The sequence below is a fragment of the Gordonia lacunae genome, from assembly GCF_002149015.1.
GTDB classification, from domain to species: domain Bacteria; phylum Actinomycetota; class Actinomycetes; order Mycobacteriales; family Mycobacteriaceae; genus Gordonia; species Gordonia lacunae.
The window spans coordinates 1-40,536 of record NZ_NGFO01000038.1; the positions used below are offsets into that span (position 1 = coordinate 1).

The 40,536-nt window shown below is 69.2% G+C and carries 20 protein-coding genes; 12 read left to right on the forward strand and 8 right to left on the reverse strand.

Features of this window, described 5'->3' with window-relative positions:
- Positions 1 to 595: 595 nt before the first annotated feature.
- The 3 genes from CA982_RS23010 to CA982_RS23020 are packed head-to-tail and all read left to right on the forward strand — an operon-like array spanning position 596 to position 3,262.
- Positions 596 to 1,495: an ABC transporter substrate-binding protein gene (locus CA982_RS23010; protein ID WP_086537494.1), complete on the forward strand. Its 900-nt coding sequence runs from the start codon at positions 596 to 598 to the stop codon at positions 1,493 to 1,495.
- 1 nt (position 1,496) lies between these two features.
- Complete coding sequence (locus tag CA982_RS23015) at positions 1,497 to 2,456, forward strand: amino acid ABC transporter permease (RefSeq protein WP_086537495.1); 960 nt, start codon at positions 1,497 to 1,499, stop codon at positions 2,454 to 2,456.
- Entirely contained in the window at positions 2,453 to 3,262 is an 810-nt protein-coding gene (locus CA982_RS23020; RefSeq protein WP_279627983.1) for an amino acid ABC transporter ATP-binding protein, read from the forward strand. Before CA982_RS23015 ends, CA982_RS23020 begins: the two co-directional genes overlap by 4 nt.
- Positions 3,263 to 3,268: 6 nt before the next feature.
- On the opposite strand, the gene CA982_RS23025 is transcribed toward CA982_RS23020, so the two are convergent.
- The 3 genes from CA982_RS23025 to CA982_RS23035 all read right to left on the reverse strand — a co-directional run bounded on the left by CA982_RS23025 (position 3,269) and on the right by CA982_RS23035 (position 6,229).
- Entirely contained in the window at positions 3,269 to 4,132 is an 864-nt protein-coding gene (locus CA982_RS23025; protein WP_086537497.1) for a class I SAM-dependent methyltransferase, read from the reverse strand.
- An 84-nt stretch (positions 4,133 to 4,216) separates the two neighbouring features.
- Positions 4,217 to 5,314 (reverse strand): class I SAM-dependent methyltransferase, encoded by a 1,098-nt coding sequence (locus CA982_RS23030; RefSeq protein ID WP_086537498.1) that lies wholly within the window; start codon positions 5,312 to 5,314, stop codon positions 4,217 to 4,219.
- 339 nt (positions 5,315 to 5,653) lie between these two features.
- A complete protein-coding gene (locus CA982_RS23035) occupies positions 5,654 to 6,229 on the reverse strand; it encodes a 2'-5' RNA ligase family protein (protein WP_086537499.1) in 576 nt (191 codons plus the stop codon).
- Positions 6,230 to 6,454: 225 nt separating this feature from the next.
- Here CA982_RS23035 and rpsA point away from each other — a divergent pair, with 225 nt between their 5' ends.
- Positions 6,455 to 7,930, forward strand: coding sequence for a 30S ribosomal protein S1 (gene rpsA / locus CA982_RS23040; RefSeq protein ID WP_004018874.1), 1,476 nt, complete (start codon positions 6,455 to 6,457; stop codon positions 7,928 to 7,930).
- 78 nt (positions 7,931 to 8,008) lie between these two features.
- Here rpsA and CA982_RS23045 read toward each other — a convergent pair whose 3' ends face one another.
- The gene (locus CA982_RS23045; RefSeq protein ID WP_086537500.1) at positions 8,009 to 8,611 is read right to left on the reverse strand and encodes an SWIM zinc finger family protein; all 603 of its coding nucleotides are present in this window, start codon (positions 8,609 to 8,611) and stop codon (positions 8,009 to 8,011) included.
- Complete coding sequence (locus CA982_RS23050) at positions 8,608 to 10,350, reverse strand: DEAD/DEAH box helicase (RefSeq protein ID WP_208618077.1); 1,743 nt, start codon at positions 10,348 to 10,350, stop codon at positions 8,608 to 8,610. Before CA982_RS23050 ends, CA982_RS23045 begins: the two co-directional genes overlap by 4 nt.
- An 88-nt stretch (positions 10,351 to 10,438) precedes the next feature.
- Here CA982_RS23050 and CA982_RS23055 point away from each other — a divergent pair, with 88 nt between their 5' ends.
- Entirely contained in the window at positions 10,439 to 11,197 is a 759-nt protein-coding gene (locus CA982_RS23055) for a TetR/AcrR family transcriptional regulator (protein WP_086537508.1), read from the forward strand.
- Between the two features lie 58 nt (positions 11,198 to 11,255).
- Positions 11,256 to 12,521 carry a zinc metallochaperone AztD gene (gene aztD / locus CA982_RS23060; protein ID WP_425269104.1) on the forward strand — a complete coding sequence of 422 codons (1,266 nt, stop codon included), beginning with the start codon at positions 11,256 to 11,258 and terminating at the stop codon, positions 12,519 to 12,521.
- 124 nt (positions 12,522 to 12,645) lie between these two features.
- On the opposite strand, the gene CA982_RS23065 is transcribed toward aztD, so the two are convergent.
- A complete protein-coding gene (locus CA982_RS23065) occupies positions 12,646 to 13,404 on the reverse strand; it encodes an aspartate racemase/maleate isomerase family protein (RefSeq protein WP_144066098.1) in 759 nt (252 codons plus the stop codon).
- A 300-nt stretch (positions 13,405 to 13,704) separates the two neighbouring features.
- Here CA982_RS23065 and coaE point away from each other — a divergent pair, with 300 nt between their 5' ends.
- Together coaE and CA982_RS23075 are read left to right on the forward strand one after the other, a co-directional pair.
- Positions 13,705 to 14,601, forward strand: a complete 897-nt coding sequence (coaE, locus tag CA982_RS23070) for a dephospho-CoA kinase (protein ID WP_086537510.1) — start codon at positions 13,705 to 13,707, stop codon at positions 14,599 to 14,601.
- Positions 14,602 to 14,736: 135 nt separating this feature from the next.
- Positions 14,737 to 15,207, forward strand: a complete 471-nt coding sequence (locus CA982_RS23075; RefSeq protein ID WP_086537511.1) for a hypothetical protein — start codon at positions 14,737 to 14,739, stop codon at positions 15,205 to 15,207.
- A gap of 23 nt (positions 15,208 to 15,230) precedes the next feature.
- On the opposite strand, the gene CA982_RS23080 is transcribed toward CA982_RS23075, so the two are convergent.
- On the reverse strand, positions 15,231 to 15,812 hold the full coding sequence (locus CA982_RS23080) for a ribonuclease FAU-1 family protein (RefSeq protein WP_086537503.1): 582 nt from the start codon (positions 15,810 to 15,812) through the stop codon (positions 15,231 to 15,233).
- Between the two features lie 138 nt (positions 15,813 to 15,950).
- Here CA982_RS23080 and uvrB point away from each other — a divergent pair, with 138 nt between their 5' ends.
- Together uvrB and CA982_RS23090 are read left to right on the forward strand one after the other, a co-directional pair.
- Positions 15,951 to 18,107, forward strand: coding sequence for an excinuclease ABC subunit UvrB (gene uvrB, locus CA982_RS23085; RefSeq protein ID WP_086537504.1), 2,157 nt, complete (start codon positions 15,951 to 15,953; stop codon positions 18,105 to 18,107).
- A gap of 173 nt (positions 18,108 to 18,280) precedes the next feature.
- On the forward strand, positions 18,281 to 18,724 hold the full coding sequence (locus CA982_RS23090) for a universal stress protein (RefSeq protein ID WP_004018865.1): 444 nt from the start codon (positions 18,281 to 18,283) through the stop codon (positions 18,722 to 18,724).
- A gap of 59 nt (positions 18,725 to 18,783) precedes the next feature.
- On the opposite strand, the gene CA982_RS23095 is transcribed toward CA982_RS23090, so the two are convergent.
- The gene (locus CA982_RS23095; protein ID WP_086537505.1) at positions 18,784 to 19,686 is read right to left on the reverse strand and encodes a hydroxymethylglutaryl-CoA lyase; all 903 of its coding nucleotides are present in this window, start codon (positions 19,684 to 19,686) and stop codon (positions 18,784 to 18,786) included.
- Positions 19,687 to 20,017: 331 nt separating this feature from the next.
- Here CA982_RS23095 and CA982_RS23100 point away from each other — a divergent pair, with 331 nt between their 5' ends.
- Together CA982_RS23100 and CA982_RS23105 are read left to right on the forward strand one after the other, a co-directional pair.
- Entirely contained in the window at positions 20,018 to 28,312 is an 8,295-nt protein-coding gene (locus CA982_RS23100) for an amino acid adenylation domain-containing protein (RefSeq protein WP_086537506.1), read from the forward strand.
- Positions 28,309 to 40,536, forward strand: a 12,228-nt coding sequence (locus CA982_RS23105) for a non-ribosomal peptide synthetase (RefSeq protein WP_086537507.1), incomplete at its 3' end; no start/stop codon positions are given. The genes CA982_RS23100 and CA982_RS23105, both read left to right, overlap by 4 nt.

Sequence of the window (40,536 nt, forward strand, 5' to 3'; positions counted from 1 at the left end):
GTCAGTCCCCGACGTAATCCCGACCAGAACTGCTCGTGGACCTCAGCAGATTTGACCCGGCCTTGACCGCGACCGCTGGGCAACGAACGCCCAGCAGAATGCATCCACGTGTAGCCGGTAAACGACGACACCCCGATCGATCGGGCCGCTGCTACAACCGAGGCCCCCGCCTCGATCTCACTCCAAAACCGAGCCCGCAAATCCTCCCCAACGCGTATCCCAGCAACAGCCACCACAGCCTCCACAAGTCAGGCTGTTGCGGCGACCACTTGAACCTGCCCCACCTATCCGCTCCCTGAGGAGCGCCCGGAGCTTGCGGAGGGCGCGTCACGAAGGGTCACGCGACCGGGGTTGGGACCCTTCGTGACGCTCGCAAGCTCGCTCCTCAGGGATCAGGGTGAGGGGCTCGCAAGCTCGCACCTGAGGGATCAAGGGGTGTTGTTCGTTCGGATCAGGGAGTAGACGGCGAGCGTTTGTACTCGCCCGGTGGAGCCGCAAGTCCGGCAGGAACACGCGTGAATCGTGGGTAGCGAGCCGGGGTGCGGCAGGCGAACTACAGTGAGCTGGTGCGCACGGCCGGAGGAAGGGAAGTGGTGTGACGCGGGTGGCTCGTTGGCTCGGCGTCGTGCTCGCCGTTCTGGTCGTCGTGACCGGGTGCGTGGACAACGAGGCGCGGGAGCGTGCGAATCAGGTCACCCCGATCGACATCGACGTGGCGAAGGTGCCGGAGATCGCGGCCCTCGTCCCAGCCGAGATAGCGCGCACCGGACGACTCATCGTCGGGGTCAACATCCCGTATCAGCCCAACGAATACAAGGACGCCTCGGGGAAGATCGTGGGCTACGACGTCGATCTGATGAACGCCGTCGGCAAGGTGCTCGGACTGGTCCCCGACTACAAGGAGTCCCAGTTCGACACGATCATCCCGTCGATCCAGGCCGGCACCTACCAGGTCGGCATGTCCTCGTTCACCGACACACTCGAACGCGAGAAGCAGGTCGACTTCGTGACCTACTACAGCGCGGGCGTGCAGTGGGCGCAGGCCACCGACAACGACGACGACATCGATCCGGACAACGCATGTGGTCTCCGGGTCGCGGTCCAGACCACCACCTACGAGGACACCGACGAGGTCCCCGCCAAGAGCGCCGCCTGCATCGCTGCGGGGAAGACGGCGATCGACAAGGTCAGGTTCGACAGCCAGGACGAGGCGGTCAACGCGCTGATCCTGGGACGGGTGGACGCGATGTCGGCCGACTCGCCGGTCACCGCCTACGCCATCAAGCGGACGGACGGCCGGTTGAAGCCGGCCGGCGGCATCTTCGATTCCGCGCCCTACGGGTGGGCCATCCGAAAGGGTTCGCCGGTCGCGGTCGCGATGCAGCGGGCGGTGCAGTACCTCATGGACAACGGACAGTACGAGCAGATCGCGGCCAATTGGGGTCTCGAGGAGGGCATGATCGATGTCTCCGTCATCAACGGGGCGGTGAACTGAGGTGACGTCACCGCAGGCCGACCCCGCCACATCGACCGAACCGGAACCGATCAAGGCGGTCCCGCTCCGCCGGCCCGGGCAGTGGATCGCCGCGGTGATCATCGTCGTGCTGGCCGCGCTGTTCATCTACGGTGCCGCCACCAACGAGGCCTACAGCTGGGGCACGTACGGCAACTATCTCTTCGACTCGCGCATCCTGTCGGGCGTCGGGTACACCCTGGCCCTGACCCTGCTGTCGATGGCGATCGCCATCGTGCTCGGAGTCCTCCTGGCGATCATGCGGCTGAGCCCGAACCCGGTGTTGCGCGGGACGTCGTGGGTGTACCTGTGGATCTTCCGCGGTACGCCCGTGTATGTGCAGCTCGTGTTCTGGGGCCTGTTCCCGGCGATCTACAAGCAGATCGACCTCGGCATCCCGTTCGTGCACCAGTTCGTGTCCCTCGACATCCAGACCCTCAACGCCGCGTTCCTGTTCGCGGTCATCGGTCTGGGTCTGAACGAGGCCGCGTACATGGCCGAGATCGTCCGCGCGGGTGTGTCGTCGGTCGGTGAGGGGCAGACCGAGGCCTCGGTCGCCTTGGGCATGTCGTGGTCGCAGACGATGCGACGCACGGTCCTGCCGCAAGCCATGCGGGTCATCATCCCGCCCACGGGCAACGAACTGATCAGCATGCTCAAGACCACCAGCCTGGTGGCCGCGGTCCCGCTCACGCTCGACCTCTACGGCCGCCAGCGCGACATCTCGGGGGTGATCTTCGAGCCGATTCCGTTGCTGCTGGTCGCCTCGACCTGGTACCTCGTCATCACCAGCGTTCTGATGGTGGGGCAGTACTACGTCGAGCGCTACTACGCCAAGGGCGCGACACGTGCGCTGACGGCGCGACAACTCAAGACGATGGCCGACGGGGCGGCCACGGCACCCGGCGGCGCCGCGGGCCCGGCAGGGGGAGAGAAGGCATGAGCCCGGGAGAGCACACGACCGGTCCGGCAGATCCCGGCGGATCACCGACGCCGATGGTGGTGGCCGACCGTGTCTGCAAGAGCTTCGGTTCGGTACAGGTCCTCAAGGGGATCTCGCTGGAGGTCGCACGGGGAGAGGTGTTGTGCCTCATCGGACCGTCGGGCTCGGGGAAGTCCACGTTCCTGCGATGTGTGAACCACCTCGAGGTCGTCAACGCGGGCCGGCTCTACGTCGACGGTGACCTCATCGGGTATCGCGAACGCAGCGGCAAGCTGTACGAGATGAGCGCCAAGGACGCCGCCACCCAGCGCCGCGACATCGGCATGGTGTTCCAGCACTTCAACCTGTTCCCGCACCGCACGGCCCTGGAGAACGTGATCGAGGCGCCGATGCAGGTGAAGCGGCAGTCCCGTTCGGAAGCGGTCGACAAGGCCCGCTACCTGCTGGACCGGGTCGGATTGTCCACCCGGGCCGACGCCTACCCGGCCCAGCTGTCGGGCGGCCAGCAGCAGCGCGTCGCGATCGCACGCGCACTCGCCATGGACCCCAAGCTCATGCTCTTCGACGAACCCACCTCGGCCCTCGACCCCGAACTCGTCGGGGACGTCCTGAAGGTGATGCGCGAACTCGCCGCCTCGGGGATGACGATGATGGTCGTCACCCACGAGATGGGCTTCGCGCGGGAGGTCGCGGATCAACTGGTGTTCATGGACGGCGGGGTCGTCGTCGAACAGGGCGATCCGCGCGAGGTGCTCTCCGACCCCAAGGAACAACGCACCCGGGAGTTCTTGTCGAAGCTGCTGTGAGTGCCGCTAGTCGGCCTTGTGGCTGCAGAAGATCGCTGTCCCCGGAAAGTAGCTGCCGCGCAACGGGCTCCACTGGCCCCACGTCCGGTCGAAACCGTCCGGCCATTCGGGTTCGATGATGTCGTCGAGGACGAATCCGGCTGCACGGAGTTCGCGGACACGGTCGCCGATGGTGCGGTGGTGTTCGACGTAGGTCAGCGTGCCGTCGGCATCGGTCTCGGTGTACGGCGTGCGGTTGAAGTAGGGGATCCGCACGGTCAGTCCCTCCGGCCCGGGGTCGTCGAGGAACATCCATCGCATCGGGTGGTTGACGGCGAAAACCCAACGGCCGCCGGGTTTCAGAACACGAGCGACCTCGCTCATCACACCGGCGGAGTCGGCGACGAACGGCACTGCGCCGAACGCCGAGCACGCGGAGTCGAACGACTCGGCTGCGAACGGCAGCGTCTCCGCGGTGGCCTGCACGAGCGGTACCCGTACGCCCTCGGCGGTCATCGCGTCGAGTCCGATGCCCAGCATCCGCCGCGACAGGTCCACGCCGACCGCACGTGCGCCGTGTGCGGCCAGCCATCGGGCGCAGGGCGCCGAACCGCATCCGATCTCGAGGATGTCGCGCCCGTCGATGTCGCCGAGGAGATGGACGTCGGACTCGCGAAGTCCCTCCGGGCACCAGACGAAGTCCCCGCCCGCGGCATGTGCGCCGAGGAATTCACCGTGCTCGACGTGGTAGTTCTCCGCGTCGTGATCCCACCACCAGCGGTTGGCGCGGTCGCTGGACGTGGAGTCGACGTCACCGAGGATCCTCGGGGGCCGGTTCGCTCCCGGGCCGTTCGATGTCGTGTGCTTGGATTCGGCCTCGTTGGGGGACACCCTGCGATGATAGGGCCCCGTCTTTTCTCGACCGGTGTCCCGCGGATCCCGATCGGTCGATGCCGGCCGCACTCCTCGGAGCGCTCAGGTGGTCAGCTCATAGAAGCGGAAGAAGCTGAAGTCCTCGATGGGTAGGACCTCGACGCCCGCGTAGCCGGCGTCGCGCGCGTACTGCTTCAGGGTCGACGGCCGGAACACCGTGCCGGTCGCCGCCGACGGCGGCGAACTCATCGAATCGGGCAGACAGACGAACAACGAGAACCCGTACATGATCTTGTCGAGATCGTCTGCCGGGCCGGTGAACTCGTCGGATACCGCTTCGTCCATGACGATCAGCGACGCCCCGGGGGTCAGTGAGCGACGGACGGCGGCGAGGACCTCGACCGGTCGGGGCATGTCGTGCAGGCACTCGAATGCGAAGGCGGCGTCGAACGGACCATGCGCCGACGCCTCGTCTCCGTCTGCGACGAGGAACCGCACGCGTTCGGAGACTTCCGCGGTGGCTGCGTGCGCCCGGGCCATCTGGACCGAGGCGTCGTCGACGTCGAGGCCGACGAAGGTCGCCTCCGGATACGCCCGGGCGAGTGCGATGGTGGAATGGCCCGCGCCGAACCCGATGTCGGCGATGTGGGCGCCGGGACGCGAGAGACGCGCGTGAAGGTGGTCGACACCGGCGAGTGCCGGCGCGAGCCGGTTGTCGAACCACGGCCGGTTGAGATCGGCCTGGCACTCGCGCGCATCGGCACCCAGGGTTTCCCAGCTGACGCCCCCACCGTGCCGGTAGGCGTCGAGCAGTTCTGGGAGGTGGCGGGCCGATGCCGCGAACATGCGCGGGAGGGCGCCCAGATACGACAGGCTCGAGGTGTCGGTGAGTACCTCGGCGACGCCCGGCGGGATCGCGAAGGTGGGCGGGCTCGCGGTGAGGTCCGCATCGAGAATGCCGAAGGCGCACTGCATCTCGAGCCACTCCCGGGCATAGCGGGCATTGGTCTCGGTGTGTTCGGCCAGTGCGTCGGAGGTGAGTGGTCCGGACTCGACCATGCAGCGGTACCACCCGAGACGGTCGCCGAGATACACACTCATCGTCTCGGCGGTGGCCAGCGCCGAACCGAAGAGCCGTTCGGCGAACGCCTCGGGGCTCGCTCCCGGCCGGTCAGGGTGGCGATCCACTGCTTCGGTCATGAACCATGATGTGGCCGAGCCGGCGCACCGCGCGCTCGTTTGGGCGAATGCGGAGCCGCGAACTTCGCCGGACCGCCGGTTCGGGAGTGGGTAATCTGTGCGCCGTGGGTGACGAGACTTGCCGATGCGGTCACGACCGAGCGGCGCATGAGCACTACCGGGCGGGCACCGACTGCGCGCTGTGCGGCGCCGGCTCCTGTCCCCGGTTCCGGCGCACCTCCCGGCTTCGTCGTCTCCTGGGCGCGTTGCCCGGAGGCCGGGGCTCCGGCCGCCCGTCGGCCTGACCGCCCGCCCTACGGAACCGGCGGCCCGTCGGCGGGGTCCGTCGTGGCTGTCCGCTCAGCAGGCCCGCCCCGCGAGCACGACGTCGATGCCGTCGTCGGGGTCCCAGCGGCGGAGGGCGGTGAACTCACCGACGATCTCGGTGCGTAGGTCGAGGATGTCCAACGCGCGGGTGAGCTGGTCGGCGTCCATCCGCCGCGCGAGGGTGACGTGCGGGGTCCACTGCCCGGGGACGGTGTGCGCGAACGGTGTCTCGCGAGTTCCGGGCGCCGTCGGGGAGGCGGCCGGTCGGGACTCGATGAAGTCGGCGGACAGCCGGCCGACCTGGGCGTGGACCGACAGGAGTTCGGTCGACGGCACCACGAGCCGCGCGAGCGTCGACCGGCCGGCGGCGCCGAAGAGGATGGGGGCGCCGAGTTTCATGCCGACCGGAAGGCGCAGGGCGACCCCGGCGAGCGCCGCGTCGGCGCGCGGATCGATTCGCGACGCGGCCACGAGCGTGACGTGGGGACGGTTGGTCGCCGAGGCGACGCGTCCCTGATGGGGCAGTCCGGCTGCGGCGAGAGCGGCCCATTCGGCCCGAACCTGCTGGTCGGACGAGTCGTCGAGGAGGAGTTCGAGTGAGTGCGCCACGTGGGGATCGTCTCATTTTCCGCGGAGCCGTACGTCCCGGCGGCCTCGCGAGACGAGCCATTTGCCCAGCACAATGCCGCTGGAGTAGGCTTCTACACGCGCGTGTGCCCGATGACGCGCGGTTCGCACCTGCCCTGACCGGTGACAGGCCGGTCCAGGTGGTGTCGATCAACAGAGCTTTGCAGAATCGTACCTACTACACACCTGTCCGGAGCAACTCAACATATGTCGTCCCCCACGATCACCTCGCCGCAAGTAGCCGTCAATGACATCGGCACTGCCGAGGACTTTCTCGCCGCCATCGACTCCACGATCAAGTACTTCAACGATGGCGACATCGTGGAAGGCACCATCGTCAAGGTCGATCGGGACGAGGTTCTGCTCGACATCGGTTACAAGACCGAAGGCGTCATCCCTTCTCGCGAACTGTCGATCAAGCACGACGTGGACCCCAACGAGGTCGTCAACGTCGGTGACGAGGTCGAAGCCCTGGTCCTCACCAAGGAGGACAAAGAAGGTCGTCTGATCCTCTCCAAGAAGCGTGCGCAGTACGAGCGTGCTTGGGGCACCATCGAGGAGCTCAAGGAGAAGGACGAGGCCGTCAAGGGCACCGTCATCGAGGTCGTCAAGGGCGGCCTGATCCTGGACATCGGCCTGCGCGGCTTCCTCCCGGCATCGCTCGTGGAGATGCGTCGCGTCCGCGATCTGCAGCCGTACATCGGCAAGGAGATCGAGGCCAAGATCATCGAGCTCGACAAGAACCGCAACAACGTGGTCCTGTCGCGTCGCGCATGGCTCGAGCAGACCCAGTCCGAGGTCCGCAGCGAGTTCCTGCACCAGCTGCAGAAGGGCCAGGTCCGCAAGGGCGTCGTGTCCTCGATCGTCAACTTCGGCGCGTTCGTCGATCTCGGCGGCGTCGACGGTCTGGTCCACGTCTCCGAGCTGTCCTGGAAGCACATCGATCACCCGTCCGAGGTCGTCGCCGTCGGCGACGAGGTCACCGTCGAGGTCCTCGACGTCGACCTGGACCGCGAGCGTGTGTCGCTGTCGCTCAAGGCAACCCAGGAAGATCCGTGGCGTCAGTTCGCCCGCACCCATGCCATCGGCCAGATCGTGCCGGGCAAGGTCACCAAGCTGGTGCCGTTCGGTGCGTTCGTCCGCGTCGACGAGGGCATCGAGGGTCTGGTCCACATCTCCGAGCTGGCCGAGCGCCACGTCGAGGTGCCGGATCAGGTTGTCGCCGTCGGCGACGACGCGATGGTCAAGGTCATCGACATCGACCTGGAGCGTCGCCGGATCTCGCTGAGCCTCAAGCAGGCCAACGAGGACTACACCGAGGAGTTCGACCCCTCGAAGTACGGCATGGCCGACAGCTACGACGAGCAGGGCAACTACATCTTCCCCGAGGGCTTCGACGCCGAGACCAACGAATGGCTCGAAGGCTTCGAGAAGCAGCGTGAGGCATGGGAGGCCCGGTACGCCGAGGCCGAGCGTCGTCACAAGATGCACACCGCCCAGATGGAGAAGTTCGCCGCCGCTGCCGCCGAGGCCGCCAACGCCCCGACCGACTACTCGTCGGCGTCGGAGAGCCGCGGGGGATCGTCGTCCAGCAGCTCGACCGGTGGGTCGTCGGCCGGCGGTTCGCTGGCCAGCGACGAGCAGCTCGCCGCACTGCGCGAGAAGCTGTCGGGCAACGCCTGACACACTCGCTCACTGAGCACATGAGAGAAGCCCTCCCGGGAAACCGGGAGGGCTTCTCTCATGTCTCGTCCATGCGTGTCAGCGAGCAATGTCGGCACGTGACCCGGACTGCCAGTAGTCCCGGACATCGAAGGCCGTCAATGCTGACCAGCGCGGGGGTGTCCGACCCGTCGGGCCGCCCGCGTCCGACGGGGAGTCGGCGGGCGCACCGTCGAGCGGTTCCTCGAAGCCGCGTAGCCGGAGAGCGAGGGCGGGCTCGCGATCGATCGCCGCGGCGAGTGCGTACAAGGTGGCGAGAATGTGCAGGCATCGATCGCCGCGGGCGCGACACGAACAGTCCGCGACGTCGAGATCCGCAGCGGACCACGCCGCCGCCTCGACGACCCTGCGGTGCATGTCGTCGGTCGGTTCCGTGGACGGGCCGAGCAGGTCGCGCAGTGCCGACGCGGTGACCGAGGTCATCGGGTCGAATTCCAGGTGGGCCATCGACGCGTCACCGCCACGCTGGACCAGTCCGCTGACCGAACGTCCGTCGATGGTCAGTGTGACGCCCCCGTTGCGGGCGACGCTGCGGGCGCGTGGCGCCAGCGGGTTGGGAGAGCGGGTCGCGATCGGCTCGGCGAGCCGGACGATCTCGGCTCCCCAGCGGCTGAAGCCGAACTCGGCAGGTGAGCCGGTCATCGCACCTCCCGGTTGCGGCGCAGGACGTCGATCAGCCGCTCGTCGCTGAGGCCGGTCAGTTCCGCGAGCGCCGACGAGTCGTCGGTGTGCGTGCTGAGGGCGGACTTGCGCCGGTGCAGGTCGTCGATGTGCTCCTCGAGCGACGTGGCCGTCGTGAGGGTCGTGACCGTGACCGGACGCTCCTGTCCGAAGCGGTGGACCCGATCAGAGGCCTGAGCCTCGACCGCGGGGTTCCACCAGCGGTCGAAATGGATGACGTCGCAAGCACGGGTGAGGGTGAGTCCGACGCCGCCGGCCTTGAGACTCATCACCATCACACCCGCGCCGCGACCCGCCTGGAAATCGGCGACGAGCTCATCGCGCCGGCCCGTGGGGAGGCCGCCGTGGAAGAACGGAACGTCGATACCGAACTGATCGACGAGGTGGCGGACGAGGAGCTCGCCCGTGTCGCGGTACTGGGTGAAAACCAGTGTGGGGGAGTCGGTGCGCAGGTTGTCGGCGAGGATCTCCGTGCACACGTCGAGTTTGCCCGAGCGGCCGACGAGCACGCGGGTGTCGCCGGTGACGAGACCGGGATGGTTGCAGATCTGCTTGAGTCGGGTGAGGGTGGCGAGAATCCTTCCGTGTCTCTCGAATCCATCGCCGAAGCCGTCGTCTTCCACACGCGCCAAGTGGGCGTCGTAGAGCTGCGCCTGCTCGTCGGTCAGGTCGACGAGAACCGGATTGGGGATCTTCGGTGGCAGCGCCGACGCCACCCGGGATTTGGTGCGCGCCAGCATCACCGGGGACACCGCGACCCGGAGTCGTTGCAGCGCGCCGGTGTCGCCGTCGTCCACGGCTTTGGTGAACCGGCGTCGGAACACCGCCCGGTGTGGGAACAGTCCCGGCGTGGTGACGCGGAGAATCGACCAGAGGTCGTCGAGACTGTTCTCGATCGGGGTGCCTGTCAACGCGACGCGAGCACGGGCATCGACGGAGCGGGCCGCGCGGGAGACCTGGGTCCGTGGGTTCTTCAACGCCTGTGCCTCGTCGAACACGATTGTCGCCCACCGGGTCCGGCGCACGACGTCGATGCCCAGCCGCAGTCGTGCGTAGGAGATCACGGTGACCGAACCGGCTTCGACCGGGGCATCGTCGAGGGGGCCGGAATGGATGTCGAGTGCGGGCGCGAATCGTGCCATCTCATACGTCCAGTTGGTCACGAGGCTCGTCGGGCAGACGACCAGCTGTGGTCCCTCGTGGGCCCGCAGCGTCAACAGCCCGATCGCCTGGACGGTCTTGCCGAGTCCCATCTCGTCGGCCAGCACGGCGCCACCGGTGGCCGCGGCGGCCCGGGCGAGCCACGCGATCCCGCGAATCTGGTAGGGCCGCAGACTTGCCCGGAGCGTGTCGCGCAGGGTGTCCGCTGTGACAAGGCAGTCCCGGAGCGCCGCACGGGCGTAATCGGCCGTGGTCATCGCGGTGCCGGTGGGGTCGACCTCGGCGTGGGCGGCGAGCGGTAGTGGCGTCGAGAAATCACCGGCGACTGTGCGTCGCCACGCCAGGACCGACTCGGCGACCCGGCCGGAGTGGCCGGATTCGTCTCGGGAGAGGAGTGTCGGGACGTCGACCAGGTCGCAGCCGACGTCGCGGACGACGAGGCCGTGGCCCTCCGGAACCGCGAGGCGACACGACTCCGCGCGGCTGCCGAGGTCCGGATCATGCGACGACCAGAGCGCGAATTGGTGCAGATCCGGCAGATATGTGGCCTGTGTGGTCAGCGTGGCACTCCTCTTGGTACGGTGTACGGAGTTATTACTCGGTACACCGTACGGGAGAGGGTCCGCCGTGTCGACCGCTGATGACGTACGCACGCTGGTCCGCCTGCTGTGGCGGGCCGAGGCCGGCGTCGAGGCGCCGCGACGCGGACCTCGGCAGCGCGTGTCGGTCGACGACGTCGTCAGGACGGCGATCCGCCGTGCGGACGCGGGCGGACTCGGCGCGGTGTCGATGCGCGCGCTGGCTGCCGACCTCGGCATCGGACCGATGAGTCTCTACACCTACGTACCGACACGTGACGTGTTGGTGGCACTCATGGTCGACGAGGTGGCGGCCCACGCGCCGATGCCTCCGAGTTCGTCGACCGTCGTCGAGTCCCTGGCGGGTGTTGCGCGCGCACTACGTGCCGAGTACCTCGCTCATCCCTGGTTGCTGGAGGCCTCGCCCTGGCGTCAGGTGCTCGGGCCGCATCGACTCGCCCGCTATGAGCGGCAGCTCGAACTCCTCGAGCCACTCGACATCTCGGATGTCCAGCGTGACAACATCATCTCGCTGATCGGTGCCTTCGTGACCGGCAATGCGCGCGAGGCGATCGGAGCACGGGTGGCTGCCGACGAGACCGGGATGAGCGATGCGCACTGGTGGGAGATCGCCGGCCCCGAACTCGCGGTGGTCATCCCCGATGGTGCGTTTCCGCTGTCGGATCGGGTCGGCAGTGCGGTCGGCGAGATCCATCAGGCGCCCGGTGCCCCCGACGACGCCTTCGAGTTCGGACTCTCACGCGTACTGGACGGAGTGCGGCCACTGCTGTCCCGACGTCCGATGTGACGCTCGGATCGACCGCCGGGGGCTATGTTCGCGTCGTTTCACCCATGCGTTGTTGACAATGATTTTCATTTCCCTGTTCACTGTCCGGGTGTTTGCACAACGGACAAATCTGACCCGATCTCTGGCGCTTCTCACCGCCGCATCGTTCGCGCTCGTCGCCTGTGGGAGCGAGGATTCCGGCGACTCGACACCCGCCGCCTCCAGTTCCGCCAAGGCCGTCGAACAGCAGAGCGCCACACCGCGTCTCGCGCTCAGCTACGACGGCGGCATCCTGGTCCTCGACGCGGAGTCGCTCGAGCAGGTCGCCGACCTACCGGTCGACGGCTTCATCCGGCTCAACAGCGCCGACAACGGCCGCAATGTCTTCGTCTCCGAGTCGGACGGGTTCCGGGTCCTCGACATGGGCACCTGGACGCGCCAGCACGGCGATCACGGTCACCACTACACGACCACCCCGGCCATGACCGACATGACCTTCGGCGGAGAGGGGCCGGGACACGTTGTGCCCCATGACTCCCGGATCACGCTCTTCACCGACGGGACCGGTGAGGTCGACATCGTCGAGCCCGCCGAACTCCTGCGCGGCAACGCGGCATCGACCTCCTTCACCCTTCCCGAACCCCACCACGGGGTCGCGGTGTTCCGCGAGGACGGCAGCGTCGTGGTGACCGTCGGGAACGAGGACTCACGCAGTGGAGTCGCGATCCTCGACGGTGAGCGCAAGGAGATCGTGCGCAACGACCAGTGTCCCGGCGTGCACGGTGAAGCCGCCGGCGCCGGCGGAGTCCTCGCCTTCGGTTGCGAGGACGGTCTGCTCATCGTGAACGGCAACGAGATCCGCAAGGTCGACAGCCCGGACCCGTACGGGCGCATCGGCAACCAGGCCGGCAGTGACGAGTCACCGATCATACTCGGCGATTACAAATCCGACCCGGATGCCGACATCGAACGGCCGACGAGATTCTCGCTCACCGACACCCGCACCGGCCGGCTCCGGCTGGTCGACCTCGGCACGTCGTACAGCTTCCGGTCCATCGAGCGTGGACCCGGTGGGTCCGGGGTGATCCTCGGAACCGACGGCGCCCTGCACGTCTTCGACGTCGACACGGCCGCGAAGACCGCGACCATCCCGGCGATCGGTGCGTGGAGCGAACCGGACGAGTGGCAGTCCCCGATGCCGAACGTCGTGGTCCAGGAGGGCATCGCCTACGTCAGTGATCCGGCGGCCAAGAAGATCGTCGCGATCGATCTGAACAAGAGCGAGAAGGTCGGTGAGGCGGAGTTGCCGCACGAGACCATCGAACTCGCCGCCGTCACGGGCTGACCGGCGACCCGACGAGACCTCGTCTCGACAGCGCGTCCCTGTTGTCGGGTCGCGCTGCGCGAGACGGGGTCTCTGCGTGTCGATGCATCCGTTCCGCGGTGCGGCCCCGGACATGGCGCAGCACTCAGCCGAGGAACAGGGGTCCGGCGTGGTCGGCTCGCGGTGCCCGGCCGACGGCGCGGAAGAGGGACCAGACCGTCACCTGGGTGGCGGTCAACACCGGGACCCCGGCGGCCTCCGCGAGGGCGGAGGTCAAGTGGTCGGTGTGCAGGGCGGTTTCGGGCAGTAGGACAGCCTCCGCCTCCGGATGAGCGGCCCTACCGACCAGGTCGATGATCCTCGCGTCGCCCCACTCCGTCAGGTCGCGGTCGGTGCGAGCATTCGCATCCACACGGTGGCTGACCGTGGTCCCGGACCGGGCGATGTGCTCGATGAACCGGTCGGTGAACAGCGGCGGGTACACCGAGGCGACGCTGACGGCAGTCGCCCCGAGATGGGCCACGGCCTCCTGGAATCCGCGCATCGTCGAGGTCGCGGCACACCGGGCTGTCGATTCGATCGTTGTCAGTTGTCGACGGTGGTCATTCGGGCTGAGCATGAAACTCGCCGACGTGACCGCCAGCGCAACGGCCTCGAACCGCTCCGCCGAGCCGGACAGGGCGTCGGCAAGTGCAGCGGGCCGGCCGAGCCCGGCGACGGTGTCCGCCAGCTCTCGGTCCGACATGCTGCCGAGCGCGGACTGCGTTCCTGCCGGCCACGGCAGCTCCACCACCTGCAGTGTCGACGAGGGGGTCACACGTCCCAGGAGGTCGGCGAAGTCGCGGACGTCCGCGTTCGCCGTGGGGAAGAGCAGACCGAAGTTCGGCGACGCCGCGTTCGTCATCTCCTCACCGTGACACGGTGCGGTCGGTTCCGTCGAGCGGGGCGTGAATGCCATCGGTCCGACTCGTCCTCGGCTGCACGTGAGGCTGCTGCCCGGCCGCCCTGATTCGACTTCTTTACGTCAGCGACGTCGGTGCCGACGCGATCATGGCCACGCCCATCGGTCTGTTCCGGGCCGATCACGCCATTGCCAACCGCCGGACACTCGAGGTCCTCGAGGAACTGAACCGACGGCGATCAGCGATCCGGGCGACTGCCCCGGCACCACTCCTAGGTCATGGCGTTTGTCACACTGTTGGGCGTGATCAGGCTTGGACTGACCGGTGGCATCGGAGCCGGCAAATCGACCGTGGCAAAGACGTTCGTCGAGCGGGGCGCGTACATCATCGACGCGGACAAGATCGCCCGGGAGGTGGTGGAGCCCGGGTCGGAAGGTCTGGCCGCGCTCGTCGAGGCGTTCGGGCCGGAGATCCTGGCCGCCGATGGGAGTCTCGACCGTCCGGCGCTTGCGGCGAAAGCTTTCGTCGACGATGCATCCCGGCAGACGCTCAACGGCATCACCCACCCCCTCATCGGGGCGCGAACGCAGGCGTTGCTCGATGACGCGCCGGCGGATGCGATTGTGGTGCAGGACATCCCGTTGCTGGTGGAAAATCACACGGCTCCGTTCTTCCATCTGGTCGTGATCGTGTACGCCGAGGCCGACGTGCGGTTGCACCGGCTGACGACGATGCGGGGAGTCGCCGAGGCCGATGCCCGCGCCCGGATCGCCGCGCAGGCGACCGACGACCAGCGTCGAGCCGTGGCCGACGTGTGGCTGGACAACTCCGGCGCCCCCGAGGACCTGGCGGCATCGGCGGCGCGGATCTGGGACGAGCGTCTCGTCCCTCTCGAGCTGAACGTCCGCGCTCGCCGAGTCGCCGAGCCGGTCCCCGGACTCGTTGCGTCCGAGCCCAGCCCGGACGGCCCGTCCGCGCGTCTGGTCAACCGGCTCTGGGCGGTGGCCGGTGAACTGGCCACCGCGGTCGACGTCACCGACGCGGCGGCGGTCGAGTTACAGGTGACCGCGCGTGACGCCGGTGCCGCCGAGGGTCTCGTGGACCGGCTCGCCGACGGCGGATTCGCGCCGGCCGGGTCGGATCTGTACGGCTCGTGCGACCCCGGCCGACCGGCCACGGTGCGGGTCGTCGTCGGCTGAGAGAAGCACGACACAAAAACTGACTACAATCGTTTCCAAAATGGGTACGCGCGGCTGTGCACGCTGCTAGCTTGTGAGTCGCGCATCACCGCGGTGGTGGTGTGCTCGAGGACGAGCCCAGGAGTGGAGCACAGCATGGTCGGTCGGGGACAGCGGGGTCGCGCGCGAATCGTTGGCGGCGCAATAGCTTTCGGAGCGGTGGTGTGCGCCGGTGTCGCCCTGGCCGCGCCGGCCGAGGCGGCACTGCAGGGCATCGCGGTGGACACCCTCCCGGGTTACGGGTCGTCGGCCAACGGCTCGTTCAACTACGGGGTGTACGGCGCGGGCTGTGCCTACGAATTGTCGGTACTTGTCGGTGACCCGGGCGCGGCGATGTCGAATCTGAAGGTGACCTCCGTGGGTGCCGGTCGCACCGTCACCCTCTACGACCGTAAGCCGACGAGTGTCGAGGTCACGCCGACGTGGCGTCCGTCCGCGCCGGGCCGGTACGTACTGAAGGCCACGCTCGACGGGGTGGAGAAGACGCGCGCGGTCACCGTCGGCACCGGTGTGCAGTTTCCCGACTTCATTCGAAACGGAGCATGTTTCGTCCTGCCGACGTACTGAGACCCACTGAGGTCGATCGACACCTAGGGGGCGCCGTGGCGGCGCCGGTCGTGGTCGCGGAATGCCACCACACCGCCCGCCGCGGCGTCCAGCCAGGCCTGGACGTCGTTTCCGTGTTCGGCCGTACCGACGAGTGCGCGCGTGGCGATCTCGACCGCTTCGACGCACTGCGTGGTGTCGAGTAGCCCGTCCCGATGCGCTTCGAGCAGTTCGTCGGTGTCGAGCAGCACCGGCGGGGTGCCCGGTACGTCGACGAGATCGAGATACCAGTCCTCGGCGTGCCACCGCCCGTGGTCGTCGGGGCCGGCGAAGCGGCCGACATCGAGATAGAGGCGCTGCCCCTCCCGGTAACCGCCCTGATAGTGGAAGATGTTCGCGCGCAGACCCAATGCGGGTAGCAGCCAGGACTCCAGGTGGTCGAACCGCGGATGCCCCGGTGCGTGGCGCGACATGTACAGCCCGTAGTCGGTGACGCGGTACTCCTCGACCTCACGGACGTAGCCCTTGTTGTCCGTGTTGGTCATCGCGGGTACGTCGAAGACCTCCCGCTTGGGCGGGTGCGATGCGGGCGCTGTCTCGGCCGCACCTCCGCGAGGGTTCGTCATGCCTCGAATCTAGCCAGGCCACCGCGTCCGTACCGGGCGACCGACGATCTCCGGGTGAAAGGTCGTCACCGCCTGTTCGGCTCGGCCCGCGAACCGAGCGGGAACATCGTTGTCATAGCCCGCGTTTACCCTGGCACTATGGCTTTTGCAGCAGAACGCCCCGTCATCGCGCACTCGGAGTTCCGGCCGGTCGGCGAGATCGAGCGGACCGAAGCCCGCCTGGAGGTCGTCAGCGAGTACGAACCGGCGGGCGATCAACCCGCCGCCATCAAGGATCTGACGCGACGGATCAACGCCGGGGAGAAGGACATCGTCCTCCTCGGCGCCACCGGTACCGGCAAGTCGGCGACCACCGCCTGGCTGATCGAGCAGGTGCAGCGGCCCACCCTGGTGATGGCGCCCAACAAGACGCTCGCTGCGCAGCTGGCGAACGAATTGCGCGAGATGCTGCCCAACAACGCCGTCGAGTACTTCGTGTCGTACTACGACTACTACCAACCCGAGGCGTACATCGCGCAGACCGACACCTACATCGAGAAGGACTCGTCGATCAACGACGACGTCGAACGGTTGCGCCACTCGGCGACCTCGAGCCTGCTCTCGCGCCGCGACGTCGTCGTTGTGGCCTCGGTCTCCTGTATCTACGGCCTGGGTACGCCACAGTCGTATCTCGACCGATCCGTCGAGGTGGAGGTGGGCCAGGAGATCGACCGCGACGCCTTGCTGCGGCTGCTCGTCGACGTCCAATACACGCGCAACGACGTGTCCTTCACCCGCGGCGGGTTCCGCGTCCGCGGCGACACCGTCGAGATCATCCCGTCCTACGAGGAACTGGCCGTCCGCATCGAGTTCTTCGGTGACGAGGTCGAGTCGTTGTACTACCTGCACCCCCTGACGGGTGACGTCGTACGTCAGGTCGACTCGTTGCGCATCTTCCCGGCCACCCATTACGTCGCCGGGCCCGAACGCATGGAGAAGGCGATGGCGAGCATCGAGCGAGAGCTCGAGGAACGACTCGCCGACCTCGAGGGCAAGGGCAAACTGCTCGAGGCCCAGCGTCTGCGGATGCGGACCACCTACGACCTCGAGATGATGCGGCAGGTCGGCTTCTGCTCGGGGATCGAGAACTATTCGCGGCACATCGACGGCCGCGCCGCCGGGAGTGCTCCGGCGACCCTGATCGACTACTTCCCCGACGACTTCCTCCTGGTGATCGACGAGTCACATGTCACGGTGCCCCAGATCGGCGGTATGTACGAGGGCGACATGTCGCGCAAGCGCAACCTCGTCGAGTATGGCTTCCGTCTGCCCTCGGCGGTGGACAACCGACCGCTGACCTGGGACGAGTTCGTGGACCGCATCGGTCAGACCGTGTACCTGTCCGCCACCCCCGGCCCCTACGAACTGGGCCAGTCCAACGGCGAGTTCGTCGAGCAGGTGATCCGGCCGACGGGTCTTGTCGATCCGCAGGTGGTGGTCAAACCCACCAAGGGGCAGATTGACGACCTGGTCCACGAGATCCGCGAGCGGACCGATCGCGACGAGCGCGTCCTGGTGACGACCCTGACCAAGAAGATGGCCGAGGATCTCACCGACTACCTGCTCGAACTCGGTATCCGGGTCCGATACCTCCACTCGGAGGTCGACACCCTGCGTCGCGTCGAACTGCTGCGCCAGTTGCGCTCGGGTGACTACGACGTCCTCGTCGGCATCAACCTGCTGCGCGAGGGTCTCGACCTCCCCGAGGTGTCCCTGGTCGCGATCCTCGACGCCGACAAGGAGGGCTTCCTCCGGAGCACCACGTCACTCATTCAGACGATCGGTCGCGCGGCCCGCAACGTGTCCGGCGAAGTCCACATGTACGCGGACAAGATCACCGATTCGATGCGCAACGCGATCGACGAGACCGAGCGACGTCGCGAGAAGCAGATCGCCTACAACAAGGCGAACGGCATCGATCCGAAGCCGCTGCGCAAGAAGATCGCCGACATCCTCGACCAGGTGTATCGGGAGGCGGAGGACGAGACCGTGGCGGTCGGCGGATCGGGACGAAACTCCAGCCGCGGACGCCGCGCCCAGGGCGAGGTCTCGAAGGCCGGCAGTTCAGGGGTCATCGAGAAGCGTGACGTCTCGCTGATGCCGCGGGCCGAACTCGCCGATCTCGTGTCCCAACTCACCGATCAGATGATGACCGCCGCTCGTGATCTGCAGTTCGAGCTCGCGGGGCGACTCCGCGACGAGATCGCCGATCTGAAGAAGGAGATGCGCGGGATGGACGCGGCCGGCATCAAGTGAGGTCTCCACGTGGGGCGCGCTGTGTGTGACCGGCCGATGTGCCGATCACCACGAACGGGGGACAGACGCATGCGTGGCAAACTAATGTCCCGGTGCAGGACCCCTGCAGTTTGGGTATACGCGGTGACGCCTCGCTGATGGGCAGCGAGGCGATTTCATGTCGGGAGGTTGGGATGAGCTCTTACGAAACCGTCGTCGTCGGTACTGACGGCTCCGAGTCGTCGATGAAGGCTGTGGAACGTGCGGGTGCACTCGCGGGCGACGCTCAGTTGGTGATCGCCTGCGCGTACTTCCCGAACGAGCGCGGCGCCGGGGATGCGGCCGACGTCCTCAAGGACGAGGCATATCAGGTCACCGGGTCGACGCCGACCGAGGAGATCCTCCGGACCGCGAAAGAACGCGCGGCCAAGGCCGGTGCGACCAACGTGGTGCAGCGCCCGGTCAAGGGAGCTCCGGTCGACGCGCTCCTGCAGCTGGTCAGCGACGTCAAGGCCGACCTTCTGGTCGTGGGCAACCGCGGCTTGAACTCGATCGCCGGCCGGCTCCTCGGATCGGTCCCCGCGGATGTCGCCCGCAAATCGGCCTGCGACGTCCTGATCGTGCACACCACCGGCTGATCCGGTGTCGCGGGTCGTCACTACGCAGTCGTGGTGATGCCCCGAGGAGACGTCCCGCCTCAGCGGGCGGCCGGAAACGCTCCGGCACGTCCGAGGAGTGCGGGGACATCCTTGTCCAGGGCCTTGCCCAGCCACTGCGCGGCGTCGACCAGTCGCTGCATCTCGATGCCGGTGGTGACCCCCGACCGGTCGAGTGCATAGACGAGATCCTCGGACGCGATGTTGCCGGTGGCTGCGGGCGCGAACGGGCAACCGCCGAAGCCGCCGATACTCGCGTCGAGGGCACTCGCCCCGGACTCGAGCGCGGTGAGAGCATTCGCGTAGCCCGTGTTCCTCGTGTTGTGGAAGTGCCAGCGCTGCGGGATCCCCGGCGCACGCTCTGCTGTGCGGCGAGCGAGGTCGCGCACCTGTGCCGGCACCCCCACGCCGATGGTGTCGGCGAGCGCGATCTCGTCCGGGGCGGCCTCGTCGGCCAGCCGGGCCACGATGTCGGAGATCCAGCCCGGTTCGACCTCGCCGGTGAAGGGACAGCCGAAAGCGACCGCGATGGTCACCGTTGTCGCGATCCCGGCTGCGCGCGCATCGCGCACGACGTCGACGGCCGCCGCGATCGTGTCCGCCACGCCGCACCCCTGGTTCCGGCGACTGAACTCCTCGGTGGCGACGACGACCGCATTCACCTCGTCGACCGCGGACGCGAGAGCGCGGTCGAGGCCACGACGGTTGAGGACGAGCCCGATATAGGAGACGCCGTCCAGTCGTGGCACCCGCTCCATGACCTCTTCCGCGCCGGCCATCTGCGGAACCCGGCGCGGGTTGACGAAGCTGACCGCCTCGACGCGGCGCACTCCGGCGTCCACGGCCCGGCCGATGAACTCGACCTTCTCGTCGACCGAGAGCAGGGTCTGTTCGTTCTGCAGCCCGTCCCGCGGGCCGACCTCGATCAACTGCACATCTGACATGGGTTCGATCTTGCCCGTTCCGCCGCCCTGACTCCATCGGGCCTCATTCGGCCCCTGTCGGTCGAACGACCGAATCTCACCGGGCCCGAGCCGCCACGCACGGTGCGAGAGTGACCAGAGTGACCCTGCTGGACTGGGGTGATCCCATCTGTCACACCAGTTTTCGGAGTCGTCGACCGGTGTGGATCGGCCGATCGTGCGGGATGTATCACTTTCGGAAGCGAAAGCGATGTACCGCGTATGATTCGTTGCTGTTCGACGATCGCAGCGGGGGGACGCGGGGGCGTCTTCGTCGAGCGACCCAATCGCCGAAACCGACGTCGGACGAGGCATGGATGACACTGCGTCCCACCGAGATGGGACTGGGGGAGACAGGCGCCCGGGGACACCCCGAGCGCCTGGAGACGTTGAGCTGCAGGCTCGGACCGAGCTGCTGGATCTGACCGCGGCGCAACGCGCCATGTGGTTCGCCGAGAATCTCGTCGACGACCACTCGGTCACGGTCGCGCACTACCTCGACATCGTCGACGACGGGCGCCCGTTCGATCGCGAACTGTTCCGTCGCGGCGTTCTCGACGCGGCGCGCGACCTCCAGACTGCATACACCCGCGTGACCGAGGTCGACGGCACGCCACAGCAGTACATCGACTACTCCGTTCCCTTCGACGTCGTCGACGTCGACCTGCGGGCCGAGCCGGATCCCGAAGCGGCAGCCGAGGTCTGGATGCGTGCGGACCATCAGCGATCCGTCGACCTGCTCGCCGACCCGGTGGCCGTCGCCGCGTTCATCCGGATCGCCGACGATCGCACCTACTGGTACATGCGCGGGCACCACATCGCCTTCGACGGGTACGGCGCGCTGATGTGCCTGCACGAGGCCGTGGCGAGGTACAACTCGCACCGCCAGGCCGACCCCGCCGAGCCGGCACCATCGCGGGCCGGTCACCGTCCGGTGCGGCGCGCCAGCGTCGCCGAGGTGGTCGCCGACGATGCCGCGTACCGGCAGAGCACGCGATTCGAGAAGGACCGGGAATTCTGGTCCGAGCGCGCCGCCGGACTCCCCGAGCGGGTCAGCCTGGCGGCCCATCGCGCAACCACCGGGGTCCGCAACGAGACGGTCGTCTCCGCCGGCCTGATCGGTCCCGAGCTCGACGACGCACTGCGAAGATGTGCCCGCGACCTCGACGCCTCGGTGGCCGCGATCCTCACTGCCGCGTTCGCCGCCTTCCTCGCGCGCATGTCCGGAAGCGACGACATCGTCCTCAGCCTCCCGGTGACCGCGCGGACGACGGCGCGTATCCGACACTCGGCCGGGATGGTCTCCAACATGCTGCCCCTGCGCGTGAACGGGATCGCCACGGCGACGTGTGCCGATGTCGTCTCGGCCGTGACCGCGGAGATCACCGCGGGTCTCCGCCATCAGCGCTATCGCTCCGAGGACATCAGGGCGGCAGCCGGTTTCGGTGACACCCTCGGTACGAGCTTCGGGCCGCTGGTCAACCTGCTGCTGTTCGACAAGCCGATCGTCATCGACGGTGCTCGCGTGCGATATCACATGTTGTCCGCCGGAATGGTGGAAGACCTCGTGATGAACGTCTTCGCGGCCGGCCCGGACGCCCCGCTCGAAGTGGGTCTGCACGCCAACCCCACGTTGTACGAGCAGGCCGAACTCGACGTGCACCGGCGGCGACTGTTGAGCCTGCTCACGCAGTTCGTCACCGAGCCGCGTCGGCCCGTCGCAGACCTCGAGCTCTTGGTGGCCGGGGAGTCGGCAACGGTGGACCGCCTCGGTTCCGGCGGGCCGGCCGTCCCCGTCGGCGACGAGCACATCCTGGCCGCCTTCGATCGCCAGGTCGACTCGACACCCGACGCACCCGCGGTGACGTTCGGTGACACCACCCTGACCTATCGCGAGTTCGAGCGTGCCTGCGGGACATTCGCAGACCGGTTCGCGAGTCTGGGCGTGCGGCGCGACGACCGGGTCGTCGTGGCGCTGGACCGGTCGATCGAGCAGGTGTGTGCCGTCTACGCGGCCATCGGGCTGGGCGCGGCCTACGTGCCCGTCGACCCGGCCGAACCGGAGGAACGCCGACGCGCGATCACCGCCGCGGTCGGCCCGTCCGTGATCGTCGACGCGCAGTTCGTTGCCGACCTGGGCGTCGACCCCGGGCCCGATTCGCCCCGCTCCCGACGTAGGGACGGAGCTCGTCCCGGCCCGCCCACCCCGGTACACCGCGACCGGCGGGCTCCGGCCGGCCTGGCCGCCTATGTCATCTTCACCTCGGGATCCACCGGAATCCCCAAGGGCGTCGAGATCGATCATCGCGCGATCGTGCAACGCCTCGCCTGGATGCAGCACGACCACCCGATCGCCGCCGCCGATGCCGTGCTGTACAAGACCCCGGCGACGTTCGACGTGTCGGTCTGGGAGTTGTTGTGGCCGTTACGCGTCGGCGCGCGGATGGTGATCGCGGAGCCGGGTGGGCACCGCGACCCCGCCTACCTCCGCGACCTCATCGCACGGTCTGGGGTCACGGTCGTGCACTTCGTGCCGTCCATGCTCGACGCCTACCTCGACGTGGTGCTCGGTCCGGAAACCGAGGGTCGGCAGGTGGCCGGCGGCCCGGACCCGGACGACGCGGCAGCGTACGACAGGGTCTCGTTGCCGGATCAGGTGCGCTGGCTGTTCACCTCCGGGGAGGCATTGCCCGCCCGGCTCGCCCATCGGGCACGGTCGACGAGCCGCGCCGGTCTGGTGAATCTCTACGGGCCGACCGAGGCCGCGATCGACGTGACGGCCCAGAGGATCACGACAGATCGTGCGGTCGTGCCGATCGGTCGTCCGGTGCCGGGCACGGTGGTCCGGGTACTCGACGCTCGTCTGCGGCCGGTTCCGGTCGGGGTCGTCGGTGAGTTGCACCTGGTAGGTGCGCAATTGGCGAACTGTTACGTCGGCGCGCCGGGGCAGACGTCCGCCAGGTTCGTGGCCGATCCGCAGGGCGCCGCGGGGGCCCGGATGTACCGCACCGGCGACCTGGTCCGGTGGACCGGCGACGGCGAGCTGGAGTACCTGGGACGGACCGATCAGCAGATCAAGATCCGGGGGCGCCGAGTGGAACCCGGCGAGGTCGAGGCGGTCATCGCCGCCCTACCGGGCGTCGATGCGGTGGCCGTCGTCGCACGCCACGATCTCGGACCCGCGCCGGTCCTGGTCGCCTACGTGCGCCCTCGGCGGGAAGAGTCGACCGGCCCTGTCGGTGGCCTGCTCGACGCCGAGGCCGTCCGCGCACACTGCCGGCGGCGGCTCCCCGGCCACATGGTTCCGCTTGGGGTGGTCCTGCTCGACTCATTTCCTACGACCAGGTCGGGAAAACTCGACCAGCGCGCGCTGCCGGCCCCGGTACTCGGCTCCGGCGCAACGGATTTCCGGCCGCCGCATACGCCCGCCGAGCGGGCGCTCGTGGCTCTCGTGGAGGAGGCGCTCGACCGCGACGGGGTCAGCGTCTCGGACAACCTGTTCGCGCTGGGCTCCGACTCGTTGCTCGCCGCCCGGATGGTGGCGCGGGCACGCGTCGACCACGGGCTCGGGATCGCCCTGACCGACGTCTTCGAGGCGGTCGATCTCGCCGATCTCGCGTCGCGTGCGGTCGTCATCCCGGACTCCGACCAGGCCGCTCGAGGCCCGTCCCGGCTGCCGCGCCCGGCACGAATCCCACTGTCCCAGGCGCAGACCCGACTGTGGTTCATCAACAGGATGTCGCCGGCCGAGTCGACCTACAACATGTCCGGGGCGCTGCGCCTGACGCATCCGGTCGACACCGCCGTCCTGCACCGGGCCGTCGTGGACGTCGTGCACCGGCACGAGATCCTGCGCACCGTGTTCCCCGTCGTCGACGGGGAACCCGAACAGCGAATCCTGGATGCGCAGGTGGCCGCAGATCTGCTTGAGGCCGTCGCCGGGAGCGGAGCGAGCGGGACCGACTTGGCTGCCGCGATCTCGGCGGTCACGGACGTGGGATTCGACCTGGCCGAGGAGATCCCGTTCCGTTACCGGGTGGTGACGGGTCATCCGGACGGCGATGTCATCGTGCTGGTGGTGCATCACATCGCGGCCGACGGACATTCGTTACGGCCGTTGCTGCGAGACCTGATGACCGCGTACGACAGTCGGCGTGCGGGTGCGGAGCCGGATTTCGCGCCGTTGCCGATGCAGTACGCCGATGTCGCCGTCGAGCGTGCCGAGACGCTCGGTACGCCGGAGTCGCCGTCGGCGTTCCTGGTCAAAGGTCTGGAGTTCTGGCGTACGGAGTTGAGTGGGGCGCCGGATCTGTTGCAGCTGCCCACCGATCGGCCGCGTCCGCGGGTGATGTCGAGCAGTGGAGCGCACGTCGACACCGTGCTCGGCCCGGAGCTGACCGACGGCATCCGGCAGCTCGCGAGATCGTTGTCGGCCACTCCGTTCGCGGTGTTCCAGTCCGCCCTGGTGATCACGCTGGGCCGACTCGCCGCCACCGACGACGTGAGTATCGGGACAGCGGTCGCCGGCCGAGACGACCCGGCGGTCGCCGACCTGGTCGGGATGTTCGTCAACACCGTCGTCCTGCGAACGACCCTGAATCCGGCGGACACCGTCGCCGAATTCGTGACCGCTGCCCATCGCCGCTGCGCTCGCGCGATGAGTTGCGCCGATGTCCCGTTCGAGCGGGTCGTGGACGCCGTCGCGCCTCATCGGTCGCCCGCGCATTCACCGCTGTTCCAGGTCGCGCTGACGGTACAACCCGACCAACTGGCCGAGCTGGCCCACTGGACCGGGTCCGCGGCGATCCTCGATGCGCGGGTACCGTCCGCGAAATACGACGTCACCGTCTCGGTGACGGACCACACCGATCGCTACGACATCGAATTCGCCTATGCCACCGATCTCTTCGACGCCGCCACGGTGCGGGAGATGGCGGCGCGGCTGGGATTCGTCCTGGCGCAGATGGTGCGGCAATCGTCCCGGACCATCGGTTCGATCGACCTGCTGCGGCCGGACGAGACGCGCGTCCTGGCATCGCCGGCCCGCGGGGCGCGTCCGGAACAGACGCTTGCCGGACTGCTGGCTCGCGGTCTCGCCCGCGCCGATCCCGGCGCGCCGGCCCTGGTCGGGGACAGCGTCTTGCGATGGTCGGAGGTCGCGACCACCACCCATCAGCTCGCCCGCGTCCTGATCGAACGGGGCATCGGTCCGGGTGACGTCGTCGCCGTGAGCATTCCGCGATCACCTCGGTCCGTGCTGGCCGTACTGGGGGTGGCGATGAGCGGCGCCGCCTTCGTGATGATCGATTCCCGTCTGCCCGTCGCGCGCCGCGCCGCGATGCTCGCCGACAGCGGGGCGGTGTTGCTGATCACGGCGGAAACGCCTGCCGGGGACGGTGACGGCGCACCCGGCGCCGGGTCATCGTCGATCCCGCCCACGGTCGCCCGTCTCGTTCTGGACGACCTCGAGGTGGATCTGGGCATCGCGGGACGGCCGACGTATCCGGTGGCCGATGCCGAGCGGGTCCGGCCCATCTCCCTCGACGACGTCGCCTATCTGCAGTTCACCTCCGGGTCCACCGGCCGTCCGAAGGCCGCCACGTTGACGCACGCCGGATTCGCCGAGCTGGTCGCCGAGCAGCAGCAGCGGCTGGGCGCAGCCCCGGACGCGCGCATTCTCCACGTCGCCGCACCGGGATTCGATGTCGCGGTCTGGGAGATCGTCTTCGCGGTGTGTTCGGGGGCTCAGCTGGTGATCAGCCCACCCGATGTGTTCGCCGGACCCGAACTCGAGAACGTCATCGCCGGGCATCGGGTCACCCACACGATCATGACCCCGACCGCGCTCGCCACCCTCGATCCCGCAGCGGTGCCCGAACTCGCGGTCGTGATGGTGGCGGGCGAGGCCTGCCCGCCGGAGCTGGTCACGAGATGGCACACCGCCGGTCGCCCGCTGCTGAATCTGTACGGCCCCAGCGAGACCACCATCTGGGCCACCGTCTCCGCGCCGCTGCGGCCCGCGGAACCGGTGACCATCGGTGGACCGATCTCCGGAGTGGGCGTCAAGGTCCTCGACGCGTGCCTGCGTCCGGTGCCGAACGGCGTTCTCGGCGAGCTGTATCTGTCGGGACGGGCACTCGGGCGCGGCTATCACGGTCGTCCCGGACTGACGGCCGCCCGCTTCGTGGCCGATCCGTTCGACGCCGGGGGCCGGATGTACCGGACCGGCGACCTCGTCACCCGGACGCCGTCCGGTGACATCGTCTACCACGGCCGCAACGACTTCCAGATCAAGATCCGCGGCATGCGGGTCGAACCCGGCGAGGTCGACGGGGTTCTCGCGAGCCATCCCGACGTGGAGACCGCGGTGACCGTCGGGACTTCGACGCCGGCGGGGGAGACGGTCCTGGTGTCGTATGTGACCGCTCCACCCGACCGTCTGCCGGCACCCGAGCACATCCTGGACCACGCGGCGGCTCGTCTCCCGGCGCATCTCGTTCCGCACACCGTGGTCGTGCTCGACGGGTTGCCGATGACCCGGACCGGCAAGGTCGACCGTCGCGCCCTGCCCGCGGTGGAGATCTCGCCCGCCCGCGAGTACGTCGCCCCGCGCAGCCGGCTCGAGGGCGTCGTGGCGCAGATCTTCGCCGACGTGCTCGGCGTACGGGAGGTCAGCGTCCACGACGGGTTCTTCGAACTCGGCGGCAGCTCGTTGTCGGCGACCAAGGTCGCCTATCGCGTCGAACAACACATCGGACGTCGCGTGCCGATGTCGCTGCTCTTCGAGAATCCCACCGTCGCGGATTTCGTGGCGGCCGTGGCAACGGCCGACCGGGAATCGGCCGGGCGCATGCTGACACCGCGTGACCGCACGCATGTCGTCGACCTCACCGGGGTCCAACGCGGGCTGTGGTCGATCAATCAGATCGATCCGGCGTCGCCCGCGTACAACGTCGGGCTGACCCTGGAACTCGACGGCCGGTTGGACGTCCCCGCCCTCACCGGCGCGGTGGGCGATCTCGTCGCCCGTCACGAGTCGTTGCGGACGCGCTACCCGCTCCACGACGGCGCCCCAGTACAGCTGATCACCCCGGCCGCAGATGCGGTGCACGCGTTACGGATTCCGCTGGTCGATCTCGCCGGGGACCGGCTCGACACCACCGCCGGGGACCGGCTCGCCGTCGAGATCGCCGCAGTCGTCGACGCCGGATTCGATCTGACCGGACCCCCGGCCGTCCGCGCGGCGATCCTGCGACTGAGCGCCGACCGGCACGTACTGGTGTTCGTCGTGCATCACATCAACGCCGACGGCGGATCTCTCGGCCCGCTCGCTCGCGACCTCGCCGAGTTCTACGCCGCCCGGATCTCGGGCAGGTCGGGATCGGGGAGTGTCGTCGGACAGCGCGTGCAGTTCGCGGACTACGCGATCTGGCATGCCGAGCGCCTGCAGACCGTGCGCCCCGGCGGGATGACCGAACGGCAGCGTCAACTCGAGTACTGGAGGCGGCGTCTCGACCGGGTGGGGGAGCCGGCGACGATCCCGACCGACCGGCCGCGCCCCGTGGAGCCCCGCCACCTCGGGGGCGTCGTCGATCTCGACATCCCGCCGTCGACGGCGACGATGCTCCGCCAGATGGCCCGAGTGGGCAACACGACCCAGTTCGCCGTGCTGCACGCTGCGCTCGCGGTCCTGATCGGGCGGCTGTCGGGCAGTGACGACATCGTCATCGGCACGCCGTTCGCCGGGCGCGATGATCCTGCCCTGACCGACATGGTGGGAATGCTCGCGACCACGGTGCCACTGCGGACGCGGCTGCGGCTGGACGAGCCGTTCGCGGACCTGTTGCGGCGAGTGCACACCGACGATTTTGCCGACCTGGGGCACACCGACGTGTCCTTCGACGAGATCGTCGATCACCTGGCCCGTGCCGACCGCGGAACGGTTCGTCGTGGACGCCGCAATCCGCTGTTCTCGGTGATGATCGCCTATCAGAACCTCGAGTTCCCGGAAGTCGAACTCGACGGTCTGCACGTTCGCCCGCGGTTGCCCGCCTCGTTCCCGGCCAAGGTGGATCTCGAGGTCATGCTCTATCCGGGCGATCCGGACGGTGTCGAGCGCAACGGCGCACTGGGTGGGCAGATCGCGTTCGACACCGATCTGTTCGACCGGGACACGGTGGCGCTGTTCGCCGAGCGATACCGGAATCTGCTGACCGACATCGTGGCACGGCCCGACACCGCGGTCGGGGATCTCGCGCTCTGGGAGGAGACGACGCCGGACCACGGCGGGGCCGAGGACGTGCGTCCGCTCCACGAGATCGTGTCGGAGGTGGCGGCCATCGCACCCGACACCGTCATCGGCGTCGCGAGGGCGCCGCTGGTGACCTTCGCCGATCTCGAGGCAACCGCTGTGGCGATGTCCATCTCGGTTCCCGACGAGGATCCGGCGGAGGCGCTGACGATCGCCGTGGCAACGCTTCTGGCCGACGCCGACCGGTCGATCGACGACGTCTTCGACAGCGTGCGAGCAGCCGCCGACGCCGTGTTGGGTCGGGACGCGGACACCGGATCGGATGCGCTCCCGCGAAATCGTGTGGGACCCGCGTGACGTCGGACACCTCGATTCCCCGCGCCTCGACGGGGTCGGCCCCGTCGTCACCGCGTCCCTCGGCGCTGCGGTCGCTCGCGCTTGCCGCGACCCATGCGGGCGACGACATCGCGATGACCGGTGCGGCCGGCCCGGTGTCGTTCCGTGCCCTTCACCGCAGGGTGTCGGCGTCGGCGATCACCCTGGCGGGGCGGGGTGTCGCGCCCGACGCCGCCCTGCGCGCGACGGTGACGGCGCTGATGCCGCGCGCCGGATTGAGTGGATCGCAACTCGCCGCAACGGCCGCCGAGATCGTCGACGAACTCGACCGTCGTCTCGACGAGATCCTGGGCGACGGTGACCGCGCCTCGCTACCGGGCCTCATCCGGATCGCCGCGCGCCGCCGGGCCGACGCCGTCGCCCTCACCGACCTCGCCGGGGCGTCGCTCACCTACCGTGAGCTCGACGAGCGATCGGAGCAGATGGCCCACGCCCTCGTCGCCCGCGGCGCGGGACCCGAGACCCTCGTGGGCGTCGCGTTGCCGCGATCGGCGGACCTCGTCGTGGCGTTGCTGGCGGTTCTCCGGACCGGCGCCGCCTATCTGCCCCTCGATCGCACCCACCCGGTCGCACGGTTGACCGGCATCGTCGACGACGCGTCGCCGGTGGTGGTGCTGGCCGAGGACGAGACGGTGGAGGCCTGGGCGGCGATGTCCGCGCCGCTGTGCACGCCGCAGGACCTGCTGACGCACCACGAGTTCGACGCGGAGGGCGCGTCGCCCTCCCTGCCGGATCATGTGAACCCGCACGCGAGTGCGTACGTGATGTACACCTCCGGGTCCACCGGACGACCGAAAGGCGTCGTCGTCACCCACGACAACGTGGTGTCGCTGCTGACGGCCCTCGACACCGTCGTGGAAAGCACTCCCGACGATGTGTGGTCGTTGTTCCACTCCTACGCATTCGACGTGTCGGTGGGTGAGATCTGGGCCGCCCTGCGCGCCGGTGGACATCTCCTCGTGCTCGATCACGCGACGACGCGCGCCCCCGACGACGTGGTCGACGCCTTCGACCGGCACGGGGTGACGGTCGTCAACTTCACCCCGTCGTCGTTCTATCAGTTCGCCGCGGTCGTTCGCCCGCCCCACGGCCGACGCTTGCCCGAGTCCGTTCGCCGACTGCACTTCTCGGGAGAACTACTCGACTACGAGCAGGTGCGGAAGTGGCAGTCGGACCGGGCGGCGGACGGGTCGGCGACCCGTTCGGGTGCCGACGTCGGGGGTCCGCAACTCAACAACATGTACGGTCCCACCGAGACGACGGTCTACATGACCCGCCGCGAACTCACCCGCGCGTTCGTCGACGGGGCGACCGCCTCCGACATCGGGACTCCGCTCCTCGGTTCGCGGGTGCACGTGCTCGACGGCCGGCTCGCCCCTGTACCCGACGGGGTGCCCGGCGAACTGTATGTCTCGGGCGCGCAGGTCACTCGTGGATTCCTGCATCGGCACGGTCAGACGGCCACGCGGTACGTCGCCGATCCGTTCGGTCCGCCGGGGGGCCGCATGTATCGCACGGGCGATGTCGGTGTGTCCCGCGGCGGGTCCATCGAATTCGTGGGACGACGCGACGGCCAGGTGAAACTCCGCGGCTTCCGCATCGAACTCGGCGAGGTCGAGTCGGCGATGTCGGCGATCGACGGTGTCGACGCGGCGGGGGCGGACATCCGTACCCTCGGGGACACCGATCACCTCGTCGGCTATCTGGTCGCCACCGGCGGTAGCGATGACCCGGCCACCGCCGGTACCGACGATCCGGCCACCGCCGGGCCGGTAGCGCTGCCGGAGAACGAGATCCGTGCGCGGCTCGCGACCGCGGTGCCCGACTACATGGTGCCCACGCGGTTCGTCTGGCTTCCGCGACTCCCGCTCACCGTGAACGGCAAGCTCGATCGAGGTGCCCTGCCCGACCCGGGGTCCGGGGACGGCCCGATCGGTGCCGAGCCGCCCGCCACCGCCACCGAGGCGGCGCTGGCCGGGCTCGTCGCCGAGATCCTGGGCGTGAACGACGTCGGGGTGACCACCTCATTGTTCGATCTCGGCGGCAACTCTCTCACCGCGACCCGGGTGGCGGCCCGGGCAGCCGAGCGGTTCGACACGACGGTCTCCGCGCGAGCGGTCTTCGCCGATCCCACCATTCGGGGTCTGGCGGCGGTCATCGACGATCAGGGCGGCGGCGAGTCCGAGGGGGCCGGCGCCCTTGCACACCGAGTGCCGCCGCGCCGGATTCCGCTGGCCCGGATCGACCGCGGCGGGGTGCTCCCGCTGTCGCCCGCGCAGCGACGTATCTGGTTCCTCGAGACACTGGACCCCGGCGGGGCCGGCTACCTCATCCCGGCGGTCCTCCGCCTGAGTGCCGCGCCGGCCCCTGGTCCCGACGCCGGCCGGCGTTCCCCGGATCCGGTGGTCGTCGCCGCCGCGCTCGCGGATCTGCTTGCCCGACACGAGGTGCTCCGTACGCGGTTCGTATCGGTGGACGGCGTTCCCGAGCAGGTGATCGCGCCGGTCGGGGACAACCGGCATGACGTCCGGGTGGCGCCCCCCATCGACATGCGCGGCGCCGACGAGGCCGACATCTCCGCCACGATCGCCGAGATCACCAGTCGGGGTTTCGATCTCGAGGACACCGCGCCGGTCCGGGCCCGGCTGCTCCGCGTCGCCGAGGACGACATGATCCTCGTCCTGGTGGTGCACCACATCATCAGCGACGGTGGTTCGGTCGCGCCGATGGTCACCGACTTCGTCACCGCCTACGAGGCCCGTCTGGCCCAACGGGAGCCCGGCTGGGCGCCACTGCCGGTCCACTACGCCGACTACGCGGTGTGGCAGCACCACCGGCTCGGGGACACCGCCGACCCCACCTCTCTCGCGGCGCGCCAGCTCGAGTACTGGCGCGCCGGTCTGGCGGGTGCGCCGGAGCTCATCGAGTTGCCGGTGGATCGGCTGCGGGCCCCGGTCCGGGACGACTCGGGTGCCGAACTGTCCTCGGCATTCGACGCGGTCACCTGGAACAGGTTGCGGGACCTGGCCGGTCGGCACGGCGCGACGATGTTCATGGTCGTCCACGCGCTGCTCGCGGTCACACTCGTCCGGTCCGGTGCCGACGAAGACATCGTCATCGGAACCCCGGTGGCCGGGCGGGGCGAACGTGATCTGGATCCGCTCATCGGGATGTTCGTCAACACGCTCGCGCTGCGAAGCCGGGTGTCTCGCGACGTCGCGTTCACCGACCTGCTCGACGCCATCCGCGACATCGACGTCGCCGCACTCGATCACGCCGACCTCCCGTTCGAGACCGTCGTCGACGAGGTCGTCACGGTGCGCAACACCGCACATCCGCCCCTCGTCCAGGTCGCTCTCGCCTTCCAGAACGCGACCAGGCCCGCGGTCGAGTTACCGGGTCTCGTCGTCGCCGAGATCGAGGCTCCGGTCACCACGGCCAAGGTCGACCTGCAGGTCACCGTCCTCGACGAACCGGGTCGCCCCGCCGACGACGACACCCGCGTGATCGTCACCTACGCGACCGCACTGTTCGACGCCGACACCGTGGACGCATTCCTCCGTCGGATGGTCACCCTCGCGCGAGCCGTCACAGTCGACCCGAACCTGCCGGTGGGTGACCTGCCCACCGGGGACGAGGCTTCCGGCGCGGTGGTCGCCGCGCCGAGCCTGGCCTCGTCGAGGTCGACACTGGCCGACCTGTTGGACACGGCGATCTCCGTGAATCCCGGTGGCGTCGCGGTCACCGAGAACGGACGGCACCTGACCTATGGTCGGCTCGACGTCGAGACGCGACGGCTGGCCGCCGTACTCCGTGCGCGCGGCGCCGGCCCGGGCACCGTGATCGCCTTGGCCACACCGAGATCGCTCGCGGGCACGGTCGGGTTCTGGGCGGTCGCGCGCACGGGTGCGGCCGTGGCTCCCGTCGATCCCGCCCTGCCGGTCGAGCGCCTGCGCCACATGCTGGACACCGTCGACGCCCGCCTCGGGATCGCCTCGGCCGCAGCCGTCTCCGAACTGACGTCATCATCAGGCCCGCTCGCTCCGCTCCCGGCGCCGGAGTCATTCGGCCCGCTCGCTCCGCTCCCGGCGCCGGTGTCATCATCAGGCCCGCTCGCTCCGCTCCCGGCGCCGGTGTCACCCACGCCAGTGGAATGGATCCTCGTCGAGGACCACCTCGAGATGGACGGGGTCGGGGACGTGACCGGTGACGTCTCGACCGACGTCGACACGATTGGCCGTCGTCCCCGACCCGACGAGACCGCCTACGTCATCTTCACCTCCGGGTCGACGGGCCGGCCGAAAGGCGTCGCGGTCACGCACCGGGGGTTGGCCGACCTGATCGCCGATGCGCGCGTCAGATTCGACCTCACACCGGCCGCACGTGTACTCCGCTTCGCGGCACCGGGTTTCGACGCGGCTGTCTTCGAGACACTGGTCGCGGTGGCGAGTGCGTCGACGATGGTCGTGGTGCCGGACGGGGTGACGGGCGGCGCCGAACTCGCGGCGATCCTGCGCCGGGAACACGTCACCCATGCGACCATCACCCCGACCGCACTCGCGACGGTGTCCGATGTGCTCGCCGAGACGGGCTCGCACGTGTCGTCTGCTGACGGTTTCCCGGATCTCGAGGTCATCTCCGTCGCCGGGGACGTCTGCTCGCCGGAACTGGTCCGGGGCTGGTCGCCCGGTCGCGCGATGCGAAACCTCTACGGCCCCACCGAGACCACCATCTGGGCCACGTCGTCCGCACCGATGCGCCCGGACTCGCCGATCACCATCGGCGGTCCGATTGCCGGGATCACCGTCGCGGTGCTCGATCCGCGCCTGCATCCCGTTCCGGCCGGGGTGGCCGGTGAGCTGTACCTGGCCGGCGCTGCGCTCGCCGCCGGTTACCTCGGCCAGACGGCGCTCACCGCCGAACGGTTCGTCGCGGCGCCGTTCGGTGCGCCAGGAGAGCGGATGTACCGCACCGGGGACCTCGTCCGGTGGCGCCGGCGACACGGTCGATGGGCACTGGACTTCCTCGGCCGCAGCGACTTCCAGGTCAAGATCCGCGGCTTCCGGATCGAGCTCGGTGAGATCGACGCCGTCCTCGGCGAGCACGAGTCGGTCGATTTCTCGACGACCGCCGGAGTCGAGCACCCGACCTCGGGAGAGACGGTCCTCGTGTCCTGGGTTCACGGTGTCGCCGGCATTGCACCCGACACCGGGGACGTGGCGGCCCACGCGGCCCGTCGGCTGCCCGCCCACATGGTGCCCACCCTCATCGTGCCGCTCGACGAGATCCCCCTGACGGCCACCGGGAAGCTCGACAGCAGGGCACTGCCCACGCCGCGTTTCGGCGGGAACGTACACGTCCGGCCGGAAACGGCGACCGAGCAGACGGTCGCGGCGGTCTATGCCGAGGTGCTGGGGCTCGACGCTCCAGAGGAGGTGTCGGCGGAGGCGTCGTTCTTCGATCTCGGCGGAACGTCGCTGTCGGCGACCCGGGTCATGGCACGCCTGGGAGTCGCACTCGGCGTCGAGATACCGGTGCGGGCGCTGTTCGAGACGCCCACCGTCCGCGCGCTGGCCGCCGCCGTCGACGCCGGGGAACACGGTCCCGGCAGCGAACTGCCGGCACTCGAGGCCATCCGCCGGCCGCACCCGGTGCCCCTCTCGTACGCGCAACGCCGGATGTGGTTCCTCAACCAGTTCGATCCGGGGTCGACCGCCTACGTGATCCCGATCGTGGTCCGCGTGCGCGGCGACCTCGACGTGTCCGCGATGTGCGCGGCGATCCTCGACGTCGTCGACCGGCACGAGGTGCTGCGCACCGTCTACCCGACGGGGACTCCCGACGCAGACGCCGCCGGACCCTCGGACGCCGCGGCGCACGACGCCGGACGGTCCGATGACGCCGTGCCCGTCGGTGTCGAACCCGTGGCGCTCGTTCTGGACGACTGGGCGGGGCGGCTCTCGATCGGCCACACGGTGGTCACGCCGCGGGCCGTCGCATCGGCCGACGAGGTCGTCGACCAGGAGATCCACGACCTCGTCGCAGCCGCGTTCGACGTGACGACCGACCTGCCGGTGCGGGCTCGCGTCGTCTCCGTGTCGACGACCGAACACGTACTCGTGATCGCGCTGCATCACATCGCCGCCGACGGTGAGTCGGCGCCGGTGCTGGCGGCGGAGATCGCCCAGGCCTACCGGGCGCGACGATCGGGTCGGGTGCCGGACTGGCCCGCCCTGCGGTTCCAGTACGCGGATTACGCGGTGTGGCAACGACACCGGCTCGGTGACGTCTCGGACCCCGAATCCCTGATGGCACGACAGCTGCGGTTCTGGGCCGAACGGCTGACCGGTCTGCCCGACGTGTTGCCGTTGCCGACCGATCGGCCCCGCCCCGCCGTGCCCGACGGACGGGCGGCCACGGTGCGGTGGTCGTTGCCGGCATCGGTCGTCACGCACCTGCGGCGGCGTGCCGCGGCCCGACGCGCCACCCTGTTCATGGTGGCCCACACGGCCACCGCCGCGGTGCTCGCGCGCTTGACGTCGACGACCCGGATCGCGGTGGCCACACCGGTTGCCGGTCGCGGCCGGGCGGAGATCGACCAGCTGATCGGCATGTTCGTCAACACCGTCGTCCTGTCGGTCGACGTCGAGCCGCACCTCACCGTCGCTGCATTGCTCGATCAGGTGAAGAACGCCGACCTCGCCGCGTTCGATAACACCGACGTCCCGTTCGAGCGCGTGATCGACGCCGTGAACCCGCGGCGGATCGAGAACGTGGAACCGCTCGCGCAGGTCCTCCTCGTCCACACCGTCAACGGCGACGCCACCCTCGGTGCACTCGACGATCTCGACGCCGAGTTCGTCGAACTCGAGGACACCGACGCGAAGTTCGACCTCGCGATCGGCTTCCGCGAGACGGCGGACGGCGGGCTGGCCGGCTCGATCACCTATGCCACCGCGCTGTTCGACCAGTCGACCGCGGAGACGATCTCCTCGGCGCTGTGCTCGGCCCTCGACGCCCTCGCCGCCGACGCGGACCTCCCCGTCGCCGACATCCCGATCCTCACGACAGCCGAAGCGGCAACCCAGCAACAACTCTCGATCGGGCGCGCCGTCACCCTGCCGGACCTCACGGTGCCGGCGGCTTTCGCGGTCGCCGACCACCTGCGATCTGCGGACGCCATCGCGCTGCGCTGCGACGGGCGCTCGGTCACCTCCCGCGAGTTCGCCGCGCGGGTGGCCACTCTCGCACGGGAACTCATCGGACTCGGGATCGGCCCGGAGGACTGCGTCGTGGTGTGCATGCCACGGTCGGTCGAAATGGTTGTTGCGGTCCACGCGGTCCTCGCCGCGGGCGGACAGTACATGCCGGTCGCACCCGACGCGCCGACCGATCGCGTCCGCTACATGGTCGACACCTCGCGCGCGACGATCGCGCTGGTCTGCGACGCACGGGTTCCCGCCGCGGGCGAGGTCTCGCGCACGATCCTCGTGGACGCCGGGAGCCCCGTCGACCTCGACACCGTCCCGGTCGCCGATCACGAACGCCGATCGGTGCTGCGTCCCGAGCACGCGGCCTACACCATCTTCACCTCGGGCTCGACCGGCCGGCCGAAGGGCGTCACGGTGAGCCACCGCTCAGTGCTGAATCGATTGCGCTGGGGTGTGGACGAATTCGGGATCGGGCCGGACGACTCCATCCTGCTGAAAACACCCGCCACCTTCGACGTGTCGGTGCCCGAGTTGCTGACCCCGGCGCTGACCGGCGCCCGGCTGGTCATCGCGCCCGACGACGCACATCTCGACCCGCACTCGATGGCCCGCCTCATCGACACAGAGCAGATCACCACGGTGCACTTCGTCCCGTCGCTGCTCGCGGTCTTCGTCGGTGAACTCCGGCCCGCTCGCTCCGCTCCCGGCGCCGATGGGATTCGGCCCGCTCGCTCCGCTCCCGGCGCCGATGGGATTCGGCCCGCTCGCTCCGCTCCCGGCGCGGACGGGATTCGGCCCGCTCGCTCCGCTCCCGGCGCCGATGGGATTCGGCCCGCTCGCTCCGCTCCCGGCGCGGACGGGATTCGGCCCGCTCGCTCCTCTCCCGGCGCCGGGCGTCCACTCCTGCCGAGCCTGCGCCACCTCTACTGCTCCGGCGAGGCGCTCCCGCCGGCCGTTCTACGGTCGGTGCGCGCCGCGCTCCCGCATGTTCGCGTGTCCAACCTGTTCGGTCCGACCGAAGCCGCCGTCGAGGTCACCGCGGCGACCCCGGACGCCGACGCCGAGGTGGTGCCCATCGGGCGGCCGGTGTGGAACACCCGGACGTTCGTCCTCGACGAGCGGCTGCGCCCCGTGCCCGCGGGCATCACCGGCGAGTTGTACCTGGGAGGTGTCCAGCTCGCGCGCGGGTACGCAGCCCGCCCCGACCTCACCGCCGAGCGTTTCGTCGCCGATCCCGCGGGCGGCGGAGCGCGGCTGTACCGAACCGGTGACCTGGTCCGACGCAACCGCGCCGGCGAGCTGGAGTATCTGGGGCGCAGCGACTTCCAGGTCAAACTGCGCGGCCAACGGATCGAGCTCGGTGAGATCGAGGCGGTCCTGGCGACGGTCGACGGCGTCCGCCAGGCCGTGGTCACCGTCGCGAGCGCCCCGGGCGGTTCGGAACACCTCGTGGGCTACCTCATCGCACCGGACGGGGGTGGAAGGAACGGGGATGAGGTCGTCGGACGCGCACGAGAAGCGGTGACCGCGTCGTTGCCGGCGTACATGCGGCCGACCCTCTGGGTCCCGCTGGCCGAGGCCCCGCTCGGCAGCACCGGCAAACTGGACCGCAAGTCGCTGCCCCGTCCGCGTTTCGATCTGTTGTCGGGGACCGAGGACAGCGACTCTGCTCCCGTCGGTGAGTCGGAACAGATGGTCGCCGCGATCGTCGCGTCGGTGCTCGGGCTCGAGGATGTGCCGCTGACCCGTTCGTTCTTCGAACTCGGTGGGGACTCGATCGCCTCCATCCGGCTCACGTCGATGTTGCGCGCCGCAGGGCTGCACCTCACACCGCGCGATGTGTTCACGGCGTCGACGATTCGAGAGCTGGCCGGCGCCGCACGAACGGAGTCCGCCACCGCCCTCGACGAATTGCCGGGCGGCGCAACCGGTCCGGTCGAGCTGACACCGGGGGTGGCGTGGATGCTCGAACTCGCCGACGAACCGGGCGACCTCGCGGACTTCTCGCAGAGCACCGTGCTCGCACTTCCCGCCGAGGCCGACGAGCCCGCGGTGCGGGCGGTGGTGGCCGCGGTCGCCGCGGCCCACCCGATGCTCGCGGCGTCGTTCCGGCTGGACGCCGATGGCTCGCCGACGGTCCTGGCCGGTGACGGCGACCCCGACGACATCACGGTCGAGATCCTCGACCGTCCCGACGTCCCCGGCGTCGGAGCCGGGACGACTCCGTCACCCGCGGTGGACGACGCTGTCCGCGCCGCGCATTCGCGAGCTCTCGCGACCTTGTCGCCGGCCGATGGGCGGTTGCTCGCCGCGGTCGGTGTGCGCTTTGCCGACGGGACCGGCCGGGTGGTCGTCGCGGCCCACCATCTCGGCGTCGACGCCGTGTCGTGGCCGACCATCGTGGCGGGTCTGGGCCGCGCGTGGTGGCAGTACCGCAACGGGGAGTCGCCGGCCCTGGTCGCGTCGGGCACCTCGTTCCGGCGCTGGGCCGGCGTGCTGGCCGAACTCGCCGATCGGACAGCGGAGATCGACTGGTGGACGCGACAACTACCGTCGACGCAGCCGCCGGAACTGACCGTCGACCGCGCCCGGGACCGACTCGCCACCACGGTGTCGGTGACCCGCACCGTCGAGCCCGGTCTCGCGGAGCGGGTCCTGGGCACGGTCACCGAGTCGTTCGGCGCGCGCCCGGACACGGTGCTGGCCGCGGCCGTCGCGCACGCGGTGCGGGAGTCGGTGCCGGTCACGGGTCCGGTGTCGATGATGATCGAGAACCACGGTCGCGAAGAGAGCATCGCACCCGGTGCCGACCTGGCCGAGACGGTCGGGTGGTTCACCTCCTTCGTGCCGGTGAGTGTCGATGTCCCGGAGGCGACGCGGTCCGACGGTCCGACCGGGCCGACCGGGACCGCCGTGGAGGCCACCCCGGGTCGTCGACTGGCGGCGACGGTCAAAGCGCTCAAGGACACCCGGGCTCGGATGCCGGACAACGGGATCGCGTTCGGGCCGCTGCGCTGGTCACGGCCCGACTCACCGCTGCGGGATCGGCCGCTCCCGCCGATCACGGTGAACTACCTGGGCCTGCTGGGTCCCGGCGCCGGGAGCGAAGCGAGCGGGCCGCATGATGGCGGCGCCGGGAGCGAAGCGAGCGGGCCGGATGTTCCCGGGGATGCCGGTATCGGCGTGGCTGCAACGGAATTCGTCCCGGTCCCGGACGCGCCCTCGCTCCCGCCTTCGGTCCGTGGAGACATGGTGGCGCTGGCCGCACTGACCGTGACGGCGGGCTCGATGGCGACTGCACGCGGTCGCGAACTGCGGGTGGACCTCACCGCGCCGGCGGGATTGCTCGACGAGTCCGCTCTGGCCGGTATCGCTGATCGTTGGGAGGCGGCGCTGTCGTCGCTCACCGCGTATGTCGACGCCGTGGGTGATCCGGGACCCAGCGAGACCGACGTGATCGGCGGGTCGGACCAGGCCGACATCGACCATGTTCTCGCCGCCCGGTCGGGCACACGCCGTTCGCGCGCCCGGTGCGCGATCTGGCCGCCGACGCCACTGCAACACGGCTTGTTCTACGAGGCGGAGCGGTTGGTCGGGGCCGATCCCTATGTGACCCAATCGATCATCGAGTTCGACGGTGATCATCCCGTCGACACGATTCTGCCGGCGATCCGCGAGCTGCTGGCCAGGCAACGAGTTCTGCGTTCGGGCTTCACCCGCACTCCGTCGGGCCGACTGGTCGTGGTCGTTCCGCCGAGCGATGATCCCGCGGTCATCGAGCCGGACTTCCGTGGTGTGGACCTGTCGGATCTGAGCATGGCCGAGTCGGCAGCACGGATCGTCGAGATCGCCGACGAGGATCTGCGCCGCCCGTTCGTGCTGGACGACCCGCCGCTCATCCGGTTCTCCGCGGTGTCGCACGACACGGTGACGGGTCCGGCGCACACGCTGGTCATCACCGCGCACCACATCATCCTGGACGGCTGGTCGGGTCCGATTCTCGTCGCCGACCTCCTCGCGGCACATCTGGGCCGGCCGGCGATCACACCCGCCGGCGACTTCGAGTCCTACCTCGAGTGGCTCGACGGACGCGACCGGGAAACCGCAGTGAGCGCGTGGCGCGAGCATCTCGTCGACGTCGGACCGACCCTGCTCTGTCCACAGGAGCACCGCGGTGCCGACGCTCGACCCCGCCGGCACGAGGTGACGGTCCGGGTTCCCGCGGACCGTCGGGCGGCGGTGGAACGAACCGTGCGTCGGCTGGGCACGACGACGAGTACGGTTTTGTACGCGGCGTGGTCGATCGTGCTGTCCCGCTTCACCGGTGAGCGCCGAGTTGTCTTCGGTGAGACGGTGTCGGGGCGGCCCGCAGATCTCGACGGCGCCGACGGCATGATCGGCCTGTTCATCAACACGGTGCCGGTGACGGCCGATGTCGATCCGCGTCAGACGTTGGCCGGCCTCATCGGTGAGCTGCATCGCTCGCGGGCGCGGATGCTGGATCACCAGTTCGTCGGGCTCGGTGACATCACCGCGTCGACGGGGCATCCGAGGCTGTTCGACACCCTCGTGGTCTTCGAGTCGTACCCCGTCGACGTGGACACGGTGGTGGAGGGGTCGCGGACCTCAGGCCTGGAGATCCGCGACGTGAGCACGGCCGATGCCACGCACTACCCGCTGGCACTCATCGCCGCGCCGGAGGGTGACGACCTCTGTCTGACCGTCAAGGCCGACCTGGGCCTCGTCGGCGACGGGGTCGCCGAGGTGGTCGCGGCCACGCTGGCGGATGTGCTGGATGTGGTGATCGACGATCCGACGTTGCCGGTGGCGGCGCTCGATCCGATGCCGGCGGCCATGCGTTCGACGGTCGAGGGTTGGTCGCGTGGTGTGGGTGTGGGGTTGGGGTGGTCGGGTCGTTCGGTGGGGTCGGTGGTTGCTGAGCGGGTGGGGTTGTCGGTGGGTGATGTGGCGGTG

Bases quoted from the DNA above. Each gene is read 5' to 3' on its own strand.
- uvrB (WP_086537504.1), top strand. From the start codon at position 15,951: ATGGCTTTTGCAGCAGAACGCCCCGTCATCGCGCACTCGGAGTTCCGG.
- CA982_RS23065 (WP_144066098.1), bottom strand. From the start codon at position 13,404: ATGACGAACGCGGCGTCGCCGAACTTCGGTCTGCTCTTCCCCACGGCG.
- CA982_RS23080 (WP_086537503.1), bottom strand. From the start codon at position 15,812: ATGACGAACCCTCGCGGAGGTGCGGCCGAGACAGCGCCCGCATCGCAC.
- aztD (WP_425269104.1), top strand. From the start codon at position 11,256: ATGATTTTCATTTCCCTGTTCACTGTCCGGGTGTTTGCACAACGGACA.
- CA982_RS23045 (WP_086537500.1), bottom strand. From the start codon at position 8,611: ATGACCGGCTCACCTGCCGAGTTCGGCTTCAGCCGCTGGGGAGCCGAG.
- CA982_RS23075 (WP_086537511.1), top strand. From the start codon at position 14,737: ATGGTCGGTCGGGGACAGCGGGGTCGCGCGCGAATCGTTGGCGGCGCA.
- CA982_RS23020 (WP_279627983.1), top strand. From the start codon at position 2,453: ATGAGCCCGGGAGAGCACACGACCGGTCCGGCAGATCCCGGCGGATCA.
- CA982_RS23100 (WP_086537506.1), top strand. From the start codon at position 20,018: ATGGATGACACTGCGTCCCACCGAGATGGGACTGGGGGAGACAGGCGC.
- CA982_RS23090 (WP_004018865.1), top strand. From the start codon at position 18,281: ATGAGCTCTTACGAAACCGTCGTCGTCGGTACTGACGGCTCCGAGTCG.
- CA982_RS23095 (WP_086537505.1), bottom strand. From the start codon at position 19,686: ATGTCAGATGTGCAGTTGATCGAGGTCGGCCCGCGGGACGGGCTGCAG.
- CA982_RS23030 (WP_086537498.1), bottom strand. From the start codon at position 5,314: ATGACCGAAGCAGTGGATCGCCACCCTGACCGGCCGGGAGCGAGCCCC.
- rpsA (WP_004018874.1), top strand. From the start codon at position 6,455: ATGTCGTCCCCCACGATCACCTCGCCGCAAGTAGCCGTCAATGACATC.